This window comes from Sphingobium sp., from assembly GCF_048594625.1.
In the GTDB taxonomy this organism is placed as follows: domain Bacteria; phylum Pseudomonadota; class Alphaproteobacteria; order Sphingomonadales; family Sphingomonadaceae; genus Sphingobium.
This window is the reverse complement of sequence record NZ_JBMDWL010000072.1, coordinates 1-53,317: the sequence shown is the minus strand read 5'-3', so window position 1 is coordinate 53,317 and position 53,317 is coordinate 1. Positions and strand designations below refer to the sequence as shown.

Here is a 53,317-nt window from a genome sequence, read left to right as displayed (position 1 = left end):
ATCGCGACGGTCAGGGGGTTGAGCTGCGTCATCGAAAAAACCTTCCACTTGCAACAGCCGTTCGCTTCGAGCGCAGTCGAGAAGCGGCCAGCGCCGTACTTCTCGTTTCTCGACTACGCTCGAAACGAACGGATATGGATCGCTGGGCGGGCGATCACCCCCCATGCCAGACATTGGCCAGATGGCGCGGCGCGCGGCCCGGCGCAAGGAGGATGACGTCGATTCGCATGTCGTCGCCCGCTTTTGCGATATCGTGCCACAATATCTCCGCCGCCGCCGCGACCCGCGCCAGCCTGCGTTCATCGATGGCAAGGTCCAGCTCCGCTGCGCTGCCCCGCGCCTTCACCTCGACAAAGGCAATCATCGATCCCCGCCGTGCGACCAGATCGACCTCGCCCGCGGGCGTGCGCATCCGCCGCCCGATTATCTGCCAGCCTTTCAGGCGCAGCCACCAGGCGGCAATGCGTTCGGCCTGCCGCCCGCGCTTTTCCGCCTGTTGTTTCTTCACCCCCTGAGTTCCATCGCCCGGTCATACAGCGTCCGACGGTCCAGCCCCAGCTTCTTCGCCACTTCCCCCGCCGCCTTGGACACCGGCAGCCGCGCCATCGCCTCCAGCAAGGCCGCGTCCGCATCCTCGGCGCTGGCGGGTGGCGCTTCGCCGGGCGGGCCGACGATGACGACGATCTCCCCCTTGGGCGGGGCATCGGCATAGCGGGCGGACAGTTCGCTCAAAGTCCCCGTCGCCGTTTCCTCGAACGCCTTGCTGATCTCCCGGCTGACCGCTGCTTCCCGGTCGCCCAGATGCGAGACCATCGACGCCAGACTGTCCGACAGGCGCGGCCCGCTTTCGTAAAAGACCAATGTAGCGCGCAGCGCCGCCACCTCGTCCAGCGCATCGCCCCGCGCCTTCGCCTTGGATGGCAGGAAGCCCATGAACAGGAAGCGATCGGTCGGCAGGCCCGATAAAGTCAGCGCCGCAATCGCCGCGCTTGGCCCCGGCAGCGTCGTCACCTTCCGCCCGGCCGCCCGCGCATCGCGCACTAGATTATACCCCGGATCGGAAATCAGCGGCGTCCCCGCGTCCGACAGCAGAGCGACCGATTCGCTCGCCATCCGGTCGATCAGCCTTTGCCGCACATTTTCGGCGCTGTGATCATGATAGGGGACCATCGGCCGGTCGGACCCCGCATGGCGCAGCAGCCGTGCGCTCACCCGTGTATCTTCCACGGCGATCACATCGGCCAGACGAAGTACCTCCGCCCCGCGCGGCGTAAGGTCACCAAGGTTGCCGATCGGCCCAGCAACGATATAAAGCCCGGGTTCAAGCCCTGAAGGTTCAGTTTCCATAAGGACGCCAGATGACAGAGACGGATGCCCCCCGGCAAGCAAACATGTTCGCCGCAGTGAAAAGGGGCGCGCGGATCGCCTGCATGGGCGCGGCCCTGTTCCTGGCTGCCTGTCAGTCGATCGTGCCCAAGGGGCCTGTCCCCACCACGCCCACCGGCCCGGCCCAGCCGACCGGTCCCGAAGTGGTGCAGGGCCTGCCCACCGACACGGCGCGCCATCGCGTCGCGCTGCTGGTGCCGATGAGCGGGACCAATGCGGGCGTGGGCCAGTCCATCGCCAACGCCACCACGCTGGCACTGCTGGATACGAAGACCGACCGGGTGCGCATCACCACCTATGACACCGCGCTGGGCGCGGCGGCGGCGGTGAACAAGGCGCTGGCCGACGGCAACCGCCTGATCCTTGGCCCGCTGCTGGCCGAAGATGCGCGCATCATCGGCCCCATCGCAGCGCGCGCGAACGTGCCGGTCATCAGCTTTTCCAACGATGCCAGCATCGCGGGCAGCGGCGTTTACGCCATGGGATATAACCCCGCCCAGTCGATCGAACGCGTGGTCGTTTATGCCAAGGCACAGGGCCTGACCCGATTTGGCGCGCTGGTGCCGCGCGGCATCTATGGCGAACGGGCGGGCAATGCGATGCTGCGCGCGGTCGAACAGGCGGGCGGCACGGTCGTGTCGATGCAGACGTTCGATCGTTCGGCGACGTCGATCACCGCTGCGGTCAAGAAATTGCAGGCATCGTCCAGCTATGACGCGCTGCTGATCGCCGACAGCGGCAGGGTCGCCATTCAGGTCGCGCCGATCGTGCGGAAAAATGGCGGGGCGACGGCCCGGCTGCTGGGCACCGAACTCTGGAACACCGACACATCGCTCGCCGCCAGTCCCGTATTGCGCGGCGCATGGTTCGCCAGCGTCTCGGACACGCTCTATCGCCAGCTCGTCACCAAATATCGCGCCCGTTACGGCAGCGCGCCCTTCCGCCTGTCCTCGCTCGGCTATGATTCGGTTCTGCTGACCGTACGCATCGCGCAGGACTGGAAGCCCGGATCGCCCTTCCCCGCCGCGCGGCTGCGCGACGCGGGCGGCTTTTCCGGCATCGACGGCGCATTCCGCTTCAACCGGGCGGGCGTGGCGGAACGCGCGCTGGAAGTGTCGGCGATCGGCGCGGGCACCTTCGACATCGTCGATCCCGCGCCGCGCAGCTTTGGCAACTAACATCGCGGCGCCCACGCGCATGCAGGGGATCGGCAGAATATTGGGCGCGGTGCTGGCCGGGGGGCGATCGTCCCGTTTCGGCACCGACAAGGCGCTGGCCCGCCTGACGGACGGCCGCATGCTGATCGATCATGTGACGGCCAGCCTGTCCCCCCATGTGGCGGCGCTCGTCATCTGCGGGCGCAGCGGCGGCCTGGCCGATCGGCCCCGACCCGACATGGGGCCGCTGGGCGGCCTCAACGCCGCGCTTCATCATGCGCTGGCCCATGGCTTTGCAGGGGTGCTGACCACCGGGTGCGACATGCCGGTCTATCCCGAAGCCCTGCCCGCCGCGCTGATCGGGCCGGACGCCGCCATCGTGCAGGATCAGCCATTGCTCGGCTGGTGGCCCGCATCTCTGGCGCCCGACCTCGACACGCATCTCGATTGTCAGGACGACCGGTCGATCCGCCGCTGGGCCATCGCCATCGGCGCGCGCCTGATCACCCTCCGCAATCTGGACTTGGCCAATCTGGACCTGCCCAACATCAACCGGCCCGAAGATCTTGCCGCATGGGACAGGCCCGCCTGACCGGTTCAGCCCCGCGCCGTGCGAACCGCGCATAGCGTCGACAGGGCGAGCGCAGGCACCGCCACCACCGCAATCGCGCGCAGCAACTGTCCGCCCAGCATCAGGTCGGCCAAGGCGCCCGCCGCCAGCGGCCCGATGGCGCAGGAGATCGCGACGACGAAGCCCCATACCGCAAAGCCGCGCGCGCAGGCTGGCGAGCGTCAGATCCTGCAACATGGTGGGCACCAGTGCGTTGGCGATACAGGTCAGGAACAGGAAGGTCGCCACCGCCAGCAGCGCGCGGTCGACATCCCCACCGTCATCAGCGCCATGGCGCAGGGGATCGCGGCGCAGGCACTGATCCCCATGATGACCGGCCGCGCCGCCGGGCCGAAGCGCCGTTGCAACAGGCGGTCGAGGAACCCCGCCACCGGCAGGCAACCGATGGTCGTCAACAGCGTGACGATGCCCAGCACATGGCCGATCACGCCGATGCCCGCGCCGAACCGCCGCTCCAGCGCCATGGCGATCAACGGATTGAGCGCCTGCACCGTGACCATCAGGCTGCCCGCCATGCCGACGAACAGGCCAACCGCGCGCTATCTTTCGCGCAGGAACGCCAGCAGCGACGCCGACATCGGCCGGTCGTCGCTGATGATCCCGCGCGGCGGGTCCAGCGTCGCCAGCGCGCCCAGCGTCAACGGCACCGCCGCCAGTGACAGCAGAAGGACCGCCTTGCGCCACGCGTCCATGTCCTGCGGGATCGCCCATTACGCGGGCCCGACGATGGCGTCGCGGAAATAGAAGCCCGCACTCCCTCCTGCCGCCATCAGTGTGCCAGATCGGGGATCATCGAATAGACGATGGGAGTCATCGCGAATTCGGTCACGCCTGACGCCGCCCGGCCGATGAAGAAGGGCGGGAAATTGGGCACCAGCGCGCTCAGCACCATCAACAGGCCCGATCCCACGATCAGGCCGATCAGCACGATCTTGCGCGACAGGCGGTCTGACGGGCGGGCGATGGGCACGGCGATGGCGCTGGCCACCGATCCCCCGCAGCCCCTGAAGAGCGCCGATGGTCGCGTCACTCACCTGAAAACCAGTCTGGATCGCGGACAGCAGGATCGCCTGCAATCCCCTGCGCTCATCTACAGGCCCGCCGTCACCCTCAGAAAGGCGATAGTGAACAACGCGCGGGGCGACCAGTCACCCTTGCCGATAATCAATGCGTCGCCCGTTGCGGCTGGAGCCAAGGCGACGAGGCCATTCCCCACCTAATCACTTGCAATAGCGCAGCAGGAGCATGGATTGCCGGGGGAAATCCATGATTTTCGTGATGCAGGCGGCCGGACGGCACTCCCCCGCCCGCCTGCCAGTTCGCCCTGGCGATCCCGTCAGTGGGCGGCGGAGGTATCCACCGCGCCGCGCGGCTTGGGCGCGATCCACACGATCACCGCGGCGGCGAACAGAATGACCGCCGACAGGAAGAAAACATGGTCCACCGCCAGCACGATCGCTTCCTGCTCCACGATGTTCGAAATGACCTGCCGCGCCTGTTCCGCCGACATGCCCATGCCGGACAGCAGCGACTGGGTCTGGTCGGGTTGCAGCACGCTCGCCATGTCGTTGCGCGATACGCGCTGGCTGTCGCCCCAGCTGGTCAGCACCAGCGACGTCGCGATCGCCGTCGCCATCGTCCGCACGAAATTCTGAAGGCCCGCCGCCGACGCCGTTTCTTCCGGCCGCACCGACCCCAGCGTCAGCGTGGTCAGCGGAATGAAGAAGAAGGGCAGCGCGAAACCCTGCACGAATTGCGGGATGATCATCGTCCCGAAATCGACGCCGCTGGTCCAGTGCGCACGCACCAGCGACATGATGCCGATCCACGCCACCGCGCCCGAAATCATCAGCCGGACATCGACCCGCGATATGAGCGCGCCCGCGATCGGCGCGGTGAACAGCGCCGCCATGGCTGTCATCGCCGTCACGATCCCCGCCCATGTCGCGGTATAGCCCATCGACATCTGCAACCATTGCGGGATGACGACGATACTGGCGAAATAGGAACCGAAACATAGCGACATGGTGAACAGGCCGGAACTGAAGCCGACATGGCGGAATACGCGCAGGTCGACGACCGGATGTTCCTCCGTCAATTCCCATATGACGAAGACGATGAAGCCGATCGCGGCCATAAGCGCCAGCCCGACGATCATCGGGTCGGCGAACCAGTCATGGTCGCGCCCGATGTCCAGCATGATCTGAAGACAGCCGATCCAGAATATCAGCAGGAACAGGCCGACCCGATCGATGGGCACGTTGGACGTTTCGGTTTCCACCGGCCGCAACAGCGCCTGCGCCGCCAGAATGCATACCAGCGCGATCGGCAGGTTGATGAAGAATATCCAGTGCCAGCTCCAGTTGTCGCTAATGTACCCGCCGATGATCGGGCCGAACGCCGGCCCCAGCAGGGTCGTCATCGCCCACATGCCCATCGCCCGCCCACGCGTTTCGGGGGGGAAGATGCGCATCAGCAACGTCTGCGACATGGGCATGATCGGCCCGCCGCAAATCCCCTGCCCGATGCGACATGCGACCAGCATGCCCAGCGTCGACGACAGGCCGCACAGCACCGAAAAAATGCCGAAACCGATCATCGCCATGGTGAACATGCGCACGACGCCGAACCGTTGCGCCAGCCACCCGGTCAGCGGCACGCAGATCGCCTCCGCCACCGCATAGGATGTGATGATCCATGTGCCCTGATCGGGCGAAATGCCCAGATTCCCGGCAATGTGCGGCACCGACACATTGGCGATGGTCAGGTCCAGCACTACCATGAAATTGCTCATGGCCAGCACCAGCCCCGCCAGCGTCCGGCTGCGCGGGGACAGGCGGGAAAAAATATCGTCGCCGCTCATCGCCGGGATGTTCCTGTCAAATATTGGCCTATTACTTGTCGGAAAGGTCGATCTCGACGTCCATGGACAGGCCCACGCGCAACGGATGCGCCGCCAGTTCCTTGGGGTCAAGCGCGATGCGCAGCGGCAGGCGCTGTACCACCTTGATCCAGTTGCCCGTCGCATTCTGGGCCGGGATCAGCGACATGGATGCGCCGGTGCCGCCCGAAAAGCCGACGACCTTGCCATGATAGACGACGTCGCCGCCATAAAGGTCCGACGTCACGGTGGCGGGCATGCCCACACGCACGTCGCGCAGCTGCCGTTCCTTGAAATTGGCGTCGACATAGACCTGCGACAGCGGGACGATGGTCATGATCGGCGTGCCCTGCGTCACGCGCTGACCGACCTGCACCTGCCGCTTGGTGATGACGCCGTCGATGGGCGCGCGGATAATGCTGCGGTCCAGGTTCAGGCGCGCCGTATCCAGCTTCGCCTGCGCCGCCATCACCGCCGGGTCGGTATCGACCGTCGATCCGCGGACCAGCGCGTCATTGGCTTCCAGCTGGCCGGTGGCCGCATTGCGGGTGGCCTGCGCCGTCGCCACGCCCGCGCGCGCCAGCTCCAGCGCGGCCTTCGCCGACGCATAGGCCTTGCGCGCGCCAGTCACTTCATCGCCCGACACCGCGCCGTCATTCACCAGCGCCTCGCGCCGTTGCAGGTCGACCCGCGCCTTGTCGAAATCGGCCTGCGCGCTCATCATCTGGGCGCGCGCCTGCACGATGTCGGCGCCACGCGCCGTCACCTGCGCCGACAGCGACGTGCTGGTCGCGCTGGTCTGGCGGAAACGACGCTTGGCTTCGGCCAGATCGGCTTGCGCCTGCGCCACGGCGATCCTCGCGTCGGTCGGGTCCAGCTTCACCAATATGTCGCCGCGCTTCACCGCTTGCGTGTCGCTGACCAGCACTTCGACGGCCTGCGCCGACATCAGCGGGGTCACTTGCGCCAGCTCGGCGTTCACATAGGCATTGTCGGTGGCGACATGATTGCGCCCGACCAGCAGATACCAGCCGCCCCAGATCAGGCCGCCGACCACGACGGCCAGCCCCAGCCGGATCAGCCATGTCTTGCGCGCAGACTGGCGGGCGTCCTGCTGCGCATCAGTGTCCGTTGCGGTATTTTCGGGCGTGGCGTCAGCCATTGGGGCGATCCTTGGACTGGAAGTCGCTGGCGGCAAAACCGCCGCCCAGCGCACGGATGAGGGCAATATCGGTGGAAAAGGCGCTCGCCTCCAGCCCCGCGAGGGACTGGCGCGCGGCCAGCAGCTGGTCTTCGACGTTCAACACGTCGAGATAGGTGGACAGGCCGCCCTTGTAGCGTTTCTGCGCGATCGTATAGGCATCTTGCGACGCCGCGACAGCCGCGCGCGCATCGGTCAGGCGCTGGTCCAGCGTCCGGCGGGTGGTGACCGCGTCGGCCACTTCGCGATAGGCGGCCAGCACCGTCCTGTCATAGCTGGCGACCGCTTCGTCATAGGTGGCGCGGGCGCCGCGATACTGGCCCTGCAACGCGCCGCCGTGGAAAATCGGCAGGCTGATCGCCGGACCGACGCTGCCGAACAGCGAATCCTTGTCGAACAGGCTGTTGGTAAAGGGCTTGGCCGATCCGCTGCCCGACGTGCCGTTGAAGATGGTTTCGTAACCCAGCGACTGCATGCCGACCATGGCGCTCAGGCGCAGGGCGGGGAAGAAATCGGCGCGGGCGACCTTGATCCGCTTGGCCGCCGCTTCGGTGCGGGCAAGCGCGGCGGCGATGTCCGGGCGGCGGGCCACCAGATTGGTGGTGACGTCGGCGGGCAGGCCCAGCGGCGCGATCGCCCCGACCTTTGGCCGCGCGATCGACAGGCCGCGATCGGGCCCGGCGCCGATCAGGGCCGCGATCTGATGCTGGCGCAGTTCGATCGCCATCCTCGCCCCGGCCAGTTGCGCGCGGGCCGACGATACGGTGGCGTCCGTCTGCCGCACGCTGCCGCGCGTTTCCAGCCCGTTGGTGCGACGATCGGCGACCAGTTTCTGACTGGCCAGACGAATGTCCAGCGTCCGCTGCGCAATGTCCGCCTCATCATGCAGGCGGGCAAGGTCGGCATAGGCGTCGGCGATGGCGGTGGTCAGCGCCAGCCGCGCCTGCTGTGCATCGATTTCCGCCGCGCGCGCCTGCGATGTGGCGGCAGCCAGCGCCGCCTTGTTCCGACCCCAAAGGTCGAGGTCAAACCCCAGATCCAGCGCCACGCGCCCAGTGCCCAGCCATCCCTGCGGCACGAAGTTGGACGGCATGCCCATATTATAGCTTTGCTTGGTTGCGGCGGCGCTGGCTTCGCCGTCCAACGTCGGCAGCAGGGCTGCGCCTGCCTGCTGCGCCGCGCCGGCGGCCTGACGGAAGCGCGCGCTGGCGGCGGCGACATCGGGGGATGCGCGCAGCCCTTCGGCGATCAGTGCGTCCAGCTGCGGATCGCCATAGGCGCGCCACCAGCCGTCACCGGGCCATGCGATCGGGGCAGCCGCCAGGCTATGTTCCGCCGCCACGCTGGCGGGCGCGCGGATTTCGGGCTTCGTACCCAGATCGGGCACAGCCGCGCAGGCGGCCAGCAGCATCAGGGATGTGGCCGTTCCTCCCGTGCGGGCGGCCATGGCAATGCGACTCACGGACATATCTAACCGTACCATCTAGTATGAAAATCGCCCTTGCGCCCGGCGCAAAGCCTTGTCAACAGAAATAGCGTACTCTATGGTACGATTTCATGACAACGCAGGACAGCCCCCCGATTCCCAGCAAGAGGGAAGCACGCAAACAGGATCGCCGCGACGCCATCCTGACGGTGGCGCAGGATTATTTTCTGGAACATGGCTTTGCAGGCACGACGATGTCGGGCATCGCGGCCAAGCTGGGTGGGTCCAAGGGCACCTTGTGGAGCCATTTTCCGTCGAAAGAGGCGTTGTTTGCTGCCGTGCTGGACCGTGCGGCCAAGGCGTATCGCGCCCGCCTGTCGCAACTACTCGACCCCGACGGCCCGCTGGAACAGACGCTGCGCACCGCGTGCCGCAGCCTCGTTGAAAAGGTGACGTCCAGCGAAGCAGGCGCGCTCCATCGCCTGATCATTTCAGAAGGACGCCGCTTTCCGCAACTCGGCCAGATCTTCTTCGACCTTGCGCCACAAAATACCCGGCTGCTGTTGGCCGAATTCCTGAAAGGCGCGATGGAACGCGGACAGATTCGTCCAGCCGACCCCATCGATGCGGCGCGCGCACTAATGGCGCTGTGCATGTCCGGCTGTCACCAGCAGATGCTGATCGGGCGCCTCGATCGCCCCGTCCCGCAGGACATTGCCGCCGACGCGGATTTTGCGGTCGACATTTTCCTTCGGGCCTACGCCTCCCCTGCCTGACCGCCCCGAACATGAAATTCATCGCGGATGACGGCCATTAACCATTTCTTCGGAGGCAAAATCCTATCCTGGATTAACCATGACCGGGAAAGTGGGACCATATGTCGATTTTCAAGCGCAACCGCATCCGTCAGGACGAACGCGACGCTGCTATCGACACCCGGCATCAGCGTCGGCTGCGCCTGTTGCTGATCGATGAGGATATGACCGCCCGTGCCGTTATCGCCCGCCGCCTGTCGCACCTCAATTACGACGTCATGCTGGCCGAACATGGCTTCGCGGCGCTCAATCTGCTGGTCACCCGTCCGGTCGACATCATCCTGATCGACATGGGCATCACCATGCTGCCCCCCATCACCACCATGCAAAAGATCCGCGCGTCCAATCTGGCGGGCACGGCCTGTTTCGTGATGATCGCCGGGCGGTTGGACAGCCAGTCGGTGATCGGGGCGCTGGATGCGGGCGCCGACGACCATGTGGTCAAACCATTCGATTTCGACATACTCGACGCGCGCCTGCGCCACCTGTGCCAGCGCGCCGAACAGATGGGGACGCTCACCCGCCACAATGCCGAACTGGACGCCCGCATCGCCCGCCGCGCGGTGGAACTGGGCGAAACCCGCGATGCGCTGCGCGAAATGCAGCTGGACCGCGCCCGGCTCGTTTCGTCTATTCAGGCGTTGCATGACGAGGTCGAACGGCTGCAGGCCGCGCGCGTCTAAACTGTTATCCAGACGATCAGCCCGTCACCCCTGTCCCGTGGTGGCCCGTCGGCCGCCACTCTGACCGCATCGGCCCGTGCCCGGTCGAGAATCGCGTCCGGCACGTCGGCAGCGTGAAAAACCCGGTCCGCCATCGCCAGCATCCGCGCATCGCGCAACGTCAGGTCGTCGGGATCGGCGGACCGCAGGCGCAGCACATATACTTCGCCACTGGCCGCGTCCGTTGCCTTCGCCAGCCAAGCCTGCACATCGGGATCGCCCCCCAACGGATCGATCGCACCGCCGGGGGCCAGCGCGTTCCCGATGGCCCGCCGCCGTGCGCCCGCATCGGTCCATATTCGCCGCACATCGCCCCGCGCCGCAAACAGCGCCCGCGCCAGATCGCCCAAATGCCCCGGCAGCAAAGCCTCCAGCCGTTGTCGCAGCGCCGCCGCCAGCCCGGCCGACGCACCACCCGTACCGATGGCGATCAGCACCGGATCGCGATCCACGATGGCGGGCAGCGTGAAGTCGCACAACGCAGGCCGGTCGGTCGCGTTGACCAGTACGCCGCGCGCCTTCAGCCGGGCGACCATGGCTTCATCCCCGTCCGCCACGATGGCAATCCGCGCATCCATGTCGCCATCGCCCACCACGATCGCCCCGGCGCGTTCCAGCAGGCGACGCTTGGCGTCCGCCGCCTCACCCGCGCCGGTCAGGATCACCGGCCTACCCGTCAATGCCAGAAAGACGGGCAGGCTCTGCATCAGTTGCCCGTTCCCTTTGCGATCCAGTCGGGGATGATGTCCGCGTCGATCAGCGCCTGTACCGGCGGCCGTTCGCGCACCACCGCCCATTTGTCGCCCGACACCAGCACTTCGGGGGTCAGCGGGCGGCTGTTATAGGTGCCCGCCATGGTTGCGCCATAGGCGCCCGCAGTCATGAAGGCGACCAGATCGCCCGCCTGCACCACATCCATGTCCCGGTGCATGGCGAATGTATCGCCCGTCTCGCACACCGGCCCCACAACATTGGCGGTTTCGCGCGCGCCAGCAGGCTTTACCGCGCGAATGTCATGCCATGCGTCATACAAGCTGGGCCGCATCAGGTCGTTCATCGCGGCGTCGACGATGACGAAGGGCGCCTGCGCACCCTGCTTCACCCGCACCACCCGCGACACCAGCGCGCCTGCATTGCCCACGATGACGCGCCCCGGTTCGAACATCAGCCGTACCGGCCATCCCTGCGTCACGCGGCACACCATCGCGCCATAATCGGCGGGACTGGGCGGCAAAGGCTGTGATGGATCATAGGGTACGCCAAGGCCGCCACCCAGATCGGCGGTGCGAATGTCATGCCCCGCCGCATGCAGCGCCTCTATCAACACGCCGACCTTGGCAAAGGCGGCCTCCAGCGGGGAGAGGTCGGTCAGCTGGCTGCCGATGTGGACGGCCACGCCCTGCACGTCGAGGCCCGACAGATCTCGCGCCGCGGCATAGCTTTCCAGCGCCCGGTCATAGGGGATGCCGAACTTGTTTTCCGACTTGCCGGTCGAAATCTTGGCATGGGTGCCCGCATCGACATCGGGATTGATTCGATAGGCGACGGGCGCGCGCCTGCCCATCGACAGTGCGACCTCCGACAGCATCTCCGCTTCCGGTTCGCTTTCCAGATTGAACTGGTAAATGCCCTGTTCCAGCGCCAGCCGCATTTCATCGGCAGTCTTGCCCACGCCGGAAAAGACGATGCGGCTGGCCGGAATACCCGCCGCGATGGCGCGCAGCAGTTCGCCACCCGACACCACGTCCGCGCCAAGGCCCAGCTTCGCCAGCGTCGCCAGCACCGCGCCATTGGGATTGGCCTTGACCGCAAAGGCGATCAGCGGATTGTCGAGCGCGCTCAGCCCTTCGCGAAACACGCTGACATGGCGTTCCAGCGTCGCGGTGGAATAGATATAGACGGGCGTCCCGACCGCATCGGCGATGCTGTCGATCGGCACCTGCTCCACCTGCATAGCGCCGTTCACATAATCAAAATGGTCCAATGTCGGTCCTTAAATTATCTTATTTCGGCTGCTTTTCAGGCGGCAGGTCGAACGGGTCGTCGCCGCGCTGGCGCGACTGGGTCAGCAATTCCACATTGCGTTCGGGTCGCGCCTGAATGGACGGCTGGATGAGGTCGGCCGCCGTCGGTGCGGTCGCCGCGCCCACGGGCACGGCGGGCAGTTTCTGCCCCTCGACCGGTTTCAGCGGCTGTCGCCCGCCGCACCCGCTCAGCGCCAGCGCCATCAGCCCCATCCCGGCAAGCGTCCGCCCGATCCGCATGGCCTTCATCCCAGCTGTTCCTTCGCTTCTGCTATGCGCGCGCGTACCTGATCCGGTGCGGTGCCGCCATGGCTGCGGCGGCCGGCGACCGATGCGTCCACGGTCAGCACGGCATAGATGCGATCGTCGATCCGCGCGTCGATGTCCTTCAGTGTGTCGAGCGGCAGCTGGTCCAGCGGCACGCCCGCCGCCTCCGCCGCCGCCACCACGCGCCCGGTGATATGATGCGCCTCGCGGAACGGGATGCCCCCTTCGCGCACGAGCCAGTCGGCTAGGTCCGTCGCTGTCGCAAAGCCGCTTTCGGCCAGGCCCCGCATCCGGTCGGTGCGGAACGTGACCGTTTCGATCATCCCGGTCATCGCCGCGATCGACAGCGCCAGCAGGTCATGCGCTTCGAACACCGGCGGCTTGTCGTCCTGCATATCCTTGGAATAGGCGAGCGGCAGGCCCTTCATCGTCACGCAAAGCGCGTTCATGCAGCCCATGATCCGCCCGGCATGGCCGCGCACCAGTTCGGCGGCGTCGGGATTGCGCTTCTGCGGCATGATGGAGCTGCCGGTGGAATAGGCGTCGGGCAGCTTCACGAAGCCGAAGGGCTGGCTCGCCCAGATGATGAATTCTTCGGCCAGCCGCGACAAATGGAGCGACGCCTGCGTCGCCGCCATCAGATAATCGAGCGCGAAGTCGCGGTCCGACACGCTGTCCAGACTATTGTCGGTGGGCTTGGCAAAGCCCAGCGCCGCCGCCGTCATGTGCCGGTCGGTGGGGAAGCCCGTTCCGGCCAGCGCCGCCGCGCCCAGCGGACATTCGTTCGCCCGCACGCGTGCATCGGCAAAGCGGCTGCGGTCGCGCCGCACCATTTCATAATAGGCCATCAGATGATGGCCCAGCGTCACCGGCTGCGCCGATTGCAGATGGGTAAAGCCTGGCATGACCGCATCGGCATGTTCCTCCGCCCGCACCACCAGCGCGCGCTGAAGGCCCATCAGGCCCGATTCCACTTCGTCGATGGCATCGCGCACCCACAGGCGGAAATCGGTCGCGACCTGATCGTTGCGGCTGCGCGCCGTGTGCAGGCGGCCTGCCGCTGGGCCGATCAGCTGCGCCAGCCGCGACTCCGTGACCATGTGGATGTCTTCCAAATCCAGATCGACCGGCACGCCATTGGCTTCATATTCCGCCGCGATCGTGTCGAGCCCCGCCGAAATCGCGTCCGCATCCGCCTGCGAAACGATGCCTTGCTTCGCCAGCATCGCGACATGCGCCTTGGACCCGGCAATATCCTGTTTCCACAGCCGCTTGTCGAAGGGGATGGAGGCATTTATCTCACGCATGATCGATGCCGGGCCGGCGGCGAACCGTCCACCCCACATGCTGTTGGAGCCTTTGCCCATGCTGTCTTCGTCGCGCGCGCTAATGATACTGCTCCTGCCTGTCGCTCTGGCGGCCTGCGATAGGCAATCGCGGCCTCAGGAGCAAGCCAATGCCGCCGCCTCTAGCGAGGTTCCCACAACGTCCGGCGAAGCGACCGGTCCCGCATCGGCCAAGGACGACGCGTTCGACTATCGCCTCGACCGCAGCAAGGCAGGCGCGGCGGCACCCGACTTCGCATTCCTTGATCCCGACGGCGGGGAAAAGACGCTCAGGGATTTTGCCGGCAAGCCGATCATCGTCAACCTGTGGGCCACATGGTGCGCGCCCTGCGTGGCGGAAATGCCCACGCTCGACCGGATCGCCGCGACCTATGGACCAAAGGGCCTCGCCGTGCTCACCATTTCACAGGATAATCAGGGGCTGAAGGCCGCCAAGCCCTTCTTCGACAGACATCCCCTTCCCCATCTCAAGGCATGGGCCGATCCGGAAAACCAGCTTGGTTTCCATTATGCCACGGGACAGCTGCCCACGACCATCATCTATGATGCGCAGGGCAAGGAAATGGTCCGCGTCATCGGCGCGATGGATTGGGAAGGCGCAGAGGCGAAGGCCCTGATCGACGCCGCTATACAAAGCTGAATGATAGCGGAAACACCCAAGACGAACGAAGATAAAAAATCCGCCATGGCAAATAAAATCGGGGTAAATTTTTTTAAGAAAAATATATTATCATATTTATTTTTCGTATTGCCAGTCACCATCAAACCAATGCAGAAAAAATCCAGAAATATTGCAGATTTGATGCATTTTTTTGCACTGCAATAGAGGGTTTGATCCGGCCATCCGTCGTCCCTTCATGTCATCCATAATGAATAATTCAGGGGGCATGAATGACGCGACTTTCCGCACTCAAACTTTCTCTTATCATGGCTTCGTCCTGGTCGGCCTGCGCACTGGCACAGGAAGCGCCGCAGGAACCGCAAACCGATGACGGCGCCGCCATCATCGTCACCGGCACCCGCGCCGTCGGCATCACCGCCGCCGACGCCGCCGCACCGGTTCAGGTACTGAGCGAAGAAGCGATCAGCCATGTTGGCCAGCCCAACATGAATCAGGTGCTGACCCAGATCGTGCCAAGCTTCACGGCCCAGACGCAGGGCACCGACATGTCGAGCTTCTCGCTGTCGGCCCGTCTGCGTGGCCTGTCGCCCAACCACACACTGGTTCTGGTCAACGGCAAGCGTCGCCATGGTAACGGCATCCTTCAGGTGCTCGGCGCCTTCTCCGGATCGGCCGCGCCCAGCATCGACCTGGTTCCGCCAGACGCCATCGCCCGCGTCGAAGTGCTTCAAGAAGGCGCCGCCGCCGTGTACGGCACCGACGCCATCGCCGGGGTTCTCAACTTCATCCTGAAGGACAATAGCGAAGGAGGCAGCCTGAAGTTCACGGGCGGCCAATATTATAACAGCGAAGGCGAAATGTTCTCCGCTTCGGGCAACTTCGGCATGAAGCTGGGCGAAGACGGCTACCTCAACATGACGCTGTTCCATCGCCGTCAGGATTATACTACGGTCGGCAAGGGCCAGGTGCAGGTCACCCGCCCGGACGGCACCCTGCAACCCAACGCGCCCGCCCAATGGTCGAACCTAGCCGGCGACGCGCTGGCCAACATAAACGGTGGGCAGCCCAAATCGACGCTGAACGTCGGTTTCTTCAACGCCGGTTATGATTTTGGCGGCGTCGAAGTTTATGCGTTCGGCGACTATGCCCGCCGCGAAGGCTGGGCGAAGCAAGGTTATCGTCACCCCAAGCGCATCTGTAACGAAACGGGGAATCTGGGCGGCGCGGTGACCAACGCAGCCTATAACCCCAACATCTGCTACAGCGACACCGGCATCGTCGGCATGGTTCCGCTCCAGCATGTGATCGAAGACGAATATAGCCTGACCTTCGGCGCCAAGGGCGAATTTGCTGGCGACTGGAATTACGACATCAGCGGCACCTATGGGTACCAGAAGAACGAAATCTGGACCGACAAGTCGGCGCACCGCGAAGTGTGGCAGGAAAGCTATCAGAATTATCTGCGGACCGGCATCGGTGTACCCAACACGCCCGACAAGGCCTACGACGGTGGCTTCCGCCTGAGCCAGACCACCATCACCGCCGACATCCGCAAGGAATTCGACGCGGGCATGGCCAGCCCGATCACGCTGGCCTTCGGTGGCGAATATCGCAAGGACATGTATGAAATCGTCCAGGGCGATTTCTATTCGACTTACAAAACCGGCGTTCAGTCCTTCCCCGGCTACAAATCGACCGACGCGGGTCGTTTCACGCGTAGTTCGAAGGCAGGCTATATCAACCTGATCGTCGAACCGGTCGATGGCTGGAGCGTCGATCTCGCGGGCCGTTACGAAGATTATACCGATTTCGGCGACACGCTGATCGGCAAGATCACGACCCGCTACGACTTCTCGGACGCTTTCGCGATCCGCGGTACGGCCTCCACCGGCTTCCGCGCACCGACGCTGGCCGAACAAAATTATTCGACCATCAACGTCGGCCCCACCAGCGCCGTCGCCCAGCTGCCGGCCGGCACCCCTGCCGCCCGCCTGCTCGGCTTCGAAGCTCTGGGTCCGGAAAAGTCGAAGAACTTCTCGGCCGGTTTCGTCTTCCGTCCGGTGCCCAAACTCGCGATCACGGCCGACGGCTATTATATCAAGATCAAGGATCGCATCACCGCCACCGCATCGCGTAACGCGGTTCAGGGCGGCGTGGTCCAGCCGGGTGCGGCCGCGATCTTCGACGCTCTGGCTGCGGCGGGCATCGTGCTCGACACCGCGCTTCAGACCGTGGGCGTACAGAGCTTCACCAACGGCATCGACACCCGCACCTGGGGTATCGACGTTTCGGCCAGCTACCCTGTCGCGCTTGATTTCGGCACGTTGAACCTGTCGCTGACCGGCAACTACAACAAGACGAAGATCACCAACAACAAGGTCGGCTATCCGCTGTTCAACGCGGCATCGGAAAGCAACATCGAAGATTCGACGCCGGATTATAAGGTGGTCGCCGCTGCTCTGTTCAAGAGTGGCAAGTTCGCCCTGAACCTGCGCGAAACCTTCTATGGCAAGACCAGCATGCTGGTCCGTCCGGGCATCAGCGGCACCGCTGTCATCCCGACCGGCGGCTTCCTGATCGCCGACGGCGCGGTGGTGAACGGCGTCAATGCCAATCAGCTCTATTTCAATGGCGTGGTGAAGGCGACCGCCATCACCGACCTCGAAGCGAGCTATGACTTCACCGACAATATGAGCGTGTCGCTGGGTGCGAACAACCTGTTCAACAAACGCCCCGAAGTGCCCAAGATGTTGCAGGGCGTGACCGTACCCGTGGGCATTTCGCCCTATGAAAACGGGGCCGGGGCCTATGGCGCTTATTATGGCCATGGCCCCTACGGCACGGCAGGCGGCTATTACTACGCCCGTATCGACTTCAAATTCTGATCCGAAGTCATCATGGAGGGGCCGGTCCGCAAGGACCGGCCCCTTTCCGTTTGGAACAAGGGGGACATCGACCATGACAAACCTGTCGCGCCGCATGCTGATCAACGCCACGCTGGTCGCCGCCGGTGCGGCCAGCGCCACGCTTGCCCCCTCGCCCGCCGTTGCGCAGCGCGGACGCAAAGTCGCCCTGCCCGACGATCCGGCAGCCATGGTCGCGACGCTGACCGACGCCGTCTACATCAACAGCAACGAACATCCCGATGGCCCCGCCGCCGCCGCCATCGCCGCGCTGGCAAAGCTGCCGTCCCTGTCGGGCCGCTATGGCATGGCCTTCGCCGCCAAGCTGGAAAGCCTGTTCGCCCGCCAGAACGGCCTTGCCCCCGATCAGGTGCAGGTCCACCCCGGTTCCTTCATGCCGCTGCGTTCGGTGGCGCTGACCTACAGCAGCCCGGACCGCCCCATCGCCTATTTCGAACCGACCTTCGATCAGGGGTTTCTGGGCCTTGGCAATGAAAGCATCACCCGCTCGGTCGCCGTGCCGCTATCGGGCGATTTCGCCGCCGATCCGCGCAGGCTGCTCGCCGCCGCGCCCGATGCCGGCGTCTATTATCTCTGCAATCCCAATAATCCGACCGGCCTGACCACGGCCCGCGCCGACATCGAATGGCTGCTCACCAACAAGCCCAAGAGCAGCATCCTGCTGATCGACGAGGCCTATATTCATTTCAGCGACGCGCAAAGCTGCCTCGACCTCGTCGCAAAAGGCGCGGACCTGCTGGTCACCCGCACCTTCTCCAAAATCTACGGCCTTGCGGGCCTGCGCTGCGGATTCATCGCAGGGCGCAAGGATCTGCTGGACGGCATGGCTCGCTATGGCGTCAACATCACGCCCATGCCCGCCGTGATCGCGGCGGAGGCCAGCCTGCTTGATCCCGCGCTCCTGCCCGAACGCAAGGCGGAAAACAGGGCGATCCGCGACGACCTGACCGCATGGTGCCGGGCAAAAGGGCTGCGCACCCTGCCCAGCGAGGCCAGTTTCATGATGATCCATGTCGGCCGCCCCGGCGCAGACGTTACCGCCGCGCTGGCGAAGGACGGCATCTTCATCGGCGGCCCGCGCAAACATATGGACGACTGGGTCCGCGTATCGATGGGGACGGCACAGGAAATGCAGGCGTTCAAGGTCGCGCTGCTGAAAGCGCTGGCATGACGCTCAACCGGCGGCAGGCGCTGGGCGCGGCCATCGCCTTGCCCGTCGCGTCGCAAGCGGCCAAGGCAGCGACGCCTCCGCCCAGCCTGCCCGACCGGCGCAGCTTCGCCGCCACGCCCATTGCCTATCTCGACAGCGCGTCGACCCATCCGATCAGCCTTGGCGCACGCGCCGCGATGGACGCCTATGTCGCGGGCCGCACGCTTGATCCCGCCGCCACCGCGCGCAGGCCGGTCGACCGCGCCGCCACCATCGCCAAATTCGCCCGCCTCGTAAATGCGGACCCGGACGAAGTGACATGGGTCCAGTCCACCACCATGGGCGAACAGGCGGTGCTGCGCGCGCTCGGCTTCCCCCATAAAAGCGGCCGCATCGTTACCGACACGCTGCATTTCTACGCCGGTTTCCCCATGTATCGCGAACTGGGCAAGCAGCGCGTGGACGTCGCCTGGGTACAGGCGCGCGACGGCCGCATCATGATGGAGGATATGGCAAAGGCGATCACGCCCGGCACGCGCCTCGTCAGCCTCTCACTCGTTTCCACCTATAACGGCTTCCATCATGACCTGAAGGCGGTGTGCGACATTGCCCATGCCGCGGGCGCGCTGGTCTATGCCGACATCATCCATGCGGCGGGCGCGGTGCCGGTGGACCTGCACGGCAGCGGCGTCGATTTCGCCGCCTGCGCCACCTACAAATGGCTGATGGGCGATTTCGGCCTTGGCTTCCTCTATGCCCGGCGCGGCGTGCTGGACGCGCTGCCGCTCGCGGATTTCGGCTATTATGGCTTTGCCGCCCCCGGCGCGCCGCCCGGCATCGGCCTGTCGCCGCCGCAAACCCATGTCTATCCGATGGACGCCCCCGGCAACGAACCGGTCAGCTATGCCATCCGCCCCGGCGCGATCGGCCATTTCGGCACCGGCACCTATGCCCAATCAGTGATCGCGGCGATCGACCACAGCCTCGATTATATCGGCGCGCTGACCGTCCCCGTGATCAACCAGCATGCACAATCGTTGATCGCCCCCTTGCGGGAGGGGCTGAGCGACAGGGGCTACAGGATCATCACCCCGCCGGGAACGACGACGCCGCTGCTGACCGCCCTGTTGCCCGACGCAAAGACCCGGCTGACCGATCCGCTGGCAAAGGCGCAGGTCCGCATTTCGCTGCACGATCATCATTTCCGCATCGCGCCGTCGGTTTTCAACGATATGAACGATGTCAACCGCCTGCTCGCCGCCCTGCCGCGCGCCTGATTTTGGGGAGAGATTTATGAAGCGCCTTCTTGCCACGACCGCCCTGATGCTGGCCGCCACGGCCACGCCTGCGCTGGCCCAGCCCGCCGCCGCGCCCCAGCCGCTGCCTGCAAAACTGCCCTTCTCGCCATCGGTGCGGGTGGGCGACATTCTCTTCATGTCGGGCCAGATCGGTCAGGTGCCGCAGGGCATGGACAAGCATCAGGAGGGGTTCGACGCCGCGGTAAAGGGCGCGATGGATTCGATCGGCAAGATATTGAAGGATAATGGCCTTGGTTTTGGCCATGTCGTCAAATGCACGGTGATGCTGGCCGACATGGCGGACTGGCCGCGTTTCAACGCCGCCTACCTCCCCTATTTCGAAGGCAAGCACCTGCCCGCCCGCAGCGCCTTTGGCGCCAATGGCCTGGCGCTGGGCGCCCCGCTCGAAGTGGAATGCATCGCCGCCTTCAAATAGGATGACGGACCGCAGGGTGCAGAAATGCCAACGCCTTCATCCATCGCCGGACGGATGAGGGCGGCACAGGCAGGGGGAAATCAGTCCCCCCACATTTCCTTGAGTTTGGAGAAAAAGCCCGTCGATTGCGGGCATTCCTCACCGGTTTCCGTCTCGCGAAACGCTTCCAGCAGTTCCTTCTGCTTGGCGGTCAGCTTGGTGGGGGTTTCGACATCGATCTGGATGACCAGATCGCCCTGACCCCGGCCGTTCAACACCGGCATACCGCCGCCGCGCTGCTTGAGTTGTTTGCCCGATTGGATGCCGCTGGGGATCTTGATCTCATGCCGCGACCCGTCAAGGCCGGGCACTTCGATCACGCCGCCCAATGCCGCCGTCGTGAAGCTGACCGGCGCACGGCAGAACAGCGTCGTGCCGTCCCGTTCGAAAATCGCGTGCCGCTTCACATGCAGGAAGATGTAGAGGTCGCCGGCCGGTGCGCCGCGTGCGCCCGCCTCGCCCTCACCCGACAAGCGGATGCGCGTACCTTCATCCACACCCGCGGGGATGTTGACAGACAGCGTCTTGGGCTTGTCGATCCGGCCTTCGCCCCGGCACGACCGGCACGGGCTTTCGATCACCTGCCCTGCGCCATGACAGGCGGGACAGGTGCGTTCGACCACGAAAAAGCCCTGCTGCGCCCGCACCTGACCATGGCCGTGACATGTACCGCATGTCTTGACCCCGGTGCCGGGCTGCGCGCCCGATCCTTCGCAGCTGTCGCAGGCGGCAGATACGTCTATCGCGATTTCCGTCTGCTTGCCGTGATAGGCTTCGTCGAGCGTGATTTCCATGTCGTAGCGCAGGTCCGCGCCGCGACGATTGGCCTGACGGCCGCCACCCTGCCCGCCGAAACCGGCCTGACCGAAAATCGTTTCGAATATGTCGCCAAGGTCGGAGAAACCGCCTGCGCCGCCGCCGCGAAAACCGCCGCTGCCACCGCCGCCCGACTGGGCATTGGTATAGGCCGCATGACCATAGCGGTCATAGGCCGCGCGTTTTTGCGGATCTTTCAGGCATTCATAGGCTTCCGACACGGCCTTGAACTTGGCCTCGCTGTCGGTGCAGCCCCCGGTGCGATCCGGGTGATATTTCATCGCCAGCTTGCGATAGGCGCTCTTGATCTGTGCGCCGTCGGCAGTGCGCTCGACTTCGAGCAGTTCGTAATAGTCAACTTCGGTAGTCATATCGCCCCCGGCGCGCACGGTCCCCGGCTTCGCCCCTGACGGTTGCGCTGGCTTGTGACCATGGCGTCCGTGCGGGGCGAAGTCGAGAAACGTTTCATGGGCTTACGCCTTGTTGTTTTCGTCCACTTCGGAAAATTCGGCGTCGACGACACCGTCATCGGCCTTGGGCGCTTCTGCGTCGGGCGACGCGGCGCTGGCCTGTTCCTTTTCGTAAATGGCCTGACCCAGCTTCATGGCGACCGTGGCGAGCTCCTGCGCCTTGGCCTTCATCGCTTCGGCGTCGCCACCTTCGATCGCGGTCTTGGTTTCCGCAATGGCAGCTTCGATCTCGCCCTTCAGCGACGCGTCGACCTTGTCGCCATGTTCGGCCAGCTGCGCTTCGGTCGTGTGGACCAGACTTTCGGCGTTATTCTTGGCTTCGGCCGCTTCGCGGCGCTTCTTGTCGTCTTCGGCAAAGCGTTCGGCATCCTTGACCATCTGGTCGATGTCGGAATCGCTGAGGCCACCCGACGCCTGAATGCGGATCTGCTGTTCCTTGCCGGTGCCCTTGTCCTTGGCCGACACGTTGACCAGACCGTTGGCATCAATGTCGAACGTGACTTCGATCTGCGGCACGCCGCGCGGTGCGGGCGGGATGCCGACCAGATCGAACTGGCCGAGAATCTTGTTGTCCGCCGCCATTTCACGCTCGCCCTGGAACACGCGGATGGTCACCGCCTGCTGATTGTCGTCGGCGGTCGAATAGACCTGCGACTTCTTGGCGGGGATCGTCGTGTTACGGTCGATCATGCGGGTGAACACGCCACCCAGCGTTTCGATGCCCAGCGACAGCGGCGTCACGTCCAGCAGCAGCACGTCCTTGACGTCGCCCTGCAACACGCCCGCCTGAATGGCGGCGCCCATGGCGACGACTTCGTCCGGGTTCACGCCGGTGTGCGGTTCCTTGCCGAAAAATTCCTTCACGGCTTCGCGCACCTTGGGCTTGCGGGTCATGCCGCCGACCAGAACGACTTCGCTGATTTCGCTCGCCGAAACGCCTGCGTCGGCCATCGCCTTCTTGCACGGTTCCATCGTCCGCTTGATGAGGTCGGCGACAAGGCGTTCCAGATCGGCGCGGGTGATGGTCTTCACCAGATGCTTGGGACCATTCTGGTCAGCGGTGATGAAGGGCAGGTTGACTTCAGTCGTCTGCGCGCTGGACAGTTCGATCTTCGCTTTTTCAGCGGCTTCCTTCAGACGCTGAAGGGCCAGCTTGTCCTTGGTCAGGTCGATACTTTCCGCCTTCTTGAAGTCGGCAGCCAGATTTTCCACCAGCTTGGCGTCGAAATCTTCACCGCCCAGGAAGGTGTCGCCGTTGGTCGACTTCACTTCGAACACGCCGTCCCCGATTTCGAGGATCGAAATGTCGAACGTACCGCCGCCAAGGTCATAGACAGCGATCGTCTTGCCGTCCTGCTTGTCGAGGCCATAGGCCAGCGCAGCCGCAGTCGGCTCGTTGATAATGCGCAGCACTTCCAAGCCCGCGATCTGACCCGCGTCCTTGGTCGCCTGACGCTGGGCGTCGTTGAAGTAGGCAGGCACGGTGATGACCGCCTGCGTCACGGTTTCGCCCAGATAGGATTCAGCGGTTTCCTTCATCTTCTGAAGGGTGAAGGCGCTGATCTGCGACGGGCTGTAATCTTCGCCACCGGCCTTGACCCAGGCGTCGCCATTGGGACCCTTGGCAATGTCGTAGGGGACGAGTTCCATGTCCTTCTTGGTCAACGGATCGTCGAAGCGGCGGCCGATCAGGCGCTTTACCGCGAAAATCGTGTTGTCCGGGTTGGTGACCGCCTGGCGCTTGGCCGGCTGACCGATCAGACGTTCGCCATCCTTGGCGAAGGCGACGATCGAAGGCGTGGTCCGCGCCCCTTCCGCATTTTCGATGACCTTGGGCTTGCCCCCATCCATGACAGCGATGCAGCTGTTGGTGGTGCCCAGATCGATCCCGATTACTTTTGCCATCTCTTCCTCTTGTAACCCCAAATATACTCAGCGGTTGTCGGCCCCATACCTCACTAAAGCGCCAAGGCAAGGCCGGTTTGCATGGGGGATATAGGCGCGGTTCCGCTTGGCACAAGGCGCTTCGATGATTAGCGTGAAGGATCGACCGGAAACGAGACAATATATGGAGTGTCGGATGCACGCCCGCTTTGCCCTTATCGCCCTTGTGGCGCCGCTGGCCTTGAGCGGCTGTGGCGACCCTGCGCCATCCTATGTCGATCAGGCATGGGTGCGCCTGTCGCCCAACAAGGATACACCATCGGCCGGCTATTTCGTGGTTCATGGCGGGGATGCGGGCGTGCAGCTGCGCGGGGTGATGACCGATTATGCCCTGCGCGTGGAAATGCATGAAAGCCTGACGAAGGACGGCATGACCACCATGGAACGGATCGATCAGGTCGATGTGCCGGCGAAGGGCGAAGTCGCCTTTGCGCCGGGCGGCAAGCATCTGATGATCTGGGGCGTCAACGACACGGCGATTAGCCGGGGCAAGATGCAGATGACCTTCCTGATGGGCAATGGCGACCGGTTGCTGGTGGATGCGGTGATCCGCAAGCCCGAAGGCTCTGCTGCGGCCGCCTCCCCTGTCGCCGGCGGCGATGCGACGGACAATGCCGCCCATTGACCGGCCGGGCGCTGACCGATCGGGAAATCGCGCTCGCCGGGGCGATGTTCGGGCGGGCGATCGATTATGGCCGGGTGCGGGTGTATGATCGCAAATGGTGGCCACTCCAGCCAAAAGGCGTGACAATGGCGCCCGACGGCCATCTGTGGCTTCATCCCGACGGCGGACTGTTTTGCGCGGATTTCTGCGACAGCCCGTTGCATGTTCAGGGTCATTTCATCCATGAAATGACCCATGTGTGGCAGGCGCAACGGTCGGGGCGATGGTGGCTGCCGCTGATGCGCCATCCCTTTTGCCGCTATGGCTATGACGTCGTGCCGGGCCGCCCGTTCGACCGATATGGCATCGAACAACAGGCCGAAATCGTCCGACACGCCTTTCTGCTGCGCCATGGCGTCGCGGTGCATGGCAAGCCGGGGCGCGATACCTACGACGCGCTGCTCCCTTTCTGACCGGACGGCGCGCCTGCATTTCTGAGCCGTCGCGCATTCCCGGCGAACGCCGCGGTCGCGGGCCAACATGCCTCTGCCAGACGCTTTCGCGCGCGCACGATCCTGCGTATAGGCCTCCGCATGGTCGCAGCCATCATCCTGTCCGCCCTTGCCATGAGCGCCATCGTCGGCGTGCGATACCTGATCGCCAGCGGCGGCTTTGCGCTTGCGACGCGGATCAGGCAGCCGGGCCTCTATCGCGGGCTGGAACGGCAGATGCGACGGGAAATCGGCTGGTCGCTGGCCTCCGCGCTGATCTACGGCGTGCCGGCTGGGGTCGTGGCATGGGGGTGGCAGGAACGGGGATGGACCCGCATCTATCGCGATGTGCAGGATGTCCCGATCTGGTGGCTGCCCCTGTCGGTGCTGCTCTACCTGATGGCGCATGACACATGGTTTTACTGGACGCATCGCTGGATGCACCGGCCGCGCCTGTTCCGCATCGCGCATGCCGTCCACCATGCCAGCCGCCCGCCAACGGCATGGGCCGCGATGAGTTTTCACCCATGGGAAGCGCTGACCGGCGCGGTGGTGATCCCGGGACTGGTGTTCGTCATCCCCATCCATGTCGGCGCGCTGGGATGCGTATTGACGATCATGACGATCATGGGCGTCAGCAACCATATGGGCTGGGAAATGTTTCCGCGCTGGATGGTGCGCGGGCCGATCGGCAACTGGCTGATCACCGCCACCCATCATGAACGGCATCATCAGCATTATAATTGCAATTACGGACTTTATTTCCGTTTCTGGGACCGGCTGTGCGGCACCGACAAGGGACTGGGCGAATTCAAGAAGGTGCGCGCGTGAAATTTTGGATGGGGACGGCGGCATTGTTGCTGTCGGGCATGGCCGCGGCTGCCACTGCGGTACCGGCCCAGCCGGTCAGCCTGGTGGCGGATGGGCTGCGATCGCATAAGGGGCAGATACTCATCTGCCTGACGCACAGCGCCGATCATTTCCCCGACTGTACGAAAGACCCCGACAAACGCCATTTCACCGTCCCGGTCAGGGACGGTGCGATCCCGCTGGGCATGGTGCCGCCGGGCGAATATGCCATTGCCATCATCCATGACGAAAATGGCAACGGCAAGCTGGATACATTTGCAGGCATCCCGCGCGAAGGCGTGGGCTTTTCCCGCAATCCGGTGCTGCGCTTCGGCGCGCCGGGCTTCCGCTCCGTCGTCTTTCCGGTTGCAGGCGCGCCGGTCGAACAGGTCGTGAAGCTGAAATACTTCCTGTAAAATCGCACCGGGGGAACCGCAACCCCTTCGAAACATTGTCAGGCCCATAAGTACCTTCACGAAAAGGGCCATCATGCAGTCTTACCGCCGCCGACTGGCTGCGACATTCGTCGCGGCCCTGCCCCTGTGCGCGTCCTTCGCCACCCCCGCCATGGCGCAGGAGGAGGAACAGCATAGCTCGCTCACCATCGGCGCGGGCATCGCCGCCATCCCCAGCTATGAAGGGTCGGACGATTATCGCGTCATGCCGCTCGTTCAGGCGCGGGGGAAGGTCCACGACTTTTCCTTCTGGACGCGCGGCACATCCCTTTACGTCGATGCAATTCCCGACCCGACCGGCACGGGCGTCGATTTCGAACTTGGCCCGATGGTCAATGTCCGGCTGGACCGCACCAGCCGCAAGCAGATTCGCGACGATGCCGTCCGCCTGCTGGGCAAGCGCGACGTGGCGGTGGAGGTCGGCGGCTTCGTCGGCATTGGCAAGACCGGGGTCATCACCAGCGATTATGACAATTTGTCGGCGCGCATCGCCGTGGCAAAGGATGTCGCGGGCGCGCATGGCAGCTATGTCGTGACGCCGACGGTCGAATATTTCACGCCGCTGTCGCCCACCGCCTTCGTCGGCGCGGGCCTGTCCGCCGAATATGTGGGCAAGAAATATGGCCGTACCTATTTCGACATCAGCCCTGCCGAAAGCGCGGCGAGCGGCCTTGCCCCCTATGACCGGGCGGGTCGCGGATCGGGTTTTCGCCGCCTCAATTTCAACCTGTCGGCAGGCAAGTCGTTGTCGGGCGACCTGCGCAAGGGATGGGCGATATTCGGCGTTGCGGGTTACGCGCGCATATTGGGCAAATATGCCGATTCGCCGATCGTCGCGGACGCAGGATCGCGCAACCAGTTCGTGGGTGCGATCGGCGTCGGCTATACCTTCTGATCCTGCCCATCCTGTTCATGTCTTGCCCCAAAGGGGTGACGCCCCACATAAGGCGCGGTATGACAGCGGTCACATGACCGCATAAGCAGGAGATTTGAAGCGTGGCGACCTTGGGATTGAGCGAGGCTGACAAGGCGGCGGTGGAATCTTTCCGCCGCGATGTGGTGGAGCCGTCGCGCACCAGCCTGGTGATCGTCGATTTCTGGGCCGAATGGTGCGGCCCCTGCAAGCAGCTGGCCCCGGTGATCGAAAAGGTCTGCGCCGATTACGCGGCCAAGGGCGTGAAGCTGGTGAAGGTGAATGTCGACGAAAATGGCTTCATCGCCAACCAGTTCCGCGTGCAGTCGATCCCGACCGTCTATGCCGTGTTTCAGGGTCAGCCGGTCGCCGACTTGTCGCAGGCGCGGACCGAAGGACAGCTGAAGCAATATCTGGATCAGCTGCTGTCGCAACTGCCGATCGAATCGGATGAAAAGGCGCAGTTGCAGGAAATCGCCCCCCTGATCGCCATGGGTGAAGACATGCTGGCCGCCGGCGAAGCCGATCGCGCCCTGTCCGTGTTCGGCCAGATCGCCGAAATGGCGCCCGACAATGTCGATGTCGTATCAGGCATGGCCCGCGCGCTCGTGGCGCTCGGCCAGCTGGACGAAGCCGAAGCGGTGCTGGCCGCGCTGCCCGCCGATGTCGCGAAAAATGTCGCGGTGGATCAGGCATGGGCCGCCATCGCACTGGCGCGGGACGCAAAGCCGGTCGCCGACCTGTCGGGCATACAGGCGCGCGTAAATGCCGATGCCGACGATCACGAAGCCCGCTTCGAACTGGCGGGCGGCCTGATGGCCAACGGCGACCGCGATGGCGCGGCCGACGCGCTGCTGGAAATCGTGCGGCGCGACCGGGCGTGGAACGATGGCGCGGCCAAGGCGCAGCTGCTCACCATTTTCGGAGCGGTCGGGCTGGAAGATCCCTGGGTCGCGGCCCAGCGTCGCAAGCTGTCGCAGATCCTGTTTTCCTGACGACTGCGCCCGGACAGCCATGAACCTCGCCCGCGTCTCGATCTTTCCCCTGTCCGGCGCCCTGCTGCTGCCGGGCATGGACCTGCCGCTGCATATATTCGAGCCGCGATACCGGGCGCTGATCCATGATGCGATGGCGCGCGACCGGCGTATCGGCATGATCCAGCCGCGCGGCGTCGGCCCGGTGCCGCCTTTGTTCGATGTCGGCTGTCTTGGCCATGTCAGCCAGATCGAGGCGCTGGACGATGGTCGTTTCAACATCGTGCTGACGGGGCTGGCGCGGTTCCGCGTCATCCGCGAACTGACGGTGCCCACCCAGTTCCGGCAGGTCGAGGCTGACGTGGAGCAGGCCCCGCAGGAGGACGAAGTGCTGCACGCGGTCGAACGCGCGGCGCTGGAACAGGAATCGCGCCGTTTCGCCGATACGCTGGGCTATGTGGTGGACTGGACGGCGGTGTCGCGGCTGGACGACACGGCGCTGGTCAACGGCATCGCCCAGATCGTGCCCTTCGACCCCGCCGCCAAGCAGACCCTGCTGGAGGCCGACACTCTGTCCGAACGGTCGGAACGGATCATTCAGCTGATGCAGATCGTCGGCCGGATCGAACGTGACGGCAATGCGACCATGCAATGAGCGACATCATGGCTGAAACCGATCCCGAAATCGCGCCGATCGATCCTTGGTTGCTGGCGAAGCTGGTATGCCCGGTCACCCGTACGCCGCTGCGCTGGGATGGTGCGCGCGGCGCGCTGGTGTCGGATGCCGCTGGCCTTGCCTTCCCGGTCCGCGACGGCGTGCCGGTGCTGGTGGTGCGGGACGCCACCGCCATCTGACGGCGCGCGGCATGCCCGCCGCCCGTCATTTATCCAAAACCGCAACCGCGGTCAGGTACGTGGCCGCGCCTGCCGGTAACTGCCCAGTTGCCGCACCCATTTGGTGTGGAATTCCAGTTCGGCCAGCGCCCGGTCGACCACCGGGTCGCCCGGCATCCCTTCGATGTCGCAGAAAAATTCGGTCGCGGCGAAACTCGCCCCGCGCTGGTAACTTTCCAGCTTGGTCATGTTGACCCCGTTGGTGGCAAAGCCGCCCATTGCCTTGTAAAGCGCGGCGGGGATGTTCTTCACCTCGAACAGGAATGTCGTCATCACCTTGCCCACGCCCGGCACCGGCATTCTGGGTTCGCGCGCCAGCACCAGGAATCGCGTCATATTATCGTCGCTATCCTCGATATTTTCGGCGATCAGGCGCAGCCCATACAGTTCCGCCGCCAGATAGGGCGCAATCGCCCCCTCGCCCGCCGTGCGCCGTTCCGCCACCAGCGCCGCCGCGCCCGCCGTATCGGCATAGGCAACCGGCTGGATCGCCCGCTCGCGCAGATAATGGCGGCACTGGCCCAGCGCCTGCGGATGACTGATCGCGCTTTTGACCGGGCTGTCGTCCGGCGCCATCAGGCAATGGCGGATGCGCAGGAAATATTCGTCGACGATGCTCAGCCCCGATTCGGGCAGCAGGAAATGCATGTCGGCGACGCGGCCATGCAGGCTGTTTTCGATGGGAATGATGGCGCGGGCGGCCTGCCCGCCCCGCACCGCATCGATCGCATCCTCGAACGCGAAGCAGGGCAGCGGTATGCAATCGGGCGCATAGCCAAGCGCCGCCAGATGCGAATTGGCGCCCGGCGCGCCCTGATAGGCGACGGCGCGCGCCGGATCGGCCTCTGCCTTGGCGGTCATGTCCGCGACGATCACGCGGGCGGGGGCGGGATAATTGTCCATGGATGGGCGTGCGCTCAGGATTTCCGCCTTCCATCCGCAGGGATACGCATGGTCCGGCAATGCAATAGGGATGAACCCGACTTGCGCCTGCGCGTATCCCCCTTTATGGCAACGCACAAGAGGGGGCGCGTCCGACAGTCCCCGGAACAGAAAAAGCAAGGGAAGTCGAGCGACATGGGAGATCGTTTCAATACCGTAGCTGGCTGGGCTTTGTTTGCGGGTATCGTGGCCCTTGGCGGCGCGATCGTCAGTTCCAAATATTTTCACGAAGAACGCCCTGAAAAAATGGGCTACGCCATCGAAGGCGTCGAAGCGGAAGGCGAAGGCGGCGACAGCGGCCCCAGCCTCAACACCCTGCTCGCCAGCGCGGATGTCGCGGCGGGTGAAAAGGTTTTCGCAAAATGCGCGGCCTGCCACACCGTCAATCAGGGCGGCGCCAACGGCATCGGTCCCAATCTCTACGCCACGGTCGGCGAACCCATCGGTCAGGGCAAGGGCGGCTTCGCCTTTTCCGACCCGCTCAAGAGCAAGGGCGGCAACTGGACCTTCGACGCGCTGGATCGCTGGCTGAAAAGCCCCCGCGAATTTGCGCCGGGCACGAAGATGACCTTTGCCGGCCTTGGCAACCCGCAGGATCGCGCGAATCTGATCGCTTGGCTGAATACGCAGGGGTCGAACCTGCCCCTCCCCGCCGCAGACGCAGCGCCCGCTGCCGAGGGTGCGGACAATGCCGCCAACGCCGCGAATGCGGCCGAAGCGCCAGCGGAAAACGCCACCAACGCCGCCGAATAAACGGCAGGACGGGAAATGAAGGAGGGACGCGGCCGAGCAATGTCGCAGCCTTTCTTCATTTCGACTTCCAGATGGCGGGGATGAGCGGAAGGCGGGCATCGGAGCGTTTTCCAGGTCGGTGGAAGCGCAGTCCGACCAAGTCCATCAATCCGTCAGGGCGGATCGACGTTCAGCCCTGACGACCTGCCAATGGCGGATTTTCGCCCATCCGTTACGCACCTGTTTTAAGGACGCTGCGTTGAAACGAGGCACATGACCCGTTCGAAGAGGCGCCGGTATCCGCAATTTTTAGCTGCGCGGCCTGCGGCTCGTCACGTCATCATCCCAATGTCGAGCGGCCTCCGTTCAGGAAATGCGGCACATTGGATGCATGGAGCGGCCAAACCGATGTGATCGAATCCATATCTGCTTTGAAACCCGATGAGCTCGATCTGACAGCCTATATTCATGGCGAACGGGCCGTTCGGGAAATATGCGCGTTTTGCGACCTGCTTCTCGATTCCGTAAAAGCGAGCGGATCGAGGCAAAGTCATCATATTCTCATAAATATGTTGCCAAGGCGTCGATTGTGGCTGATGTGAAGCGGTCGCTGGGTCAAGCGGCGCAATGGGCATCACAACATTCGTCGGGGTAGGGCGACGTCGAAACCCTTTCCCTTCCCTGACGCATCGAGCCATGGATAAAAGCCGTTCGGGCTGAGCCTGTCGAAGCCCCACACTTTCTCCGGATCGAAATATTCAGAGACTTTCGCTTTCCTTCGATTGCCTGCCTGCGTTCAATGTCGTCACATGCCTGTTCCGAATATAGGAAGGGCTTCGAGAGGCTTGGGAAACCGGGTTCACTGAAGTGATTCCGATTTAATGCACCACACCCTGAAGCCGCCAGAGCGCCGATCCGGGTTACCCAGGAAGCGCACCGGACGGAGTGGCCAAAGCGCTTCGCCAGCCTCCAGACCTCATATAATGGGCATCACGTCTGACAGAGACGTGTCAGCACCCGCCAGGACAGCCGCCAGCCAAAGAAAAAGGGGCCGCCTTTTCAGGCAGCCCCTTCTCCATCCTCTCCCTGAAACAGGGATGATCCGTCCGGCCTTTATTCGGCCTTCGACTGGAGGTTCACCGCAGCATATTTGCCGCGACGATCGACTTCCAGTTCGAAGTCGAGGCGGTCGCCTTCGTTAAGGGCGGACATGCCGGCGCGTTCGACGGCGCTGATGTGGACGAAGGCGTCGGGCTGGCCATCGTCGCGCTGAATGAAGCCGAAGCCCTTCATCGCGTTGAAGAACTTCACGGTGCCGCTGGAGCGTTCACCGGTCAGCTGACGCTGCGGGCCACGGTCCGCACCGCCGCCGAAACCGCCGGCACGGGGTTCGCGCGGTTCACGCGGCGGACCACGGTCGGTCACGGGCAGCGGTTCGCCGTCGATCACCAGATCGGTCGCCGACACCTTGCCGCCACGATCGACCAGCGTGAAGCCGAGCGGCTGACCTTCGGCCAGACCAGTCAGAACGGCCTGTTCGACCGCGCTGATGTGCACGAAAACGTCTTCGCCGCCATCGTCACGAACGATGAAGCCAAAGCCCTTCTGTCCGTTGAAGAACTTGACGACACCCTTGCCTTCGCCGACGACCTGGGCAGGCATGCCGCGGCCACCGCCGCCACCACCGCCGAAACCACCGCCGCCAAAGCCGCCGCGACCACCGCCGCCGCCGCCAAAGCCGCCGCGGTCACCGCCGCCGAAACCACCACGGTCGCCGCCGAAGCCGCCGCCGCCGCCGCCGCCGCCGAAGCGGTCACCACCGCCGAAGCCGCCGCCGAAGCCGCCGCGATCACCACCACCGTAGAAGTTGTCGTCGCCGAAACCGTCGCGCTTATCCTTGCCGCGCCCGCCGCGGCGACCTCTATCAAAACTCATGCCCTGTTAGTCACTTTCGCTTCGCCCCTAGACCATCGGACAAACATGTCGGGCGAATGACATGCAGAATCCACCGCAAACGCGGATTTGGGAATCACTATAACAACTTTTCAGGGCAGCGCGAATGATTTTCACTTTTGCGATCCTGTTTCGTTCCAATAGGTCGAAAACTACCCAAATGGGGTCGCTTCATCGTGCGAATACGGCATTCCATCGCGACTTTGCATCAGGACAAAGCCTAGAATGCGGTTCGTCCGGTTTGGCCATAGAGGGGACGCTATGACCGTGCATTTCCATGAAGAAGACATTCCCGAAGGCGTGCTGGCGCCCGGGCCCGTCGCCGTCGACACCGAAACGATGGGCCTCATCACGCCGCGAGACCGCCTGTGCGTGGTCCAGATCAGCGATGGGCAGGGCGACGAACATCTGATCCGTTTCAACCCCGGTAGCGATTATGCCGCCCCCAATCTGAAGGCCGTGCTGGCCGATCCGGAGCGGCTGAAACTCTATCATTTCGGGCGATTCGATATTGCCGCGATCCAGCATTATCTGGGCGTCGTCGCCGCGCCGGTTTATTGCACCAAGATCGCATCGCGCCTGATCCGCACCTATACCGACCGCCATGGCCTGAAAGAACTGGTACGCGAACTGTTGGGCCAGGACATCAGCAAGCAGCAGCAGTCAAGCGACTGGGGCGGCCCGGTTCTGTCCGACGCGCAGAAGGATTATGCCGCGTCCGACGTGCGATACCTGCACGCGCTGAAGGCCGAACTGGACAAGCGCCTGATCCGCGAAGGGCGGATGGAACTGGCGCAGGCCTGTTTCGACTTCCTGCCGCACCGCGCCGCGCTGGATCTGGCGGGCTGGCCGGAAATCGACATTTTCGCGCATATGTAAGCGCTAGAGACAGCAAGGGTCATCCATGTCCGTTCAGGCCGATCAGCAACGCGATGTGCGCCGTCTCTGGGCAAAGCCCGGCGGCAGCCACGACCGCATGGTCGCGCTGCTGAAAAACTGGCTGCCGGTTGCTGTGGGCGTGCTGGCGGCATTGCTGGCGACCGCGCCCTTCACCGGCGGGGACAAGGTCAGTTTCGTGCTGGACAAGAACAAGGTCGCCGTCGCCAAGGACCGGATGCGCCTGACCGAAGCGCTGTATCGCGGCGAGGATAGCAAGGGGCAGCCCTTTTCCCTGCGGGCGGGGTCGGCGGTGCAGAAAAGTTCCCGCGAACCGATCGTCGACCTCAACAGCATGTCGGCGCGCATCCTGCTGTCCGACGGTCCCGCCGTGCTGAACGCGCAAAAGGGGCGGTACGACATGGACACCGAACGGGTCGCGATCGTCGGGCCGGTGCAGTTCGAGGCGGCGGGCGGATACCGCCTGACGACCCGCGACGTGGGCGTCGACCTCAAGACCCGGCGGATGAAAAGTGCGGGCCGCGTGGACGGGCGCATTCCCATCGGCACGTTCAGCGGCGACCATCTGGAAGCGGACATGGCGGCGCGCACCGTGACGCTGAATGGCCGGGCAAGCTTGCGCATCGAGCAAAATGGTCTCAAAGGGCGAAACTGATGAAACGCACCCTGATCCTGCTTTCGACCGGCTTCGTCGGGACCGCCACGCTGATGTTCGCGGGGGCCGATGCGCCGCTTTGGGCGCAGGTGTTCAAGAATCACGACAGCAACGCCCCGGTCAATTTCAACGCCGACCGGATAGAGGTGCAGGATCGCGCCGACCGCGTCGTCGTATCCGGCAATGTCGAAGTGACGCAGGCGGGCATGACGCTGAACGCCGCGCGCATGACCGTCGCCTCTCGCAACCAGCCCGGCGGTAACAATGGCGGCGGCAATATGGGCGGCGTGGAAATCGACCGCATCGACGCGTCGGGCAATGTCGTGGTCACCAAACAGGATCAGACGGCGCGTGGCAATGTCGCCATCTATGACCTTAATGCCAAGCTGATCACGATGCTGGGCAATGTCACGCTGACGCAGGGGGCCAACCGGCTGACGGGCGGACGGCTGGTGATGGACCTCAACAGCGGGCGCACCACCGTGGATGGCCGCTCCACCGGCGGCACCAGCGCAGGCACCGCCACCAGCCCCAGCGGACGCGTGTCGGGCACCTTCACCGTGCCACAGCGCAAGAACTGACCGGCAGCGGCCGTTCTTGGGCGGCCATTGGTAGGGCGTTGCGCCAAGGCATTGCAGAAGCCAGCGCGTAACGACCAGTTTCGACCAGAAATTGCCGTTCATCGGCAACTTTGCAAAGAGCGAAACCTGACGCTTGTGCACTTTCCGTAGCAGGTCATTGCCCTAAGGCCTTTCGCCATACTGTTCGTTTCCGATGAAGCCGAAGGGGTATCCCGACGCCGCTGCGCCATTTATGAGGCACCAAAATGTTCCGTCGTTTAACTTGCCTGACGAAACGGCGTCGCCTTCGAAGGTGCCCATCCCATGCATGGTTTTAATTGTGCCAGTTGCATTAGGGCCGCACATCGCTTCGAGTTCACGAACGAAAGCCACCTCATCGGAATGTTTGGGGTCATAAGTTGGCAACCGGGAGAGTAACCCCCTCTTCTCTAACCAAGCCTTTGCGTCAGCCTTATCTTTTTCATTCGACATGCGCTGGTACACGGTCTGGTAGCCCCGCTCTACCGACAATGGAAACACCACATAGTAGCTTGAAACCAGCGAAGCACGGGCTACGCACCTTAACTGTTCTTCCGAAGCGGATACATCTCCCACTTCGATCACATCCTCTTGAAGAGTGTCATCAAGCTTTGAACGGACGTTCTTCATGCCGCACGCGGCGACCTGCGCTACCGCGACTTCTGGTTTGACCAACTCAACATGAATATCGAGCGGATTCGCTGGGATGGCACCGGCCATAGCAGTAGCCATAAGTTTGATCGAAATACCAAGCATGAAGATGGGTGTTACATTCTCATCGAATGTCCGCAAGTCGCTCGATCCATTCCGAAACCCGACCGTCTCCTACCCACCCCTCAGCGCCGTTCTCGCATTCGGTTTCATGCGAATATTGACCGGGACCGGAAGCACCGGCGCGACTCGTCACGCCTTTGACTCGATCAAATCGCCAAGATGGGTGGATTGCGGTCATTCCCGCAAGATCATTTTAACGTGCCTGATCGCCTTTGCAGATGTATTTACAGGCTCGTCAGCTAGATGGCTACCGCCCCAGCTTTCAGCTATTAGATGAATATGATCTGTCTTTTTATCATCCAAAAGTTTGATTTGCGAATAAAATTCGGCGATTCCTAATTGATCGAGGTATATCTCAAGCTGTTCGGCATCACTCATTTCAAAACTGATCATGCCACTCTCCGGTAGGGTGAGCGGTCAGTTTGCCCACTATCTCAAATGTCCGCAAAGGATCGACAGCTGTTGCGTTTTGCTGCCGGTTACTGGCAGGTTGGCCATGGCGACCCACCCGCACGCAGCGGATGCCTGACTAGCAAAATGCCTGCCGTCGGCGGACATGCCGGCGGCGGGCGTGTCTGAATAGTTTTGGTCAGGCGGCCGCAATCCGGACGGAGGTTTCGCGATAGCTGTGCAACGGCCGACCGAGCAGGTTCACCAGGCGCTCGCGATCACCACCTTGCGGAATCATGACGTCGCTAACGTAGCGCTCCGCCATCAGTCGCATCTCATAAGCCGCCCATTTCGGCATGAACGTCGCCATGTTGGCCTCGAACTCGCTGGGCGCGGCCGGAAGCTGGACGGCGATTACGCCGGCCGGGCCGATGGAGATCGATATCGAGCCGACATTGCGCCTTTCGTCGCTGGTCATGATCCGCGATGCCGTGCGTGCGGCCGCGGGGGTGGCGCGCCTGCTACTGTCGCTGGTGATCCGCGACATTGCCGCCGGGCGGCTGGCGAGCTGGGGCGACGTGGCAGGATCGGGCATAGCCTTGTGGGCGCTGTACCCGACGCGCCGATTGCTCAACGCCAGGGCGTCCGCCTTCCTCGATCACCTGCGCCGCGCCTTTTCCCGCGCCGCAGCCGAAGAGCTTGCCGCCTATTTCGAGGCCTGAGCACGCCCGGCCGGGTCATAACCGTGATCATAGCGGTCGCCCGCTTCGTCTATCTCACGACCATGAGCAAGCGCCCAACCGCACAGCGCTTCGAACGGCTGCCGCAGCGAATGGCCAAGAGGAGTGATCGCGTACTCGACTCCGATCGGAGCCGTTGAGAGGACGGTCCGTGTGACAAACCCGTTCCGCTCAAGGCGCTTGAGCGCGTCGGCCAGCGCCTTGTGGGTAATACCGTTCAGCCGTCGCTTGATCTCGTTGAACCGGGCAGGTTTGGGGCAGATCGCGATGAGGATCAGAATGGTCCACTTGTCCGCGATCTTATCAAGAACGGGCCGGATCAGCGGCATCTCCGACAGGGCTCTCTGCGCAACGCAGGCCAGTTCAGTATCCTCGGCTATATCTAGGCTACTCATAGTGCGTTCTTGATAGCAGATATTCACTGTATATCTAGTGCCCCATCTTTATCGTGACGGGAAATTGTAAAATGAATCGAATGACGGACAAAGCGGCTCTGGTGGTGGGCGGGGCGAAAGGCATCGGGCTGGCGGTCGCGAAGAGGCTTGCTGTGGAAGGTGCGGCAGTATTTATCACCGGTCGCGCAGCCAATGAGGTCGATCTGGCGGTCGATGAGATTGGCCATGGAGCGATGGGCCTCGTCGCCGACGCCGGATCGCCGCAGGGTCTGGAGCGCGTCATGTCCATGGTCCAGGACGTGCACGGTCCTATCGATGCCTTGGTGCTCAACGCCGGCATCAGCGAACCAACGTCGCTGGCCGACATCACGACCGATCATTTCGACCGGCATTTTGCCGTGAATGTCCGGGGTGCCGTCTGTGGTCTGAAGTCTGCGCTCGGCATACTGCGCGATGGGAGCAGCGTCGTGCTGATGGGGTCGGTGGCCGGATCGATCAGTGTCTCCGGCTACGGCACGTACGCTGCGAACAAGGCCGCACTGCGATCCTATGCCCGTACTTGGGCGACGGAGCTGGCGCCAAGGGGTATTCGCGTGAACGTGGTTGCGCCAGGCCCGACCGACACGGAAATGATGGCGCGCGTCCTCGACGATGTACGCGCGGCGCTAATCGCGCCGATCCCGCTCGGCCGCATGGCCAGACCAGAGGAAGTTGCCGCCGCTACGGCCTTTCTGCTCAGTGATGACGCGAGTTTCACCACTGGAGCGGAGCTGTTTGTGGATGGGGGCATGGGGCAATTTTGAGAGAACTTCTCGGCGAACAGCGGGCGGCGTAAGTGAAAGTGAACGACAGTTCGTGGATGCTGCCGTTCAAACGCCGATCGGAGAACGACGCAATCTGGTCGAGACCTACCAATTACCGGACTGTCCGGACCCGGAGAGGAGAAATTGGTGCCTGACTGGCGACAAAGGGTCGAGATCGGCGGGAACTGGGACGAAGCCGCCATTCTCCGCTCGTCGCTTGAATGACGGCTTGCGGCAAGAGCAGCCGCTTGAGGCTACTTCGAATATCATTTTTAGTAGACTGAAGTTGGTCTCACTGCCACTAGCGGCACCGCCGACATGGCATCATCCGTGCCGACGCTAAAACGCGCCTCTTCGTCGACCATCATCTGGGGCATGATCCTATAGCCATAGCCGGCAAAGATGCCGCCGACCAAAGAGTCTAGTTCCCTGCCCGAACTTATCGTTGGATGGTCACTAGGCATTCCCTCGTTTGTGCCGCGTCACCCAATAAACGGCCAACAGGCCCACGACAGCCGATGCGAGCGAGGCAAGAAGAATTCCCAGCTTCGCCGCAACCAGCAGCGTCGAAGGATAAGCGAGGTTCGCAATGAAAAAGGACATAGTGAAGCCTATCCCGGTCAATAAGCTGCCGGCTGTGAGGAAAGACCAGTTCAGGCCTGCTCCGAGCGTTGCAAGGTCCGAACGCAGCGCCAGCCAGCTGAAGAGCAGAACGCCTATGGGCTTGCCGAAGACCAGCGCGACAAAGATCGCGACTGTGACAGGTTGGATGTCGGACGTCGAAAACGCGACCCCCGCATTGGCCAGGGCGAAGAGAGGCATGATCGCGAACCCCACCCAGGGGTGCAGCATCATTTCCAACCGCTCCAACGGCGATAGGGACTCGCTGATAGCTCGGCCCGCTTCTACAAGTTCGCGGCGATCTGATGTGTCGCCACTCCACTCATGATCGCGCGGTTCCAGGACGTTCCCGAGGATGGCGCGCAGACGCGGCACACCCACCCAGATTCGCGCCGGGGTCATTAGCCCGAGTATGACACCGGCGATCGTCGCGTGGATGCCGGAGGCGTCAAGGCACAGCCAAAACGCGGCTCCGAAGAAAAAGTATATCGGGATGCTTCGGATGCCCAGACGAGCGGCGATGACGATTACACTCAGGACCATAAACGCAAGACCGATTGCGACGAAATTCAAGGCGTTTCCGTAACCAATCGCCACGACCAGGATGGCGCCGATGTCATCAAAGATCGCCAAGGCTATGAGAAACAGGCGCAAGCTGTGGGGAACGCGCGAACCAAAGAGCGCAAGTCCCCCGATGACGAACGCCGTATCGGTCGCCATCACCGTTCCCCAGCCGTGCGTGCCGGCTTTTCCGGCCAGAATCGCAATGTAGATCGAAGCAGGCACTATCATGCCGCCCAGCGCAGCTGCGAAAGGAAGGGCCGCCGTTCGCAGGTTTCGCAATTCGCCCAGAGCGAACTCGCGCTTCATCTCCAGGGACACCACGAAGAAAAAGAAGGTCATCAATCCGTCGTTGATCCAGTGCCCCGTTGAACGGGTAAAGTCCAACGAGCCGATCTGCAGGCCGATCTGCATCTCCCAGAAGGCCAGGAATTGCCCAGACCAAGTCGTATTCGCGAGGCTCAATGCGACTATCGTAGCGACCAGCAACAATCCCCCGGCTGCGGCCTCGACCCTGAGGAACTGCGTGAACGGCTTTGTTATTCGGTCGGCAAACTCGTGCGGCAGGCCTGGATTTGCGGGATCGATCATCTCGCTCTCTTCACACTGCGGCCTAAGGGTTGTAGTATTCAGGAACGGCATGCCTGCATGCCGTGATGGCCGGGCAGAGGATGCTAACGTACAATCGATAGATCTCCTCGGATTTTTGGTGGCTCGATTCAGCGGCTTTCGAACCCCCTGTCCGGGTTTTCGCTGAGCAGCCTGTCCTCTTCGCTGGGTATCCTCTCATTTTGAAGAGCGGCCATGTCCGCAATGATGCGCGTTCGTTCGCGACAAGCTTCGCGTTGTTTGGCGGCAAGGGCCACGGCGCCCCATGCGTTGGCCGCTTTCTCGGCCACGCGGCGGATGTTCTCCAACACCGCATTGGTCGCGCGATCGCGCTGGACATTCTCCTGCATCCGGCAAAAGGTCGATGAAAGCTCCATGGAACGTCCTTTCAAAAGCTTCGATACCTTTGGTGGCCAAGATCAGGAGGGTTTACCGTCACGTCTGGCCTGAGCAATTGCGTCGCTCAGCTTCGAGTAGCGATAATCCTTGTAACGATACTGATCGACCGGAACGCGAGTGATCTCGTAATGAGCCATCTGCTCGGCCGCAGCGGCTCCCTCCAGTTCAGAAGGATCGTTCATCCTGGTTGCTCCCGCGACTGAACACTGGCCCACCCTGCTTCAAGCTTGGCCTTTTGCTGGCGAAGGACGCGTGAGCGATGTGCATAGGTGTTGTAACGCGTCCCTACCCGCCCATCGGCAAAATCGCTGGCCAGCTTGCTTTCCATGCAACGAACCTGAGCTTCGAGCGTCTCGACATCGCTGGCGGAAAGCGCGGGGGTTGCGGTCGGGAACTTCGCTCCGGCGACGTGACCGCCCTCATTCTCCCAATTGTCCTCACGCAGGGATCGCGCGGCGTCACCCTGCGCACCACTGGAGTGCGGGATCATGGGAAGATCGAGTGGAAGTTCCGCTCTGTCCGTACTCGTTATGCTACTGGATAAAAAGGACATCGTTCGTCTCCGTCAATGAGCGGGAGCGCGAACTATCTCTCGGCCGCATTCGAGCCCTGGGCATTTGGAGTGCGGTAAGTTCGATATGGGGTGTGCAAAGGCGAAATACCATAGGCGGAGAGCCCATTTGGCAAGCTACGCTCTTATCCACTGCGCATGGCTGGTCAGCGCAGTTCGACTTCCACGCTCATATGGTCCAGCATTTTCGCTGGCCCCGCATAGCTGCCGCTGACCGGTGCGATCTGGTGCATGGCGCGACCGGTCGCGACAGGCACAAGGTTGAAACCACCAACGCTGCGGTTGGTTGGGTCGAAGGTGATCCAGCCAGCACCGAGTACAAAGACCTCCGCCCAGGCGTGCGTGGACCCGGCCGCATCCTGGCCGACGAGGGTTTCCGCCCGGTTGTCGAGATAGCCCGAGACGATCCGCGCGCCGAAGCCGAGGCTGCGCGCCGCCTCGACGAAAAGCACCGCGAAATCGCGGCAGGATCCCCCGCCGCGATTCAGCGTCTCCACGGGGGACTGGGTGCCTTCATCGTCTCGCGCCTGATAGGCGATCCAGCCGGGAACACCCGCGCTCAGGTCCTTGAGCAGGGCCAGCGTGTCGGTCGGGTTCCCGCGCACGAACCCTTGCGCCCAGTCGTGCAGCCGGTGGTTCGCGTCCGGATACTGCATGACGGCCAGGCTGCCGAGGTCTGTCCATTCGTCGTCGCTGTATCGAAACGGATAGGCGATCGCCGACGCGGAAATGGCGAACACCGGCCACGCCACCGCGCCGACGCGGAGAACCGATCGGCTTTCGATGACCAGGCGGTCGGTGATGGATGGAAAGATCGCCGTCGCAACCGCATTGCCCGCCACGTCACGCGCCCAGGAAATGCCGGCATCGGGCGTGATGTCTAGATCGAAGGACGCAAGGTCGATGTCATGCCCTTCGCGCGGGCGCAGCATCAGCCGGTGGGGACCAAGTTGCACCGGCTGCCGGTAATAATAGGACGTGCGATGCCGGATGGTGAGCGTGCTCAAAGGACTTCAACGCCGGCGCCGCATCGCCGCGACAGCCCCATGGATGAGAAGCTCAGCGTAGCGATCCGCGGCGGATCAGGTTGACGATCGCAAGCAGTACGATGGCCCCCGCGAGCGAGACCAGGAACGTGGTGACAGTGAGCGGCGCGTTGTTGATGTCGCCCTTGGCAAAAATCAGGCCGCCGATGAAGGAGCCGACGATGCCCACCACGATATTGAGGATGATGCCCTGCTGGCCGTCCGTGCGCATGATCACGCTGGCGAGCCAGCCGATCACGCCGCCGACAATGAGCCACATGATAATTCCCATAATCATTCTCCTGTGATCCAGAAGACGATCGGGCCTTATCGACATATCGCAACCGGAATTATGCGAACGGTCGATCCGATATAATCGTTCCACAACACGTTCAATATTTAACATATGAAATATTTATCCGAATATTTGGCGCGGTTGTCAGATGTAAGCAGATATTTCTGAAAATATTGAGGGATGGATGCAACGATATCCACTTTTGATCGTTGTCAGATAGCTCCAAGCGATACCTGTCCATCTTGGAAGGTGCGCTTCCTGCCAAAGAGCGGGCGTGGCTTTTCCACCGGCATGACCGGTGAGATCGCGCCTGCAAGGAACACTACCATGAAACTGATAATGATCTCCCTCCTGCTCGGCACGGCGATGCTCGCCGTCCCCGCAGTCACCTCCGCCCAGTCCACCACACCTGCCACGACCGGCAGCTATTCCAGCGTGAATGTAGGCGTCGGGCCGGTCCATGGCCTTGATGCTCCGGCCTTCTCGGCTGCCGCATCCGATGCCAACCAGTTTCAGATCGCGGCAAGCCGGCTCAGCCTCGCACGCTCACAGCGCAGCGATGTAAAGGCCTATGCCCAGCGCATCATCTCGGAGTCGCAAACCTCCCAGCAGACGCTGCTCGCCTCGCTGAACAACGATCAGCGCAAGATCGCCAAGCCCACTACGCGCTTGTCGGCCGAGCGCGCCTCGATGCTCAAAATGCTTCGCAGCACGCCGCGCAGTTCGTTCGACAACCTGTACCTCACCCAGTCCGCCCAGGTTCAGCAGGGCAATTGGGCCACGTACAAGGGATATGCCGAAGATGGCGCCGACCAGTCGTTGAAACAGGTCGCCGGCAATGGCGTGCCCATCATCGAGCAGCAGCTGCAGCAGGGCGGCGCGCTGCTGCCTTCGGCGCTCTCGGGAAACTGAACGTCACAACGGGCCGGGAGATGCAGATCTCCCGGCTCCTGACGCTATCGGAAAGGATACGGACATGAACGACCAGCATGATATCTCGGTTCTGAACGGACTGATCACCACCACCCTCGACAGCCTGAAAGGCTTCGAGGACGCCGCCGACGATGCAAAGAGCACGCGCTTTGCGACGCTGTTCACCAGTTTCGTCCATGATCGCGGGCAGATCGTCGCTACCCTGCAGGCGGAAGTGCGCAACCTTGGCGGCGAGCCGGAGGACAGCTCCAGCCTCCTGGGTGCGGCGCATCGCAGCTTCATGGACCTCAAGCAGGCCCTCACCGGCAAGAACGACAAGGCGATCATCGACGAAGTCGAACGCGGCGAGGATCATATCAAGGCGAAGTTCGAAAAGGCGTCGAAGGACGCCGAGCTTCAACCCGCGGCGCGTGACGTCATTCGCGACGCTTTCGTGTCGGTGAAGGCCGGGCACGACCAGATGCGCGATTTGAAGCACAGCCTTGCCTGAGAATGCATTTCCGGGGGCGGCGGCCGCATGGGCTTGCCGCCCCTTTTTATTACCGAAAGGAGCCAGGCCATGGCCACCAATGCAGAAGCACCGGCCGCGCCTTTGGGCGCTGTTGTCCTGACCTCCGCCGACGACATTCGCGGCAAGGCCGTCCTGGGCCGCGATGGCGACAAGCTGGGCACGATCGCCAAGCTAATTCTGGATGAACGGACCGGACAGCTCGCCTATGTCATCCTGTCCACCGGGGGATTTCTCGGAGTGGGGCAGAGCTATCACCCCATTCCCTGGTCGGCGTTTCACTACAGCGAGACGGAGGGCGGATATGTGGCGGCCATAGACAAGCGCCTGCTGGAAGGCGCGCCCAGCTTCCGGCCGGATTCGGCGCCCGTGTTCGACGAAACCTATGGTCGGCGCGTGACCGACTATTATGGGACAGCGCCGGCAACCAATGGCTGATCCGGACCGGCCTTGTCCGGGTTCAGGGACGGCGACATCTGCCCGGCGTCGAATAGATGCCGGGCTTGCGCGCAATCGTGCTATGATGCGGTTTCGAGTTCATGCGCTCCTCAAAGAAGCGCGCGGTTCGCGATTGCCGGATACAGCCCTCATCACCGCGGGCTTTCTGGTTTCCCCGGAAAGGAGGCCTTCATCATGAACCCGCCCGTCCACCCTGATGTAGCTTACGGCCTCGCGCTGGCGATTCTGACATCTTCCGCCGCGCCCGCGTTGTTGCTCGACGGGGACTTCACCGTCATCGCCGGAAGCACATCCTTTTACCGCGCTTTCGGTCTCGATCCGTCGCGTGTCAGCGGGCAGTCGGTGTTTGCGCTCGGCGCGGGGGAGTGGAACGTACCCCAGCTTCGTTCGCTGCTCGGCGCTACCCTCTCGGGCCATGCCAGGATCGAAGCCTACGAAATGGATCTCAAGGGTGAGGCGCCGCCGCGGCGCCTCGTTCTGGGCGCCCAGAAGCTCGACTATGGCGAGGCGGATCATGTCCGCCTGCTCCTGACCATTTCCGACGTCACCGAAGCCCGGCTCAGCGTGAAGCTCAAGGATGACTTGCTCCGCGAGAAGGCTATCCTGCTCCAGGAGCTTCAGCACCGCGTTGCCAACAGCCTCCAGATCATTGCGAGCGTGCTCATGCAGAGCGCGCGCCGGGTGCAATCGGACGAAGCGCGCGGGCATCTCCACGATGCGCACAATCGGGTGATGTCGATCGCGACCTTGCAGCAGCAACTCGCGGCATCAAGGTTGGGCGAGGTAGAACTGCGTGAATATCTGACCCAGTTGTGCAAAAGCCTGGGCGCCTCGATGATCCACGATCATGACAAGGTGTTGATCGTGGTCACCGCCGACGGCACTAGCGTGAATGCCGACATCTCGGTCAGCCTGGGGCTGATCGTCACCGAGCTGGTCATCAATGCACTAAAGCATGCGTTTCCCGGAAGGCGCGATGGCAGGATTCTCGTCGATTATCACATGCACGATGTCGGCTGGACCTTGTCGGTCAGCGACAACGGCATTGGCACGCCCGAGACGCTGGCCGATGCGAAGCCGGGCCTGGGCACCAGCATCGTCGAAGCTTTGGCCAGTCAGTTGCATGCGACCGTTGAGACCGAGGGTGGATACCCAGGGACGACCGTTTCGGTTACGCATACAAAATCTCCATCGTCCTAAGACAGCCCTCGCAACGCAGGTTGAGATCGCACAACATGAGATCACCTACGGCAAGCCGGCCCTGTTCGATGACACGTTGACGTCCCCCGGTTGGAGGTGAAGCCGCGCGGGTGTCGACCGCCGGTCCGACTTGTCAGCGTCGGAAACTCGGACGCTTCTTCGCAACCGGACTGAAAGAAGTACTTGGGTGCCTTGCATCAATGGTCTGACACCCTATTCATTGTGCGGTGCGGCAAGATGGTCATAACCACGCCTTCGCAGGCTATCTTCATCCAAGGTGATTATCATGCGCAAACTCTCCGACACTATAGAACGGCTTGCTTTACTGCGTAATGCGGCCGATATGAGTGCAGTGCCCCGCGGCCGCCTCGAAAGCCTTCCGAATTTCGGCTCGAACCCTGGGGCTCTCCAAGCCCATATCTATGTACCGCCAACTCTCTGCGATGGAGCAGCCCTCGTCGTCGTCATGCATGGTTGTACCCAGACGGCGGCTGGCTACGACGTGGGGGCGGGCTGGTCCGAGATGGCCGATCGGTACGGCTTTGCCCTCCTGTTTCCTGAGCAGCAGCGGCGTAACAACCCGAATCTGTGTTTCAACTGGTTCTCGCCGGAGGACAGCCGCCGTGGTTCCGGCGAGGCGCTTTCGATCCGTAAGATGATCGACGCCGTCGCCGGTGCCCACCCGATCGATCCGGCGCGCATCTTCGTCACAGGCCTCTCCGCGGGAGGGGCGATGGCCTCGGTCATGCTGGCGACCTATCCGGAGGTGTTCGCCAGCGGCGCGATCATCGCCGGCCTGCCCTACGGCTGCGCGAGCACGATCCCGCAAGCTTTTGATCGCATGCGCGGGCACAGCGTCCCGCGTGAGGCGGAGCTTGCGGCGCTGGTTCGCGGCGCCTCCGATCATCCGGGTCCATGGCCTACCCTCTCGATCTGGCATGGCAGCGGCGACCCAACGGTGAACCCCAACAACGCCGACGCCATCATAGCCCAGTGGCGTGCTCTGCATGGGGTCGGTGTCGATCCCGCGCGGACCGAGGCCGTCGATGGATATCCCAGGCGCGTCTGGTGCAACGCCACTGGCCATGAGGTAATCGAGGAATACAGCATCACCGGCATGGGCCATGGTACGCCGCTCGACACAGCGGGCGAGAACGGCTGCGGCAAGAGCGGTGCCTACATGCTCGAAGCCAGCATTTGCTCCACACGACACATCTGCCGATTCTGGGGCTTAGTGGGTAGCGATAAGCATGCTGTTCATGTTAGACCTGCCGAAGCGGCACCTACGAGACAAAGCCTTGCTCTCACATTTGGATCGAACGCGGTGAATGAGACCCCAGGTGCCGGTGTCCCGACGGCGCGCCCGCTGATCGACGTGCCCGCAATCGGCGGAGTGGGCAAAGTAATTGAGGATGCACTTCGGGCAGCCGGGCTCATGCGTTAGCGGCTCGCAAAACTCAACGCACGCCATGACCCACTGGATCTGTGACGGTTTCGTGCCGGTCATCCACTCAAGCGGGAACGGGAACGGCTTAAGGGGGTCGCTAGGCGCCGTGGGTCTTCCTGTTTATCGAGCGCCAAAGCGTTCTTCGAGCGGCCTCTGTGGCCATCGGAGAACGATCATGGAATCGCCTGAAACTGAACTCACCGCCACCAAGCGCCAGGTCTGGAATGCCGGAAGGGCCGTTGGCGCTAAGCGTGCACTGAAACCGAAGCAGATTTGGGAGATCCGATTTTACCTAAATCAGCGCCGCCGTTTGCGAGATCGAGCGCTGTTCGATCTGGCGATCGACAGCAAACTCAGGGGCTGCGACTTGGTGCAGATGAAGATCGGCGACCTTGTCAGCGGCGGACAAATTCGAACGCGTGCGATCGTCATGCAGCAGAAAACAGGTCGGCCTGTTCAATTCAAGCTGCTTCCAGACGCTAGGGCAGTCTACTGGCCTGGCTTGAGCGGCGGGGCGGCACGGTGGACGACTATGTCTTTCCGAGCAGGGTTGACCATAATGGGCATCTCAGCACCCGACAGTATGCCCGGCTCGTCGATGAATGGGTGACAGGGGTCGGTCTGATGCGAAACGAGTACGGGACGCACTCACTTCGCCGGACGAAGGCATCAATAATCTACCGGGCAACCGGCAACCTTCGCGCCGTCCAGATCCTCGTCGGTCATAGCAAGATCGAGAATACGGTGCGCTATCTCGGGATCGACGTGGAAGACGCGCTCACCTCAGCCGAAAACACCGAAATCTGACTCGATGGCTCCTCGCGTCCCGCGAGGGGCCATTTTAACGCGCTTGGGAAAATTGCTGCCCTTCCCAAGCCGCTTATCGAACGGCAGAGTTGGTCAAAAGCCGTTATCACTGGAAGATCTGCGGAAGTCCGACTTTGGTCGCTACCTGCCGGAATAGCGGACCTTCCGCACTTGGGGTTCAAGATTTGACCGCTGAGCGTCTCATAAGGGCCGGCGACCGCCGTTCCCTATAACGGCCGCGAGTGGCGAACATCAAGCCTCGGTCTTACTGTTTTGCTCGAGAACAGCGCGGCTGAAACACCATGCCGCCGTCAGCCACAACAGAGCAAAAACGGTGAGAAAGCCCCATTCGACCGGGTGGCCAGACACCATTCTGAGCGCGGCGATACCAACGGCTACTGACCGATGGCCAGCAGCACTGCGATCCATTGCATCGCTTTCGGCCAGAACCGACAGGCCATCGCGGCATCAGTGGCCCCTACAACCATGAGGAAGAAGAAGATGTTAACGGAGTCTTCGTCGCCGATGATACCGACCGCAGCGTTCGACCAGAACGTGAAAATGGCGGTAAAACCACCGATCAGGTAGCCAATACGCGGCGCACCGGGTCGGGCAAATCGCGCCGCAAGCTCTACCACGGTTCCGACAACGCCGAGCAGCATAGCAGCGAAAACGAAATCCCCGGCGGTCCAATTCACTTCGTCGGTCATCTTCATGGCTAAAGCAGGCAGAAACAACAGCGCCAGAAGGCTGCCCCAGCCGGCAATACGCCATCCATTCAAAAGCGGGGATCGGGTCAGAGATAGGTCTTTCATAATCGGGTCTCCCAGTGGTTTTCTCGCTGTGGCCTTCGGTCGGCCGCGTATGAAAGGCATGAGCAATTTATGAGCAATGGCTGAAATCACGCTCAACGCTTGCTCCGCTCGCGAGATGACGCCAGACCGCCGGGGCATGGAGACACCAGCCCGCATCCTACGCTTTGACGCGTTCCAGCTCGATGGCGACAACCGGCAACTGTGCAAGGATGGCATACCCATCGAGCTTGGGACCTGGTATTTCGACGCCTTGGCCCTGCTCGTCTCGCGGCGCGGGGAGCTTGTCACCAAGGACGTGTTCATGGAACAGGTCTGGCACGGCATTCCGGTGACGGACGAGGCGCTAACGCAATGTGTCCGGACGTTGCGCCGTGCACTGGGCGATGATGCCGCCAATCCACGCTTCATTGAGACCGTGCCCCACGGCTATCGCTTCGTCGCGGAAATACTCAAGCCGCTGCAGATGCCACCACGTGCACAAGGATCACAGGTCGCCGGTGTCTCCACGCTGGCGGGCCTTATGTCAGGTGCGGTGGCCGGCCTGATCTACGGCATGATTGCAGCGACGGGCAGCAGCGCGCAGGTGCTGATCCTGGCGGCGATGATCGACGCGCTCGGCCTGCTCGCCGGTGCGGGGCTCGGCACCGGGATGGCTACAGCTCTGACGTGGCGCGGCCGCGCTGATGGCTGGCTGGTGGCCGGAGCCGCGATCGGCGGCCTTACCGTCGGTGCGTTAGGCAACCTGCTCGAGAGGGAAAACGTAGGTTTGCTATCGGGGGTGTCCATAGCGAATGTCACCGGGCCCCTTGAAGGGGTGGTGCTAGGCACGGCCGCGGGCGTCGTCGCCTGGGCGGCATTGATAGGATATCATTGGCGGATAGTGACCGCCGTTTCCCTTATCGCAGGTGCTGGCGCAGCTGCCCTTATTTTCTTCTCCGGCGGGACATTGCTGGTCGGCTCTCTTCAAGCCCTTACGCAGGGCCTTTCCGGAACGCAGATGAACCTTGCAGATATTGGCATATTGATCGGAGAGACTGGACTTACGAGGAAAGCAATTTTGCTCACGATCTGTGAGGAAAGCCAACTCTTCATTCTGTCGATCGGTATAAGCCTCTTTGTTGCGCGTAATCGATCAATGAAGCCCGATTAGGAAACGCAGGCTGCCACATATTGATTTACAGCCGTCATTCGCTTCCCAGCCATGACTAAGGTCGTTGCGCAATACCGAAAACAATATGACGACTTCTGGCGCAACGAGGCATTCATCCCGGCGGGTGGGAGTGACGATCCTGGTCGACAGCTGACGGGAAAGCGGAACGTCTGCTGCTGAGGATCGATAATTGGGCGCTAAGCGTCCGGTATGGATCGGCCGCTGCCGTTAGCCGACAGTAAGTATCTTCGAACCGCCGATAAGGCTCTGCCTTTGCAGAAACAGCAATCGGGCCATTTGGCGTAATCTGTTGAGGTACCGCCTGTCGCTAAAGCGAGACGTCAGGCTGTGTGGGTCAACGCTTCTTCGGCCTAACATCATCTCTTGGCTTACCGCTTTTTGTCCGTTGTGCTGCCGCTTTTGCGCCCGCAAGCACGGGACCGCAGGCTGCGGATTTCGCGTCACCAACATCCACAAATGCAAGCACGGCAGCAGGCGGACTGGCCAGCAGCGCCAAGCCAAGTCCGGCGCCCGAGCGGCCTACAAGTTCCGGGCTGATGACGTTCAGCGACGGAACACCGAAATGGCCGCCAATGCCTACCGGCGACTGGCCCGAGAACAGGCTGAACTTCTTGCCGTCGGCCCGCATTCCAATATCGAGAGCCTCTGTCTTGAAGCTGAAACCGCCGCGCCCGGTAATCACGTTCTTTCGCGTGTCGATCAATATGGGGTCTGTGCTGGCCAGGCCGTTGCGAACGGTAAAGGCGACGAGTCCGCAATTTATCTGCACCGGTTCCTTCAGTCGCCCCTGAAACATTTTGTAGGCAAAGGTGCCAAGGTCTAGCTCAGAAAGCTGTACGTTGCGCGTCCAAAAACTTCCTTGGGGAATGATAAAGGCAATGCGGCCCGTTGCACTCGCCAGACTGTCATGAATGGTGTCACCGCGCCCTGCCAATTTTATGCGGCCGTGGATCATCCCCGAGGTGCCAGCTTCGGCAACGCCATATCCTGCCAGCAGTGTTGCAAGGGGAGTGGGAGCAAGGCGAATGTCATAGCTGTCGGCGGCCGGTCGCTGCCTTGCGTCCAATATGATGTCTGCCGCTACCTTTCCCCGTGCCATAGCAAAGGTGAGAGGCGACAGAGCGAGACGCCCGTTGTCCAAAGCGAGGCTAAGATCAATGTTGGAGACTGGCACGTTGCGCGATCGCACGACGCCGATCTTCCACTTCAGCGCTGCGTCGAAAGCCTGCATCCTTTCTACGGGGAAGGCTGCGTCCGGCAGAATGCGGTTAGGCGCCGCACCGGTTGCCGCAGCCGCAGCGGCAGCACCCTTCGCTTCGACAATGTCTGGGTTATAACCGATGAAGGGTGCAGCATCGATGATGTCGAGACGCCGAGTGGTCAGTTCGGAATCCAACCTGATCCGGCCGCCGTTGGTAACGGTCAATTCTCCGGCGACATCACTGTTTCCAAATGTGCCACTTAGTTTGGTGAAACGATAGACCTCGCCGTCTTTCACAAGCTGGCTCTTGAGGCGATAGGTTCGCGTTTGCGGAATGAGCACTCCAATGATCGCCAACAGCTCGGACAAATCTCGGCCTGTGGCCTGGGTCTGCAACGGCACATTCTCTATGTCCGCGACAGACGGGAGATTTCCCTTCACATCTATAACATTGGCGCCCGCCCATGCGCGCAGGCTCAGCTGGTTGCGACCACGATTGGCCGTTTCATCGGGCGAATAAAGTTTGGCTGTCACACGAAAGGGCGTTTCGCGGATGCGTCCCGTTCCGTTCACGCCCACGGTTTTATCGATGCGAGCGTCGATGGAATTGATTTCGTCGAACTGGAGATCGGTAAGGAGCCTCATGCGCGGATCGAGATAGCGCAAGCGCGTGCCGGCGACGCTGGCCCTGTCGATCCGGGGAAAGGTGAGCGGCTTGCCACCCTTGCCGTCGCCAAAAGTCCAACTGTTAGCGTCATGGGCGCGATTCCATTCAAGGTCGATCGCTGCGTCGTCCAGAACTAATGAATAAAAATGCCGCTTCCCAAACAGCAGGGAGAGCGGTGCGATCCGGGCATCTACCTGTCGCGCAGTAAAGAGCGAACGTCTCTCAGCCCATGCAGGATTGGCGACGGTCAGCCCCTGCGCGAGAAATTTGATGCTGAAAGGCGCGAAATAGAGCTGGAAGTCGCCTTTTACCTTTGTGTGCCGTTCAGTAAGCGCCGTCACTGTCCGTTCAAAAGGCCCTTTGAGAAATCGGCCTTTGGTGACGAAAAGGATAAGCCAGGCACCGAAAATCGCGATCAGGACGGCGAGGCCGATTTTACCCAGTGGATGGAAACGCCGCCATGTTGCCTTGACCTGGAAGCCTCTCCCATCGGGCAATAGATTGGACGGCGCGATTCCCATCGAGGGTAAACGGCGAAAGTAGGCAAAATGTTGCCTTGGAACTTGGATGTGGAGCGAACAGACCCCGTCCTGACGGTTACCGGACAGTCCGGATCTAAAGATGTGAACTTGGTGCCTGAATGGCGACAAAGGGTCGACGGGCGACTGTCCGATCTCTTGTCCCGTGATGGATCGCGAAAGCGTGAACGAGCGTCTGCGTTAAAGAGATTGGAACGTGCCCTTGAGCGTAGTAGGCGGCGATGTAAAACTCGGAAGGCCATCACCTGGCCGTTTCATCAGTCGCGGAAGAGGAGTGGTGCGAATTCGCGCAGGCTGCGTCGCCACGAAAGGAACTCATGCGCCGTGTCCTGCGACACATAGAATACGCTGCGATAACCCGCCTTCTTGAGCGCATCTGATTCCTCGCGCGGATCGCGACGGGGCGTTCCAGCAGGCCCCCGGGCACGGCCGCCATCCAGTTCCCGGCTGCCGTAACTGACAAAAACCAGCTTCACCTTGTCCTTAAAGCCAGGCGTCTTGTTAACGTCGTCCAGCGAGAAGCTGCCGCCGCTAAACAGCCCGATATGAGAAAATTTGTCGAGGTTCGCAGGTGCGATCGCCTTCGTTTCGAACCCGCCCATTGACAAGCCCGCGAGCGCGCGTTGCTTCTGGTCCGGCAGGGTGCGGAAGTGCGAATCGACATAAGGGACCAGTTCGTTGACCAGCACCGTCTGGAACGGCTTAACGTCGAAGCTGGGCAGCGTTCCGGGCCGTGCATCGTTGGTCATGCCATAAGTCATGACGATGATGAACGGCCGCGTCTTTCCGACGGCGATCAAATTGTCCATGATGAGGTTGGCATGCCCCTGATTGGACCAGGCGGTCTCGTCCTCGCCCCAGCCGTGCTGCAGATAAAGGACCGGGTAGCGTTCCTTCTGGTTCGCATCATAGCCGGGTGGCGTGTATACGAAGGCGCGGCGGTGCGTGCCCGTGCTGGGCGACGGAAACAGAACCTGCGAAACCCGGCCATGCGGCACGTCCTTGACCGCGTAGAAATCGGCATCGTGCGCCGGCACTTCGATGCCGCTTTCCCACCGGACGCTGCCATAGAAGTTGAGCGCGCCCGGATCGTTGAAGGTGCCGCCGTCGACGTTCAGATGGTAATAATGAAAACCCTCGTCTAGCGGCCCTTCCGACGTGCCCATCCACGATCCGTCAGGCGCCTTGGTCAGCACCGTGCCGCCGCGGCCGCCAAGGCCCAGCGTCGCACGCACCGCTTTTGCATCAGGTGCGATCACTTTGAACCGGACATAGCCCTGCGAATTAACCTGAGGGTAGGCTTGGCCAGGCTGGTTGAGGGTGGAAGGCTTGAAATCCTCGATCACGGCGGACGCGGGCGGGGAAGCGGCAGGTGTCGAAGCGGGCTGAGCCAGCGCACCACTGATCCCGATCGTCAAAGCTAGACCTGCAGTCAAAGCCCTTCTCATGCCGTTCTCCCCTCTATCCAATAAACTTTATTACTCTGACTATATGCATATCGGTGGATCAGGCAAGCTCTGAGCACCGTCCCGACTAGAGGCGGGTCAAGATCAAGACCAGCCGTGCTCCGCTTCGAACGCGGAGCAAATGCGCCGATATCGAGGTAGCAGTCGAGCACTTGTCCAATGGACACATTATAGCCGGCGCATTTGCCGACGGCGCACGCCGTTTGAAGCCATCAAACGGGATTGCATAACTGGATCGTCACGCGTCTAACGCTTCGACATCGCAGATTAGGCGGCGTGGACAAATTGGTTAGAAGCGAGCTTTCCAAGTGTCGTCTGGATACTTGATGATCTGCCGCCGCCATATCCAGATGGCGAAGGCGAACATCAGCACGCCGGAAGTGATGCCCGCAGCCCATCCCCTCTGAT

Annotated in this window: 60 protein-coding genes and 1 pseudogene (1 of these 61 cut by a window edge); 31 read left to right on the top strand and 30 right to left on the bottom strand. The window is 62.6% G+C overall.

Annotated features, from left to right (window positions below; genetic code table 11):
- The 3 genes from gshB to rsmI all read right to left on the bottom strand — a co-directional run.
- On the bottom strand, nt 1–32 hold the 5' portion of the coding sequence (gshB, locus tag ACOJSJ_RS08925) for a glutathione synthase (RefSeq protein WP_420144625.1). The gene continues 943 nt to the left of window position 1, outside the view; the window shows 32 of its 975 coding nt (coding positions 1–32); it begins with the start codon at nt 30–32; its stop codon lies beyond the left edge, outside the window.
- Between the two features lie 122 nt (nt 33–154).
- A complete protein-coding gene (locus tag ACOJSJ_RS08920; protein WP_420144624.1) occupies nt 155–508 on the bottom strand; it encodes a YraN family protein in 354 nt (117 codons plus the stop codon).
- Complete coding sequence (rsmI, locus tag ACOJSJ_RS08915; RefSeq protein ID WP_420144623.1) at nt 505–1,347, bottom strand: 16S rRNA (cytidine(1402)-2'-O)-methyltransferase; 843 nt, start codon at nt 1,345–1,347, stop codon at nt 505–507. The genes ACOJSJ_RS08920 and rsmI overlap by 4 nt, the downstream gene beginning before the upstream one ends.
- Nucleotides 1,348–1,391: 44 nt before the next feature.
- Between rsmI and ACOJSJ_RS08910 the strand changes: the two genes are divergently transcribed.
- Both ACOJSJ_RS08910 and mobA read left to right on the top strand, forming a co-directional pair.
- Nucleotides 1,392–2,564, top strand: a complete 1,173-nt coding sequence (locus ACOJSJ_RS08910) for a penicillin-binding protein activator (RefSeq protein ID WP_420144622.1) — start codon at nt 1,392–1,394, stop codon at nt 2,562–2,564.
- A gap of 19 nt (nt 2,565–2,583) precedes the next feature.
- Entirely contained in the window at nt 2,584–3,135 is a 552-nt protein-coding gene (gene mobA / locus ACOJSJ_RS08905) for a molybdenum cofactor guanylyltransferase (RefSeq protein WP_420144637.1), read from the top strand.
- A gap of 245 nt (nt 3,136–3,380) precedes the next feature.
- On the opposite strand, the gene ACOJSJ_RS08900 is transcribed toward mobA, so the two are convergent.
- The 3 genes from ACOJSJ_RS08900 to ACOJSJ_RS08890 all read right to left on the bottom strand — a co-directional run bounded on the left by ACOJSJ_RS08900 (nt 3,381) and on the right by ACOJSJ_RS08890 (nt 4,162).
- On the bottom strand, nt 3,381–3,689 hold the full coding sequence (locus tag ACOJSJ_RS08900; RefSeq protein ID WP_420144621.1) for a hypothetical protein: 309 nt from the start codon (nt 3,687–3,689) through the stop codon (nt 3,381–3,383).
- A 24-nt stretch (nt 3,690–3,713) separates the two neighbouring features.
- On the bottom strand, nt 3,714–3,866 hold the full coding sequence (locus tag ACOJSJ_RS08895; RefSeq protein WP_420144620.1) for a hypothetical protein: 153 nt from the start codon (nt 3,864–3,866) through the stop codon (nt 3,714–3,716).
- 77 nt (nt 3,867–3,943) lie between these two features.
- Nucleotides 3,944–4,162: a hypothetical protein gene (locus ACOJSJ_RS08890; protein WP_420144619.1), complete on the bottom strand. Its 219-nt coding sequence runs from the start codon at nt 4,160–4,162 to the stop codon at nt 3,944–3,946.
- Between ACOJSJ_RS08890 and ACOJSJ_RS08885 the strand changes: the two genes are divergently transcribed.
- Entirely contained in the window at nt 4,149–4,394 is a 246-nt protein-coding gene (locus tag ACOJSJ_RS08885) for a hypothetical protein (protein WP_420144618.1), read from the top strand. The genes ACOJSJ_RS08890 and ACOJSJ_RS08885 overlap by 14 nt on opposite strands.
- Nucleotides 4,395–4,510: 116 nt before the next feature.
- Here ACOJSJ_RS08885 and ACOJSJ_RS08880 read toward each other — a convergent pair whose 3' ends face one another.
- The 3 genes from ACOJSJ_RS08880 to ACOJSJ_RS08870 are packed head-to-tail and all read right to left on the bottom strand — an operon-like array spanning nt 4,511 to nt 8,724.
- Nucleotides 4,511–6,037, bottom strand: a complete 1,527-nt coding sequence (locus tag ACOJSJ_RS08880) for a DHA2 family efflux MFS transporter permease subunit (RefSeq protein ID WP_420144617.1) — start codon at nt 6,035–6,037, stop codon at nt 4,511–4,513.
- Nucleotides 6,038–6,068: 31 nt separating this feature from the next.
- Nucleotides 6,069–7,217, bottom strand: coding sequence for an EmrA/EmrK family multidrug efflux transporter periplasmic adaptor subunit (locus ACOJSJ_RS08875; RefSeq protein WP_420144616.1), 1,149 nt, complete (start codon nt 7,215–7,217; stop codon nt 6,069–6,071).
- Nucleotides 7,210–8,724 (bottom strand): efflux transporter outer membrane subunit, encoded by a 1,515-nt coding sequence (locus tag ACOJSJ_RS08870; protein WP_420144615.1) that lies wholly within the window; start codon nt 8,722–8,724, stop codon nt 7,210–7,212. Before ACOJSJ_RS08870 ends, ACOJSJ_RS08875 begins: the two co-directional genes overlap by 8 nt.
- 89 nt (nt 8,725–8,813) lie before the next feature.
- Between ACOJSJ_RS08870 and ACOJSJ_RS08865 the strand changes: the two genes are divergently transcribed.
- Together ACOJSJ_RS08865 and ACOJSJ_RS08860 are read left to right on the top strand one after the other, a co-directional pair.
- The gene (locus ACOJSJ_RS08865) at nt 8,814–9,458 is read left to right on the top strand and encodes a TetR/AcrR family transcriptional regulator C-terminal domain-containing protein (protein ID WP_420144614.1); all 645 of its coding nucleotides are present in this window, start codon (nt 8,814–8,816) and stop codon (nt 9,456–9,458) included.
- A 101-nt stretch (nt 9,459–9,559) separates the two neighbouring features.
- Nucleotides 9,560–10,180 carry a response regulator transcription factor gene (locus ACOJSJ_RS08860; RefSeq protein ID WP_420144613.1) on the top strand — a complete coding sequence of 207 codons (621 nt, stop codon included), beginning with the start codon at nt 9,560–9,562 and terminating at the stop codon, nt 10,178–10,180.
- Here ACOJSJ_RS08860 and ACOJSJ_RS08855 read toward each other — a convergent pair.
- The 4 genes from ACOJSJ_RS08855 to argH are packed head-to-tail and all read right to left on the bottom strand — an operon-like array spanning nt 10,177 to nt 13,856.
- Complete coding sequence (locus ACOJSJ_RS08855; RefSeq protein ID WP_420144612.1) at nt 10,177–10,926, bottom strand: precorrin-2 dehydrogenase/sirohydrochlorin ferrochelatase family protein; 750 nt, start codon at nt 10,924–10,926, stop codon at nt 10,177–10,179. The two genes, ACOJSJ_RS08860 and ACOJSJ_RS08855, sit on opposite strands and share 4 nt — an antisense overlap.
- On the bottom strand, nt 10,926–12,203 hold the full coding sequence (gene lysA, locus ACOJSJ_RS08850; RefSeq protein ID WP_420144611.1) for a diaminopimelate decarboxylase: 1,278 nt from the start codon (nt 12,201–12,203) through the stop codon (nt 10,926–10,928). The genes ACOJSJ_RS08855 and lysA overlap by 1 nt, the downstream gene beginning before the upstream one ends.
- A gap of 19 nt (nt 12,204–12,222) precedes the next feature.
- Nucleotides 12,223–12,483: a hypothetical protein gene (locus tag ACOJSJ_RS08845; RefSeq protein WP_420144636.1), complete on the bottom strand. Its 261-nt coding sequence runs from the start codon at nt 12,481–12,483 to the stop codon at nt 12,223–12,225.
- Between the two features lie 5 nt (nt 12,484–12,488).
- Nucleotides 12,489–13,856, bottom strand: a complete 1,368-nt coding sequence (gene argH, locus ACOJSJ_RS08840; protein ID WP_420144635.1) for an argininosuccinate lyase — start codon at nt 13,854–13,856, stop codon at nt 12,489–12,491.
- 43 nt (nt 13,857–13,899) lie between these two features.
- Between argH and ACOJSJ_RS08835 the strand changes: the two genes are divergently transcribed.
- The 5 genes from ACOJSJ_RS08835 (at nt 13,900) to ACOJSJ_RS08815 (ending at nt 20,286) form a co-directional block, all read left to right on the top strand.
- Nucleotides 13,900–14,496, top strand: coding sequence for a TlpA family protein disulfide reductase (locus tag ACOJSJ_RS08835; protein ID WP_420144610.1), 597 nt, complete (start codon nt 13,900–13,902; stop codon nt 14,494–14,496).
- A 251-nt stretch (nt 14,497–14,747) separates the two neighbouring features.
- Nucleotides 14,748–17,363, top strand: a complete 2,616-nt coding sequence (locus ACOJSJ_RS08830; RefSeq protein ID WP_420144609.1) for a TonB-dependent receptor plug domain-containing protein — start codon at nt 14,748–14,750, stop codon at nt 17,361–17,363.
- A 73-nt stretch (nt 17,364–17,436) separates the two neighbouring features.
- On the top strand, nt 17,437–18,573 hold the full coding sequence (locus tag ACOJSJ_RS08825; protein WP_420144608.1) for an aminotransferase class I/II-fold pyridoxal phosphate-dependent enzyme: 1,137 nt from the start codon (nt 17,437–17,439) through the stop codon (nt 18,571–18,573).
- Nucleotides 18,570–19,829: an aminotransferase class V-fold PLP-dependent enzyme gene (locus ACOJSJ_RS08820; RefSeq protein WP_420144607.1), complete on the top strand. Its 1,260-nt coding sequence runs from the start codon at nt 18,570–18,572 to the stop codon at nt 19,827–19,829. Before ACOJSJ_RS08825 ends, ACOJSJ_RS08820 begins: the two co-directional genes overlap by 4 nt.
- A 16-nt stretch (nt 19,830–19,845) precedes the next feature.
- Complete coding sequence (locus tag ACOJSJ_RS08815; RefSeq protein WP_420144606.1) at nt 19,846–20,286, top strand: RidA family protein; 441 nt, start codon at nt 19,846–19,848, stop codon at nt 20,284–20,286.
- An 80-nt stretch (nt 20,287–20,366) separates the two neighbouring features.
- Here ACOJSJ_RS08815 and dnaJ read toward each other — a convergent pair whose 3' ends face one another.
- On the bottom strand, nt 20,367–21,512 hold the full coding sequence (gene dnaJ, locus ACOJSJ_RS08810; RefSeq protein WP_420144605.1) for a molecular chaperone DnaJ: 1,146 nt from the start codon (nt 21,510–21,512) through the stop codon (nt 20,367–20,369).
- A 102-nt stretch (nt 21,513–21,614) separates the two neighbouring features.
- Nucleotides 21,615–23,516, bottom strand: coding sequence for a molecular chaperone DnaK (gene dnaK / locus ACOJSJ_RS08805; protein WP_420144604.1), 1,902 nt, complete (start codon nt 23,514–23,516; stop codon nt 21,615–21,617).
- A 175-nt stretch (nt 23,517–23,691) separates the two neighbouring features.
- On the opposite strand from dnaK, the gene ACOJSJ_RS08800 reads away from it, so the two are divergent.
- The 8 genes from ACOJSJ_RS08800 (at nt 23,692) to ACOJSJ_RS08765 (ending at nt 28,696) form a co-directional block, all read left to right on the top strand.
- Nucleotides 23,692–24,180 carry a copper chaperone PCu(A)C gene (locus tag ACOJSJ_RS08800; RefSeq protein WP_420144603.1) on the top strand — a complete coding sequence of 163 codons (489 nt, stop codon included), beginning with the start codon at nt 23,692–23,694 and terminating at the stop codon, nt 24,178–24,180.
- A complete protein-coding gene (locus ACOJSJ_RS08795) occupies nt 24,177–24,632 on the top strand; it encodes a vgr related protein (protein WP_420144602.1) in 456 nt (151 codons plus the stop codon). Before ACOJSJ_RS08800 ends, ACOJSJ_RS08795 begins: the two co-directional genes overlap by 4 nt.
- Before the next feature lie 120 nt (nt 24,633–24,752).
- Nucleotides 24,753–25,481, top strand: coding sequence for a sterol desaturase family protein (locus tag ACOJSJ_RS08790; RefSeq protein WP_420144601.1), 729 nt, complete (start codon nt 24,753–24,755; stop codon nt 25,479–25,481).
- Nucleotides 25,482–25,519: 38 nt separating this feature from the next.
- Nucleotides 25,520–25,915 carry a DUF2141 domain-containing protein gene (locus ACOJSJ_RS08785; protein WP_420144634.1) on the top strand — a complete coding sequence of 132 codons (396 nt, stop codon included), beginning with the start codon at nt 25,520–25,522 and terminating at the stop codon, nt 25,913–25,915.
- 73 nt (nt 25,916–25,988) lie between these two features.
- A complete protein-coding gene (locus ACOJSJ_RS08780; protein WP_420144600.1) occupies nt 25,989–26,849 on the top strand; it encodes a MipA/OmpV family protein in 861 nt (286 codons plus the stop codon).
- A 101-nt stretch (nt 26,850–26,950) separates the two neighbouring features.
- On the top strand, nt 26,951–27,862 hold the full coding sequence (locus ACOJSJ_RS08775) for a tetratricopeptide repeat protein (protein ID WP_420144599.1): 912 nt from the start codon (nt 26,951–26,953) through the stop codon (nt 27,860–27,862).
- Between the two features lie 19 nt (nt 27,863–27,881).
- The gene (locus tag ACOJSJ_RS08770) at nt 27,882–28,496 is read left to right on the top strand and encodes an LON peptidase substrate-binding domain-containing protein (RefSeq protein WP_420144598.1); all 615 of its coding nucleotides are present in this window, start codon (nt 27,882–27,884) and stop codon (nt 28,494–28,496) included.
- Nucleotides 28,493–28,696: a Trm112 family protein gene (locus ACOJSJ_RS08765; RefSeq protein WP_420144597.1), complete on the top strand. Its 204-nt coding sequence runs from the start codon at nt 28,493–28,495 to the stop codon at nt 28,694–28,696. The genes ACOJSJ_RS08770 and ACOJSJ_RS08765 overlap by 4 nt, the downstream gene beginning before the upstream one ends.
- A gap of 51 nt (nt 28,697–28,747) precedes the next feature.
- On the opposite strand, the gene ACOJSJ_RS08760 is transcribed toward ACOJSJ_RS08765, so the two are convergent.
- On the bottom strand, nt 28,748–29,638 hold the full coding sequence (locus ACOJSJ_RS08760; protein WP_420144596.1) for a prephenate dehydratase: 891 nt from the start codon (nt 29,636–29,638) through the stop codon (nt 28,748–28,750).
- A 174-nt stretch (nt 29,639–29,812) separates the two neighbouring features.
- Here ACOJSJ_RS08760 and ACOJSJ_RS08755 point away from each other — a divergent pair, with 174 nt between their 5' ends.
- Entirely contained in the window at nt 29,813–30,430 is a 618-nt protein-coding gene (locus tag ACOJSJ_RS08755) for a c-type cytochrome (RefSeq protein WP_420144595.1), read from the top strand.
- Between the two features lie 1,092 nt (nt 30,431–31,522).
- On the opposite strand, the gene ACOJSJ_RS08750 is transcribed toward ACOJSJ_RS08755, so the two are convergent.
- Complete coding sequence (locus ACOJSJ_RS08750) at nt 31,523–32,344, bottom strand: cold-shock protein (protein WP_420144594.1); 822 nt, start codon at nt 32,342–32,344, stop codon at nt 31,523–31,525.
- A 279-nt stretch (nt 32,345–32,623) separates the two neighbouring features.
- Here ACOJSJ_RS08750 and ACOJSJ_RS08745 point away from each other — a divergent pair, with 279 nt between their 5' ends.
- The 3 genes from ACOJSJ_RS08745 to ACOJSJ_RS08735 are packed head-to-tail and all read left to right on the top strand — an operon-like array spanning nt 32,624 to nt 34,495.
- A complete protein-coding gene (locus ACOJSJ_RS08745; protein ID WP_420144593.1) occupies nt 32,624–33,241 on the top strand; it encodes a ribonuclease D in 618 nt (205 codons plus the stop codon).
- 25 nt (nt 33,242–33,266) lie between these two features.
- Nucleotides 33,267–33,914 carry an LPS export ABC transporter periplasmic protein LptC gene (locus tag ACOJSJ_RS08740; protein ID WP_420144592.1) on the top strand — a complete coding sequence of 216 codons (648 nt, stop codon included), beginning with the start codon at nt 33,267–33,269 and terminating at the stop codon, nt 33,912–33,914.
- Nucleotides 33,914–34,495 (top strand): LptA/OstA family protein, encoded by a 582-nt coding sequence (locus tag ACOJSJ_RS08735; RefSeq protein WP_420144591.1) that lies wholly within the window; start codon nt 33,914–33,916, stop codon nt 34,493–34,495. Before ACOJSJ_RS08740 ends, ACOJSJ_RS08735 begins: the two co-directional genes overlap by 1 nt.
- 162 nt (nt 34,496–34,657) lie before the next feature.
- Here ACOJSJ_RS08735 and ACOJSJ_RS08730 read toward each other — a convergent pair whose 3' ends face one another.
- The 3 genes from ACOJSJ_RS08730 to ACOJSJ_RS08720 all read right to left on the bottom strand — a co-directional run bounded on the left by ACOJSJ_RS08730 (nt 34,658) and on the right by ACOJSJ_RS08720 (nt 36,155).
- Nucleotides 34,658–35,305, bottom strand: coding sequence for a hypothetical protein (locus tag ACOJSJ_RS08730; RefSeq protein ID WP_420144590.1), 648 nt, complete (start codon nt 35,303–35,305; stop codon nt 34,658–34,660).
- A 156-nt stretch (nt 35,306–35,461) separates the two neighbouring features.
- Nucleotides 35,462–35,680, bottom strand: a complete 219-nt coding sequence (locus tag ACOJSJ_RS08725; protein WP_420144589.1) for a hypothetical protein — start codon at nt 35,678–35,680, stop codon at nt 35,462–35,464.
- A gap of 196 nt (nt 35,681–35,876) precedes the next feature.
- Nucleotides 35,877–36,155: a hypothetical protein gene (locus ACOJSJ_RS08720; RefSeq protein WP_420144638.1), complete on the bottom strand. Its 279-nt coding sequence runs from the start codon at nt 36,153–36,155 to the stop codon at nt 35,877–35,879.
- Here ACOJSJ_RS08720 and ACOJSJ_RS08715 point away from each other — a divergent pair.
- Nucleotides 36,046–36,399 carry a LysR substrate-binding domain-containing protein gene (locus ACOJSJ_RS08715; protein ID WP_420144588.1) on the top strand — a complete coding sequence of 118 codons (354 nt, stop codon included), beginning with the start codon at nt 36,046–36,048 and terminating at the stop codon, nt 36,397–36,399. The two genes, ACOJSJ_RS08720 and ACOJSJ_RS08715, sit on opposite strands and share 110 nt — an antisense overlap.
- On the opposite strand, the gene ACOJSJ_RS08710 is transcribed toward ACOJSJ_RS08715, so the two are convergent.
- Nucleotides 36,384–36,812, bottom strand: a complete 429-nt coding sequence (locus tag ACOJSJ_RS08710; RefSeq protein WP_420144587.1) for a winged helix-turn-helix transcriptional regulator — start codon at nt 36,810–36,812, stop codon at nt 36,384–36,386. The genes ACOJSJ_RS08715 and ACOJSJ_RS08710 overlap by 16 nt on opposite strands.
- A gap of 80 nt (nt 36,813–36,892) precedes the next feature.
- Here ACOJSJ_RS08710 and ACOJSJ_RS08705 point away from each other — a divergent pair, with 80 nt between their 5' ends.
- Nucleotides 36,893–37,615, top strand: a complete 723-nt coding sequence (locus ACOJSJ_RS08705; protein WP_420144586.1) for an SDR family NAD(P)-dependent oxidoreductase — start codon at nt 36,893–36,895, stop codon at nt 37,613–37,615.
- A 456-nt stretch (nt 37,616–38,071) separates the two neighbouring features.
- On the opposite strand, the gene nhaA is transcribed toward ACOJSJ_RS08705, so the two are convergent.
- The 6 genes from nhaA to ACOJSJ_RS08675 all read right to left on the bottom strand — a co-directional run bounded on the left by nhaA (nt 38,072) and on the right by ACOJSJ_RS08675 (nt 41,693).
- Complete coding sequence (nhaA, locus tag ACOJSJ_RS08700; RefSeq protein ID WP_420144585.1) at nt 38,072–39,388, bottom strand: Na+/H+ antiporter NhaA; 1,317 nt, start codon at nt 39,386–39,388, stop codon at nt 38,072–38,074.
- A 128-nt stretch (nt 39,389–39,516) separates the two neighbouring features.
- Complete coding sequence (locus ACOJSJ_RS08695) at nt 39,517–39,783, bottom strand: hypothetical protein (RefSeq protein ID WP_420144584.1); 267 nt, start codon at nt 39,781–39,783, stop codon at nt 39,517–39,519.
- Between the two features lie 42 nt (nt 39,784–39,825).
- On the bottom strand, nt 39,826–39,987 hold the full coding sequence (locus tag ACOJSJ_RS08690; RefSeq protein WP_156306778.1) for a hypothetical protein: 162 nt from the start codon (nt 39,985–39,987) through the stop codon (nt 39,826–39,828).
- Nucleotides 39,984–40,295 (bottom strand): hypothetical protein, encoded by a 312-nt coding sequence (locus tag ACOJSJ_RS08685; RefSeq protein ID WP_420144583.1) that lies wholly within the window; start codon nt 40,293–40,295, stop codon nt 39,984–39,986. Before ACOJSJ_RS08685 ends, ACOJSJ_RS08690 begins: the two co-directional genes overlap by 4 nt.
- 227 nt (nt 40,296–40,522) lie before the next feature.
- Nucleotides 40,523–41,383, bottom strand: a complete 861-nt coding sequence (locus tag ACOJSJ_RS08680; RefSeq protein ID WP_420144582.1) for a transglutaminase family protein — start codon at nt 41,381–41,383, stop codon at nt 40,523–40,525.
- Between the two features lie 52 nt (nt 41,384–41,435).
- Complete coding sequence (locus tag ACOJSJ_RS08675) at nt 41,436–41,693, bottom strand: GlsB/YeaQ/YmgE family stress response membrane protein (protein ID WP_028657400.1); 258 nt, start codon at nt 41,691–41,693, stop codon at nt 41,436–41,438.
- 330 nt (nt 41,694–42,023) lie between these two features.
- Between ACOJSJ_RS08675 and ACOJSJ_RS08670 the strand changes: the two genes are divergently transcribed.
- From ACOJSJ_RS08670 to ACOJSJ_RS08645, 6 genes and pseudogenes are all read left to right on the top strand, one after another.
- Nucleotides 42,024–42,608 (top strand): DUF4142 domain-containing protein, encoded by a 585-nt coding sequence (locus ACOJSJ_RS08670; protein WP_420144581.1) that lies wholly within the window; start codon nt 42,024–42,026, stop codon nt 42,606–42,608.
- Nucleotides 42,609–42,672: 64 nt separating this feature from the next.
- The gene (locus ACOJSJ_RS08665; RefSeq protein WP_420144580.1) at nt 42,673–43,119 is read left to right on the top strand and encodes a ferritin-like domain-containing protein; all 447 of its coding nucleotides are present in this window, start codon (nt 42,673–42,675) and stop codon (nt 43,117–43,119) included.
- Nucleotides 43,120–43,188: 69 nt separating this feature from the next.
- Complete coding sequence (locus ACOJSJ_RS08660) at nt 43,189–43,575, top strand: PRC-barrel domain-containing protein (protein ID WP_420144579.1); 387 nt, start codon at nt 43,189–43,191, stop codon at nt 43,573–43,575.
- A gap of 195 nt (nt 43,576–43,770) precedes the next feature.
- Nucleotides 43,771–44,796 carry a sensor histidine kinase gene (locus ACOJSJ_RS08655; protein WP_420144578.1) on the top strand — a complete coding sequence of 342 codons (1,026 nt, stop codon included), beginning with the start codon at nt 43,771–43,773 and terminating at the stop codon, nt 44,794–44,796.
- Between the two features lie 286 nt (nt 44,797–45,082).
- Nucleotides 45,083–46,240: an alpha/beta hydrolase family esterase gene (locus ACOJSJ_RS08650; RefSeq protein ID WP_420144577.1), complete on the top strand. Its 1,158-nt coding sequence runs from the start codon at nt 45,083–45,085 to the stop codon at nt 46,238–46,240.
- Nucleotides 46,241–46,418: 178 nt separating this feature from the next.
- Nucleotides 46,419–47,050: pseudogene (locus ACOJSJ_RS08645) on the top strand (tyrosine-type recombinase/integrase).
- A 395-nt stretch (nt 47,051–47,445) separates the two neighbouring features.
- Here the strand turns inward: ACOJSJ_RS08645 and ACOJSJ_RS08640 are convergent.
- On the bottom strand, nt 47,446–47,961 hold the full coding sequence (locus tag ACOJSJ_RS08640; protein WP_420144576.1) for a hypothetical protein: 516 nt from the start codon (nt 47,959–47,961) through the stop codon (nt 47,446–47,448).
- On the opposite strand from ACOJSJ_RS08640, the gene ACOJSJ_RS08635 reads away from it, so the two are divergent.
- The gene (locus tag ACOJSJ_RS08635; RefSeq protein ID WP_420144575.1) at nt 47,942–49,015 is read left to right on the top strand and encodes a winged helix-turn-helix domain-containing protein; all 1,074 of its coding nucleotides are present in this window, start codon (nt 47,942–47,944) and stop codon (nt 49,013–49,015) included. The genes ACOJSJ_RS08640 and ACOJSJ_RS08635 overlap by 20 nt on opposite strands.
- Nucleotides 49,016–49,370: 355 nt before the next feature.
- On the opposite strand, the gene ACOJSJ_RS08630 is transcribed toward ACOJSJ_RS08635, so the two are convergent.
- Complete coding sequence (locus ACOJSJ_RS08630; protein ID WP_420144574.1) at nt 49,371–51,425, bottom strand: AsmA family protein; 2,055 nt, start codon at nt 51,423–51,425, stop codon at nt 49,371–49,373.
- A gap of 275 nt (nt 51,426–51,700) precedes the next feature.
- Nucleotides 51,701–52,861 carry an alpha/beta hydrolase-fold protein gene (locus ACOJSJ_RS08625; protein WP_420144573.1) on the bottom strand — a complete coding sequence of 387 codons (1,161 nt, stop codon included), beginning with the start codon at nt 52,859–52,861 and terminating at the stop codon, nt 51,701–51,703.
- Nucleotides 52,862–53,317 lie beyond the last annotated feature (456 nt).

What these genes read in the sequence shown, in the direction of transcription:
- rsmI (WP_420144623.1), bottom strand. Translation starts at nt 1,347, where the DNA reads ATGGAAACTGAACCTTCAGGGCTTGAACCCGGGCTTTATATCGTTGCT.
- ACOJSJ_RS08910 (WP_420144622.1), top strand. Translation starts at nt 1,392, where the DNA reads ATGTTCGCCGCAGTGAAAAGGGGCGCGCGGATCGCCTGCATGGGCGCG.
- mobA (WP_420144637.1), top strand. Translation starts at nt 2,584, where the DNA reads ATGCAGGGGATCGGCAGAATATTGGGCGCGGTGCTGGCCGGGGGGCGA.
- ACOJSJ_RS08900 (WP_420144621.1), bottom strand. Translation starts at nt 3,689, where the DNA reads ATGGCGGGCAGCCTGATGGTCACGGTGCAGGCGCTCAATCCGTTGATC.
- ACOJSJ_RS08895 (WP_420144620.1), bottom strand. Translation starts at nt 3,866, where the DNA reads ATGGACGCGTGGCGCAAGGCGGTCCTTCTGCTGTCACTGGCGGCGGTG.
- ACOJSJ_RS08885 (WP_420144618.1), top strand. Translation starts at nt 4,149, where the DNA reads ATGGCGCTGGCCACCGATCCCCCGCAGCCCCTGAAGAGCGCCGATGGT.
- ACOJSJ_RS08880 (WP_420144617.1), bottom strand. Translation starts at nt 6,037, where the DNA reads ATGAGCGGCGACGATATTTTTTCCCGCCTGTCCCCGCGCAGCCGGACG.
- ACOJSJ_RS08875 (WP_420144616.1), bottom strand. Translation starts at nt 7,217, where the DNA reads ATGGCTGACGCCACGCCCGAAAATACCGCAACGGACACTGATGCGCAG.
- ACOJSJ_RS08870 (WP_420144615.1), bottom strand. Translation starts at nt 8,724, where the DNA reads ATGTCCGTGAGTCGCATTGCCATGGCCGCCCGCACGGGAGGAACGGCC.
- ACOJSJ_RS08865 (WP_420144614.1), top strand. Translation starts at nt 8,814, where the DNA reads ATGACAACGCAGGACAGCCCCCCGATTCCCAGCAAGAGGGAAGCACGC.
- ACOJSJ_RS08860 (WP_420144613.1), top strand. Translation starts at nt 9,560, where the DNA reads ATGTCGATTTTCAAGCGCAACCGCATCCGTCAGGACGAACGCGACGCT.
- ACOJSJ_RS08855 (WP_420144612.1), bottom strand. Translation starts at nt 10,926, where the DNA reads ATGCAGAGCCTGCCCGTCTTTCTGGCATTGACGGGTAGGCCGGTGATC.
- ACOJSJ_RS08845 (WP_420144636.1), bottom strand. Translation starts at nt 12,483, where the DNA reads ATGCGGATCGGGCGGACGCTTGCCGGGATGGGGCTGATGGCGCTGGCG.
- argH (WP_420144635.1), bottom strand. Translation starts at nt 13,856, where the DNA reads ATGTGGGGTGGACGGTTCGCCGCCGGCCCGGCATCGATCATGCGTGAG.
- ACOJSJ_RS08835 (WP_420144610.1), top strand. Translation starts at nt 13,900, where the DNA reads ATGATACTGCTCCTGCCTGTCGCTCTGGCGGCCTGCGATAGGCAATCG.
- ACOJSJ_RS08830 (WP_420144609.1), top strand. Translation starts at nt 14,748, where the DNA reads ATGACGCGACTTTCCGCACTCAAACTTTCTCTTATCATGGCTTCGTCC.
- ACOJSJ_RS08825 (WP_420144608.1), top strand. Translation starts at nt 17,437, where the DNA reads ATGACAAACCTGTCGCGCCGCATGCTGATCAACGCCACGCTGGTCGCC.
- ACOJSJ_RS08820 (WP_420144607.1), top strand. Translation starts at nt 18,570, where the DNA reads ATGACGCTCAACCGGCGGCAGGCGCTGGGCGCGGCCATCGCCTTGCCC.
- ACOJSJ_RS08815 (WP_420144606.1), top strand. Translation starts at nt 19,846, where the DNA reads ATGAAGCGCCTTCTTGCCACGACCGCCCTGATGCTGGCCGCCACGGCC.
- dnaJ (WP_420144605.1), bottom strand. Translation starts at nt 21,512, where the DNA reads ATGACTACCGAAGTTGACTATTACGAACTGCTCGAAGTCGAGCGCACT.
- dnaK (WP_420144604.1), bottom strand. Translation starts at nt 23,516, where the DNA reads ATGGCAAAAGTAATCGGGATCGATCTGGGCACCACCAACAGCTGCATC.
- ACOJSJ_RS08800 (WP_420144603.1), top strand. Translation starts at nt 23,692, where the DNA reads ATGCACGCCCGCTTTGCCCTTATCGCCCTTGTGGCGCCGCTGGCCTTG.
- ACOJSJ_RS08790 (WP_420144601.1), top strand. Translation starts at nt 24,753, where the DNA reads ATGGTCGCAGCCATCATCCTGTCCGCCCTTGCCATGAGCGCCATCGTC.
- ACOJSJ_RS08785 (WP_420144634.1), top strand. Translation starts at nt 25,520, where the DNA reads ATGGCCGCGGCTGCCACTGCGGTACCGGCCCAGCCGGTCAGCCTGGTG.
- ACOJSJ_RS08780 (WP_420144600.1), top strand. Translation starts at nt 25,989, where the DNA reads ATGCAGTCTTACCGCCGCCGACTGGCTGCGACATTCGTCGCGGCCCTG.
- ACOJSJ_RS08770 (WP_420144598.1), top strand. Translation starts at nt 27,882, where the DNA reads ATGAACCTCGCCCGCGTCTCGATCTTTCCCCTGTCCGGCGCCCTGCTG.
- ACOJSJ_RS08765 (WP_420144597.1), top strand. Translation starts at nt 28,493, where the DNA reads ATGAGCGACATCATGGCTGAAACCGATCCCGAAATCGCGCCGATCGAT.
- ACOJSJ_RS08760 (WP_420144596.1), bottom strand. Translation starts at nt 29,638, where the DNA reads ATGGACAATTATCCCGCCCCCGCCCGCGTGATCGTCGCGGACATGACC.
- ACOJSJ_RS08755 (WP_420144595.1), top strand. Translation starts at nt 29,813, where the DNA reads ATGGGAGATCGTTTCAATACCGTAGCTGGCTGGGCTTTGTTTGCGGGT.
- ACOJSJ_RS08750 (WP_420144594.1), bottom strand. Translation starts at nt 32,344, where the DNA reads ATGAGTTTTGATAGAGGTCGCCGCGGCGGGCGCGGCAAGGATAAGCGC.
- ACOJSJ_RS08745 (WP_420144593.1), top strand. Translation starts at nt 32,624, where the DNA reads ATGACCGTGCATTTCCATGAAGAAGACATTCCCGAAGGCGTGCTGGCG.
- ACOJSJ_RS08740 (WP_420144592.1), top strand. Translation starts at nt 33,267, where the DNA reads ATGTCCGTTCAGGCCGATCAGCAACGCGATGTGCGCCGTCTCTGGGCA.
- ACOJSJ_RS08735 (WP_420144591.1), top strand. Translation starts at nt 33,914, where the DNA reads ATGAAACGCACCCTGATCCTGCTTTCGACCGGCTTCGTCGGGACCGCC.
- ACOJSJ_RS08725 (WP_420144589.1), bottom strand. Translation starts at nt 35,680, where the DNA reads ATGATCAGTTTTGAAATGAGTGATGCCGAACAGCTTGAGATATACCTC.
- ACOJSJ_RS08715 (WP_420144588.1), top strand. Translation starts at nt 36,046, where the DNA reads ATGTTGGCCTCGAACTCGCTGGGCGCGGCCGGAAGCTGGACGGCGATT.
- ACOJSJ_RS08720 (WP_420144638.1), bottom strand. Translation starts at nt 36,155, where the DNA reads ATGACCAGCGACGAAAGGCGCAATGTCGGCTCGATATCGATCTCCATC.
- ACOJSJ_RS08710 (WP_420144587.1), bottom strand. Translation starts at nt 36,812, where the DNA reads ATGAGTAGCCTAGATATAGCCGAGGATACTGAACTGGCCTGCGTTGCG.
- ACOJSJ_RS08705 (WP_420144586.1), top strand. Translation starts at nt 36,893, where the DNA reads ATGACGGACAAAGCGGCTCTGGTGGTGGGCGGGGCGAAAGGCATCGGG.
- nhaA (WP_420144585.1), bottom strand. Translation starts at nt 39,388, where the DNA reads ATGATCGATCCCGCAAATCCAGGCCTGCCGCACGAGTTTGCCGACCGA.
- ACOJSJ_RS08695 (WP_420144584.1), bottom strand. Translation starts at nt 39,783, where the DNA reads ATGGAGCTTTCATCGACCTTTTGCCGGATGCAGGAGAATGTCCAGCGC.
- ACOJSJ_RS08690 (WP_156306778.1), bottom strand. Translation starts at nt 39,987, where the DNA reads ATGAACGATCCTTCTGAACTGGAGGGAGCCGCTGCGGCCGAGCAGATG.
- ACOJSJ_RS08685 (WP_420144583.1), bottom strand. Translation starts at nt 40,295, where the DNA reads ATGATCCCGCACTCCAGTGGTGCGCAGGGTGACGCCGCGCGATCCCTG.
- ACOJSJ_RS08675 (WP_028657400.1), bottom strand. Translation starts at nt 41,693, where the DNA reads ATGGGAATTATCATGTGGCTCATTGTCGGCGGCGTGATCGGCTGGCTC.
- ACOJSJ_RS08670 (WP_420144581.1), top strand. Translation starts at nt 42,024, where the DNA reads ATGAAACTGATAATGATCTCCCTCCTGCTCGGCACGGCGATGCTCGCC.
- ACOJSJ_RS08665 (WP_420144580.1), top strand. Translation starts at nt 42,673, where the DNA reads ATGAACGACCAGCATGATATCTCGGTTCTGAACGGACTGATCACCACC.
- ACOJSJ_RS08660 (WP_420144579.1), top strand. Translation starts at nt 43,189, where the DNA reads ATGGCCACCAATGCAGAAGCACCGGCCGCGCCTTTGGGCGCTGTTGTC.
- ACOJSJ_RS08655 (WP_420144578.1), top strand. Translation starts at nt 43,771, where the DNA reads ATGAACCCGCCCGTCCACCCTGATGTAGCTTACGGCCTCGCGCTGGCG.
- ACOJSJ_RS08650 (WP_420144577.1), top strand. Translation starts at nt 45,083, where the DNA reads ATGCGCAAACTCTCCGACACTATAGAACGGCTTGCTTTACTGCGTAAT.
- ACOJSJ_RS08635 (WP_420144575.1), top strand. Translation starts at nt 47,942, where the DNA reads ATGGCTGAAATCACGCTCAACGCTTGCTCCGCTCGCGAGATGACGCCA.
- ACOJSJ_RS08630 (WP_420144574.1), bottom strand. Translation starts at nt 51,425, where the DNA reads ATGGGAATCGCGCCGTCCAATCTATTGCCCGATGGGAGAGGCTTCCAG.